The sequence below is a fragment of the Nostoc sp. UIC 10630 genome, from assembly GCF_010747425.1.
Taxonomy (GTDB): Bacteria; Cyanobacteriota; Cyanobacteriia; order Cyanobacteriales; family Nostocaceae; genus Nostoc.
The window spans coordinates 1-54,236 of sequence record NZ_JAAGOG010000031.1; the positions used below are offsets into that span (position 1 = coordinate 1).

The following is a 54,236-nucleotide window of genomic DNA, read 5'->3' on the forward strand; positions in this document are numbered from 1 at the left end:
GCCATGTTACACCCCATTTTTGGCTATTTTACCAATTAGAGGTTTTACTTAGCAAAGTTACCTTGGTAAACTACTAGTATTGACCAAATACTTGAGCATATCACTTCTTATTTGCATGACCTACAACAGTCTGCTATTGAACAGGAATTAACTTTCACTGTTACGCTAGAAAATGTTGAATTTGAAACTCTTTCTCGTGTAGCGCTGGGTTTAACCTTAGAAGAAATTAGCGACTTCCTTCGGTTAACAGTCAAAGAAAACTTAACTAATGATGGTGTCGTTGTCGGCGCTGATTTTATCCCCAGAGCTGTCGAGTACAAAACTCGGCTACTCTCTCAAATGGGTATCGAGTTGGGTAAGCCAGCTACCATTCCTTTTAGCGGTTTGGATCTACTGCGCGAGTGGCTGATGAGGCGGCGGCGGCTATTCGCACAAGAGGCGCGTGAGCTACACCTACCTCAACCAAAAGGTGTGTTGCTTGCAGGGCCGCCCGGAACAGGTAAGAGCCACTGTGCCAAAAACATCGCTAGTATACTCAATCTACCACTTCTGCAACTCGATATTGCGTCCCTTTTGGGCAGTCTGGTAGGTGAGTCTGAGGGGAATGTCAGACGTGCTTTGAAAACTGCCGAGGCGATCGCACCTTGTGTCTTGTTTGTAGATGAAGTAGAAAAAGCACTGTCAGGTCAGGGCGATACAAGCGGTGTTTCTCAACGCATCTTGGGTACTTTGCTTACGTTCATGGCTGAATGCACTGCTGGGGTGTTTATAGTTGCAACCTGCAATGACCCATCAGCACTACCAAGTGAATTTAAGAGGAAAGGAAGATTTGACGAATCTTTCTTTGTTGATCTTACTACAGAACCGGAGCGTGTACAGATTCTGGCGATTCATCTACAACGCTTTGGCATTCATCTGGAATCGGAGTATTTGGAGGCGATCGCAGCCTCGACCGCGAAATTTTCCGGTGCTGAATTGGAAACTCTAGCATCTGAAGCTGCTCTGCTGGCATTCGATGAGGATAGACCGCAGCAGGTAACACTTGCTGATCTGGAAACCTGTCGTCAAACCATTACCCCGCTTGCGATTCAGGACGCTGCGGCAGTCGAGCGGATGCAGTCCTGGGCATCAACCGCACGACGGGCTAGTAGTCCTGTGGTTGCAGCGAAAACTCAATCTTTGCGTGCTGCTAAGTTTCGCAATATGAACTGATGAGAAAGCGATTGTCTCCTGATTCTATGGGGGCGATCGCCACCGGTTCATAGCGGGTACGCTATCGCTCTTTCTTTTAGTAATTGATAGCAGCCTTTTAATAGTTAATAAGGTGAAGAAACATGACAAGACTAAACGGCTTTCAGCAATAGGCTTCTCCCAAACTGACAAAACAGGGTTAAAATCGGGGGCTTCAGACCATTATTCATCCACCAGTCGAACAGGAGTTGATTCTGACTCCTGGCGACTGACGCATGTATTCTTCTTTGTTGAAGTGCCAGTAGAAGAAGGCTTTGTAGCTATGTTGTCACCCGTTAAGGTTTTATTTTCGCTTCAATTAAACTAAAGAAACTTTTTGTTTGGCTCATCTCGGTGACCTGAAAACCTGCTGTTGACAATAAATTTCGGAATTCATCTTCTGTCCGCATCAAAGAAGCACCAGTTAAAAATAAGTTGATAGTGGAAAAGCTGAGGAAGGGTGACGCGTTATCTGTTGACATGACAGTATCAACAATCAATAGCTGATCGTTAGGTGTCATAGCTTGGTAGCAATTCGTCAGAATTTTCAGAGCTTGACTATCGTCCCAATTCAGTAAAACTCGCGAAATTAAATAAAGATTGCCACCTTTGGGAATAGAATCAAAGAAGTTGCCGCCAATGATTTGACAACGGTCAGCAACTCCTGCCGTTGACAAAACTTTTCCTGCACCTGCAACAACATCTTCCTGGTCAAATAAGATACCTTGTAATTTGGTATTTGCCTTAAGAATAACGGCAATTAAGCTGCCAGTACTACCTCCGACATCTACAATTGTTTCAACTTTGGAAAAGTCATAAGCTTCCAGAAGCGGCAAAAGCCATTCTCTTGTCGTCTCTTCCATGAACTCGTTGAAATGATTTGCCAACTCAGGATTTTGTGCTACGTAACCATACAAACTGGTTTGAAAAGTTTGTTGAACAGCACTTTCACCAGTCGTAGCAGTATGTAGCAGGTTTCCCCATAAGGGATAAAATATCTGTGTTGTTGCCAGTATTGTGCTTCTGAGAGAATCAGAAGTGCCAGTCATGAGACGTTTTCCCAGGAGGTTTAATGTAAAGTTGTTGTACTCATCCACAGAAAATAGATCAACGCTGACCAGCATCCGCATCAAATGCTCAAGAAAAAGTTGATTGACTCCTGTGGCTTGGGCTAACTCATTGCCACTCTTAGCTCCATTGTTCAAAATATCTGCAATCCCTAGTTTCGCTGCAACAAAAATTGCCTGTGATTTGGCGAATCCATCAAATATTTCAAACAAGGGGTCTAAGGTTGATAAATTTTGATTTTTTTGTTGTTGTTCATGTAATAACATTTTCATCTCCTGATATAGCTCGGCGTCAATAAATCATTCTTAGTTCGTAATTGTGCTGAACGCGTTCACCCTTAGGCGTGCCGCAGGCAAGACAGCGCAACTACAAACGAAATTCCACAAATTTATATTTTGTTACATAGTTATGATTTTTCTTGCTTATCTCCTGAGTACTGAATTAACTGTCTTGCCTCATCAAGTTTCAGGCGTAACTTTTCGGCTAAAACTTGCACGTGGGGAAGATTATGCATAGTGATATGATTTCCAGGCACTGGTATAATCTTGACCCCAGAAGTTGCTAGCTCCAACCAAGGCAACTCTGGACTTTGGGCATTGTATGCGTCCCGTTCTGTAGCTAGGAAGAAAACGACTTGACCGGAATAAGTTTGCGGTACATAGTTTCGCATCGCTTTCACATAAACATTGAAAAGCTTGAGTTCATGGCGCAATTCTGGGAGACCAAAATTAGGCACTATTCCAGCATCAGTCATCTTCATCTGCTCCAAAAAGTAGAGGAGTTGCTCGTCAGAGGTCATTTGCTGTAGGTGCTCGACTGTTATAGGAATATTTAAACCAACACTGAGTATGTAAACCAGGATTGCAGTTTCATCTTCTTCCAAAAACACTGGCATTTGACCGGGACCTGGGGTATCGATCAGAGCCAACAGTGCTACCTCAAGACCTTGGGTATGTAGTTGCTGTGCCATTTCAAAGGCGACTGTACCGCCAAAGGAAGAACCTCCCAGAAAATATGGTCCTTGCGGCTGGAGAACACGTAACTGTTGAATGTACTGAGTCGCAATGTCCTCAACTTTGGTCAATGGCTCTGTGTGTCCATCTACTGCGGGGGATTGTATGCCATAAACTGTCTGGTCTGAACCAAGACAACGTGCTAAATCGCGGTAGGTGTAGACGTGTCCACCCACAGGATGTACTAGGAATAATGGTTGCTCGTAGCATCCCTTCTGAATCTCCACTAGCAATGAAGGTACAGACTTTGTTTGTGAATGGGTGGAAATCTCAGATTTTGATGGCGTCTGTTGAATGAGTTGCGCTAACGCGGCGATAGTAGGAGCTTGCAGTAAGCTATGGGGAGACAAGGACTTTTGAAAGGTTTGACTTAACTGGGAAAGAAGCTGAACTGCTTGTAGAGAGTCGCCACCCAATTCAAAAAAGTCATCGTGAATACCGATGTCGCCAATCCCAAGGAATTGTTGCCAAATTTCAGCCAGGCTTTGCTGTACTTCATTTGTGGGAGCAACATAAGCATTGTGTAAATTGGGTCGCAAATGAATTGGTTCTCGTTTTTGGGTGAGTTCAGTATTTTGTAAAGATGAGAATTGCGTCGGTTGGGGAATTCCTGGAGCATCAATCCAGTAAGGTTGACGCTCAAATGGATAAGTTGGTAAAGGAAGACGTTGGCGTTGCTCATGAGCAAAAAATTCTGACCAATTCACCTGTACACCAGCCAGCCAGAGTTTGCCTAAGGTTGTTAATAGGAAAGCAACATCTGAGTGTTCGTCCTGGGGATGGCGTAAGGAGGAGAGGACAATTTGCTCTGGGGCTTTCTCTGGATTTTGTTTTACTAATGTCGTTAATATTCGACCCGATCCAATTTCTAACAAGATTTGCTCTGGCTGTTTTAACAATTGTTGCAAGCCATCTGCAAAGCGCACTTCATGTCGTAGATGCTGCGCCCAATAGTTGGGATTTGTGGCTTGTTCTGCTGTTATCCACGTACCAGTGACATTGGACAGGTAAGGAATTTGAGGTGGTTTGAGATTGGTATTTTTTACCGCCAGAGTGAATGGTACCAAAATCGGCTCCATCATGTAGGAATGGAAAGCATGGGAGGTGTGTAGATGGCGACACTCCACCCCTTGTGCCATCAACTTGAGTTGTAATGTTTCTACAGCCTCTGTAGTGCCTGCAACGACACAATTAGCAGGTCCGTTAATTAGAGCCAAAGACAGTTGCTCGCCCAAAAGCGGTTGCAGTTGTTTTTCTTCTAGAGGAACCGCAAGCATAGCACCTGGGGGCAATTGCTGCATAAGTTGCCCTCGTTTTGCTACCAACGATAAAGCATCTTCTAAAGAGAACACACCAGCAAGACAGGCAGCGACATATTCGCCAATACTATGACCAATCATGGCTTGAGGATGTATTCCCCAGGACATCCACAACTGCGCTAAGGCATACTCAATGATAAACAGTGCTGGTTGTGTTAGCGCAGTCTGCTTGAGTTGCTCTGTCGCTTCTTCAAAGTGATGCTTTTGGGGATACAGTATCTGACGCAAGTCCAATCCCAGATACGGCTTGAGGATTTGGGTCCCCACATCAATATGATGTCGAAATGTCGGCTCTACTTGGTAGAGTTCTAACGCCATATTGACATACTGCGCTCCTTGTCCAGAAAACATAAATACGACTCTTCGCTTTATGGATTCTTGAAAGTTGGTCAAAACCCTTTGTGACTCATTGGTTGAGAGTGCAGCGATCACATCTTCTTGAGTCCGACAAACCAATATCCGTCGATAGTCAAAAGCCTTTCGACCTCTACTTAGGGTGTAAGCAACATCAGCTAGGTTAAGCTTGGGATGCTCCTTCAAGTGCTCCACCAAATTCACCGTTGCACTCTCAAGTGCAGAATCGGTTTTTGCTGAGAGCATTAGCAATTGCCAAGGTCGTGATTGTCCAGAGGTTTGAACAACCGGAGCTTCTTCGAGAATAACATGGGCATTTGTACCACCAACGCCAAAGGAACTTACTCCTGCACGGCGCGGAGTTCCCTGAGTATTCCATTCAGAAAGTTTGGTATTGACATAGAATGGGCTGTTGGCGAAATCAATCTCTGGTGATGGTTCCTCAAAATGCAGGCTCGGTGGTATTAACTTATGTTTGAGCGCACAAACAGTTTTGATTAAACCAGCAACACCCGCTGCCGAATCGAGATGTCCGATGTTGGTTTTTACAGAACCCAAGGCACAAAAACTTTTCTTTTGAGTGTAATGTGAGAAAACCTGTGTGAGAGCCGCAATTTCTATGGGGTCACCCATAGGGGTTGCTGTTCCGTGGGCTTCTATATAAGTGATGCTTTCCGATTCAACTTCAGCAAAAGCTAGAGCTTGGGAAATGACTGCTGCTTGTCCATCCACACTCGGTGCGGTTAAGCCAACTTTCTTTGCACCGTCATTGTTAATCCCACAGCCTTTGACGACAGCATGAATGTAATCTCTATCTGCAATCGCCTCCTCTAATCTTTTGAGAACCACAATTCCGACACCGCTACCACCCACAGTTCCTTGTGCTTTAGCATCAAAGGCGCGACAGTGACCATCAGGAGAAGCAATCATGCCCTCTTGGTAGAAATACCCCGTTTTTTGGGGAACTCGCACTGAAACACCACCTGCCAAAGCCAGATCGCATTCATAATTTAACAAGCTTCGGCAAGCCATAGAAATTGCGACTAATGAAGTCGAGCAAGCTGTTTGAATCGTGACACTTGGTCCAGTCAGATTTAACTTGTAAGAAACTCGTGTCGATAAGAGATTGCTATCATTAGCAATCATCATTTGATAATCCCCAACAGATTTTCTTAACTCAGGATTGGCATAAAGGTTATTCAAAAAGTAGGTGTTGAATCCTCCAGTTCCAGCATAAACTCCTATAGAAGCAAAGTAGGTTTCCGGCTCATAACCTGCTTGCTCTAATGCCTCCCATGCACATTCTAAAAAAAGACGTTGTTGTGGGTCTGTGATTTCAGCTTCTGTTGGATTCATACCAAAGAATGCCGCATCAAACCATTCAATATTGTCGATAATACCGTTGGCTTTGACATATTGAGAGTGCCGAACCACTTCTTTCGCAATACCTACTGATTCCAGTTCCTCTTGTGAGAAGAACGTAATAGATTCTACACCATTTCGTAGGTTGTACCAAAATTCTTCTACATTTTTTGCCCCAGGAAATCGGCCTGACATCCCAATAATAGCAATGGCTTCTTGGGAATCGGACCTCTCAAATTTCTCCATTATTTTTGCTCCTGACGTTGCCTACGTTGCTTATGCCGATTTATTGCTTCTTTTTGCTGATTAACTTGTTGGTGGCTTTGCTTAAAAGCGGTGTTTTCTGATGGCGACTGAGTTAAATAGTTTGCTAAAGAATTGATGGTAGGATACTGAAACAGTTCCACCATTAATACCTTTTTGGGAAGCAGCTGTTGCAACTGGTTATGAACCTGAGCTATCAGTAATGAATGACCACCTAAATCAAAAAAGTTGTCATATATTCCCACTTTTTCTCGGTGTAATACCTGCTGCCAAACTCTAGCAATTGTTTGTTCTAGTTCAGTTTGGGGTGCCACATAAGTTGCTAACAACGCTTGTTGAAAATCTGGTGCGGGCAATGCTTTGCGGTCTACTTTGCCGTTGGGCGTCAACGGCAACGACTCCAGCATAACAAAAGCACTTGGCACCATGTAATTTGGCAGTTTTGTTTTTAGGAATTGACGCAACTCGCTAATTGTGGGTGCTGTGTGCTGTTGTGGCACGATGTAGGCGATTAAGCGCTGATCCCCAGAAGTGTCTACTCTAGCTGTGACGACAACTGAGTGAACTGATGGGTGTTGGCTCAGTACCACTTCTATCTCCCTCAATTCGATGCGGAAGCCGCGAATCTTTACCTGGTTATCAATGCGTCCCAGGTATTCGATATTACCATCTGGTAAATAACGGGCTAAGTCACCTGTTTTATATAATTTTGAATTTTGAGATTGCGTCGCTTCGCTCGCAACCCTTCGCGATTTTGAATTATAAAACGGGTTGGGGATGAATTTCTCAGTTGTCAATTCTGGACGGTTGAGGTAGCCTCTGGCTAACCCCACACCACCGATGTGTAACTCTCCTGGTACACCAATCGGCACTAGCTGCAAATTTTCGTCTAAAATATAGACTTGTGTGTTGGCGATCGCTCTACCAATAGAAATTTTCTCGTCGCCATCAGTGCATTTTGCAATTGTGGCACAGACAGTAGCTTCTGTTGGCCCGTAAGCGTTGAAAAAGTTTCTGCCAGCAGACCACTGCCTTATTAATTCAGCAGAACAAGCTTCTCCTGCCACAATCATAGTCTGCAATGCTGGGAGTTTTTCTACAGGCATAACTGCTAATGCCGAGGGTGGTAGGGTGATATGAGTAATGCAATGATTGCGTAATTGCTCAATTAACGGTATACCGGGCAGTAAAGAGTCTTTTGTTCCCAGGTAAAGTGTTGCCCCTGACCCCAAGGCCATCACGAATTCCCAGATAGAAGCATCAAAACTCAGGGAGGCAAACTGGAGAATACGACTGGAGTTTTGCAAGCCAAAAGTCTGAATTTGAGCTTGAGCTAAGTTGCACAGTCCGGTATGCTCAACCATCACGCCCTTGGGTCTGCCTGTAGATCCTGACGTGTAAATTACATTAGCTATATGAAAAGCTCTGACTTCACTGACGGGATTATCTTGATTGTTTTGGATAATTTGTGACCATATCTCATCCAAACAGACAAGGTTTGCTTGATGCTGTGACAGTTTGTCAACAAGTCGCTGTTGAGTCAGCAGTACTGAAACTTGAGCATCTTCTAACATGAAGCTCAAACGTTCTTGGGGATAGTCAGGATCAAGTGGCACATAAGCCCCACCCGCCTTGAGAATTCCCAACAGTCCTACCACCATTTCTGGTGAGCGTTTCACACAAATGCCCACCAGCACCTCAGGACCAACACCCAAAGACCGCAAGTAGTGCGCCAATTGGTTCGCGCGACAATTCAACTCATGGTAGGTCAGTTGTTCATTTTCATACACCAATGCTACCGCATGGGGAATGCGTTCTGCCTGTGATTCAAACAAATGATGGATACACTTATCAGTAGGATACTTTACAGTAGTATCATTCCACTCCACGAGTAACTGCTGTTGCTCAACTTCACTCAGCAAGGGCAATTGGGAAATTGGCTCAATAGGATTGGCAACAATTCCAGATAGCAATGTCTGGAAATGCCCTGCCATCCGCGAAATTGTGCTGCTATCAAACAAGTCAGTATTATACTCCCACACACCCACCAGTCCAGAGGCGGTGTTCTCCATTGATAAGGTTATATCAAACTTTGCCGTTGCACTTTCTGCTGGCAATAAACTGACAGTTAACCCAGCAAGCTCTACTTCGGGCATGGGTGCATTCTGGAAGACAAACATTACCTGGAACAGTGGTGTATGGCTTAAGTTCCGTTCTGGCTGCAATGCTTCCACCAGCATTTCAAACGGCAAATCTTGATGAGCATAGGCATCAATTGCCATGTTTCTGACGCGACCAAGTAATTCGCCAAAGTTGGGATTGCCTGAGACATCAGTACGCATCACTAAAGTATTGACAAAAAAGCCAATTAACCCTTCTATTTCATTGTGATTGCGATTAGCAATGGGAGACCCCACCAGAATATCTGACTGTCCTGTGTAGCGGTAAAGTAATACATCAAACGCTGCCAACAGTGTCATGAACAAAGTGACTCCTTGTTGCTGACTCAGTTGTGTCAGCGCAGCAGTTAGCTCAACTGACAGTTCAAACTTCAGATGTGCCCCACTGAAGGTTTGCTCTGTTGGTCTTGGTCGGTCGGTGGGGAGCGATAATAAACCTGGTGCATCCGCCAGTTGTTGTTGCCAGTAAGCCATTTGGGTTTGCAGTACATCACCTTGCAACCACTGTCTCTGCCACACTGCAAAGTCCGCGTACTGAACAGGCAGTGGTGCAAGGGGTAATGGCTGACCTTGAGAATAAGCATCGTACAACGCTGCCAGTTCCTGGACAAACACACCCATTGACCATCCATCAGATACAATGTGATGCATACACACTAGCAAGATGTGTTCTGTGTCGGATAGCACCACTAATGTCGCTCTGAATAATGGTTCATTTGCTAGGTCAAACGGTTGTTGCGCTTGTGCGATTGCTAATTGTTGTGCAGCGATTTCTTGCTCGCTTGTTGGTAAATACTGCCAATCGACAATTGAAAGCGTCCAAGCAGTTTCTGGGTGAATGATTTGAGTTGGTTGTCCATCAACTGTGACGAAGTTGGTGCGTAAGGCTTCGTGGCGATGAATGATTTCGCACAAGCTTTGTTCTAAGGCTGTCACTTGAAGCTGACCTTGCAGTCGTAAAGCCCCAGGAATATTGTAGAAAGCACTGTTGGGCTTTAACTGGTCTAAAAACCACAATCTACTTTGAGCAAATGACAGTGGTAAGTGTGCATTTCTTGGGGTTGGTAAAAGCGGTGGTACTGTCAGTTCTAACTGCTGTTGCTGCCACTGCTGGATCTCTCGCGCCAATTGTGCAACTGTTGCTGCTGTAAACAGGCTGCGCAATAGTAGTTCTATTTTGAAGGTGGTATGAATGCGTGAAATTACTTGGGTTGCTAGTAGCGAGTGTCCCCCGATTTCAAAGAAGTTATCATGTATGCCCACTTGCTCTACTTTGAGGACATCAGCCCAAATGTGCGCTAGCATTTCTTCGATTGGCGTGCGCGGAGCAATATATTTGTCTAACAGTTCGCGATCTAATTCTGGTGCTGGTAGGGCACGGCGGTCTACTTTACCATTAGGAGTTAGGGGCAACGACTCCAGGATCACTATTGTAGATGGAACCATGTAATTTGGCAGCTTTGTTTTTAGGAATTGACGCAACTCGCTAATTGTGGGTGCTGACTGGTTTTGTGGCACGATGTAGGCGACTAAGCGTTGCTCCCCAGGGGTATCTTTGCGAACAATAACACAAGATGCCTGCACATCACCATTCTGGCTCAGTATTGCTTCAATTTCTCCCAATTCGATGCGGAAGCCGCGAATCTTTATCTGGTTATCAATGCGTCCCAGGTATTCGATATTACCATCTGGTAAATAACGGGCTAAGTCACCTGTTTTATATAATTTTGAATTTTGAGATTGCGTCGCTTCGCTCGCAACCCTTCGCGATTTTGAATTATAAAACGGGTTGGGGATGAATTTCTCAGTTGTCAATTCTGGACGGTTGAGGTAGCCTCTGGCTAACCCCACACCACCGATGTGTAACTCTCCTGGTACACCAATCGGCACTAGCTGCAAATTTTCGTCTAAAATATAGACTTGTGTGTTGGCGATCGCTCTACCAATAGAAATTTTCTCGTCGCCATCAGTGCATTTTGCAATTGTGGCACAGACAGTAGCTTCTGTTGGCCCGTAAGCGTTGAAAAAGTTTCTGCCAGCAGACCACTGCCTTATTAATTCAGCAGAACAAGCTTCTCCTGCCACAATCATAGTCTGCAATGCTGGGAGTTTTTCTACAGGCATAACTGCTAATGCCGAGGGTGGTAGGGTGATATGAGTAATGCAATGATTGCGTAATTGCTCAATTAACGGTATACCGGGCAGTAAAGAGTCTTTTGTTCCCAGGTAAAGTGTTGCCCCTGACCCCAAGGCCATCACGAATTCCCAGATAGAAGCATCAAAACTCAGGGAGGCAAACTGGAGAATACGACTGGAGTTTTGCAAGCCAAAAGTCTGAATTTGAGCTTGAGCTAAGTTGCACAGTCCGGTATGCTCAACCATCACGCCCTTGGGTCTGCCTGTAGATCCTGACGTGTAAATTACATTAGCTATATGAAAAGCTCTGACTTCACTGACGGGATTATCTTGATTGTTTTGGATAATTTGTGACCATATCTCATCCAAACAGACAAGGTTTGCTTGATGCTGTGACAGTTTGTCAACAAGTCGCTGTTGAGTCAGCAGTACTGAAACTTGAGCATCTTCTAACATGAAGCTCAAACGTTCTTGGGGATAGTCAGGATCAAGTGGCACATAAGCCCCACCCGCCTTGAGAATTCCCAACAGTCCTACCACCATTTCTGGTGAGCGTTTCACACAAATGCCCACCAGCACCTCAGGACCAACACCCAAAGACCGCAAGTAGTGCGCCAATTGGTTCGCGCGACAATTCAACTCGTGGTAGGTCAGTTGTTCATTTTCATACACCACTGCTACCGCATGGGGAATGCGTTCTGCCTGTGATTCAAACAAATGATGGATACATTGATCGTGGGAATAGTCTACTTGAGTGTTGTTCCACTCCACCAACAATTGATGACGTTCTGTGGTAGTCAACAGTGGTAATTCTAAAATTCTCGCTTTGGGATTGGCAACAATTGCTTGTAATAGAGTTTGAAAATTTTGGACTATGCGAGTAATTGTAGCCGCATCAAATAAATCAGCACTGTAACTCCAAACACCCTCAAGACCGGATGAATCTTCCCAGTAGTTAACTTCCAGGTCAAACTTGACCATTTCATCAACTGGCAAGGACATATTTTGGATAATTAAACCTGGCAAATCCCCAAAAGACAGTGAGGTATTCTGGAGGGCAAACATCACCTGTACCAGAGGATTACGACTCAAATCTCGTTCTGGCTGTAGCTTTTCCACCAACATCTCAAAAGGCAAGTCCTGGTGGGCGTATGCTGACAACGTGGTTTGCCGCACTTGCGCTAAAAAGTCAGCAAAGCTTGGGTTGCCAGAGAGATCGCCCCTTAATGCTAGGGTATTAGCAAAAAACCCCATGAGTTGCTCGAGGCTCTTGTTGTTGCGGTTAGCAATTGGGGAGCCAACAACAATATCTGACTGACCACTGTAACGACAGAGCAAGACTAAAAAAGCTGCCAGTAGGGTCATAAACAACGTTGCGTCTGACTTCTGGCTCAGTTGCTTGAGGCGTTGCGTGAGGTCGCGATCCAGTCGAAAACGCTTAACTCCACCTCGGAAGGTCTGAACTGGGGGACGTGGTTTATCAGTAGGCAGTTCTAGTACGCCAGGGGCACCTGCTAACTGTTGTTGCCAGTAATTCAGTTGGCGTTCTAAGACTTCGCCAGTCAGCCACTGGCGTTGCCAAAAGGCAAAGTCAGCGTATTGGATGGGCAGTTGGGCTAGTGGATTGGGCAATCCTTGAATGAAAGCTGCATAAGCTATTGATAACTCACCAAAAAAGATGTTCAAAGACCAGCCATCATAGATAATGTGGTGCATCTTCAACAGCAGTACATACTCCTGAGTATTCAGTTGGAGTAGAGTAAATTGTATTAATGGCCCAACAGCTAGATCGAAAGGCTGAGATGCCTGAGAATTAGCCATTTGCCGAATCCGATCAGTTTGTTCCTTGGCTGACAACGCCTGCAAGTCATAGACTGGTAAAGTTAAGGCAGTAGGAGGGGCAATTCGCTGAACAGGTTTTCCGTCTACTGTGGGAAAAGTTGTTCTTAAGACCTCGTGGCGGCAAATGAGTTCACCCAGGCTCTGCTCTAGTGCAACTATATTGAGCGACCCATCTAGCCGCAGAATCAACAGCATATTATAAGAACGACTATCGGGTGAAAGCTGATGCAAAAACCAGAGCCGCTGCTGTGCAAAAGATAGGGGAAGTTCACCGTCCCGTGGCACTCTTTGAATCGGCAACTGATGAGAAGTTTTAACCTGCTTTGCTTGCTGTAAAAACAGCATAATTTCTGTTTTACGCCCAGTTATTTCCTGAAGTAGCGTTGGAGTTAACACCCCTTCAGGTGCATGACAGCGCAAGCGATCGCCATTGGCCTCTAGGTTAATATTTAAGTTGCTCAGGCGATCAAGGAATTCAATAATGCTGTTAGTCATGCTCATAACTCCACTATTTCGACGCTGACTTCTTTTACTGGTAAATTTTGTGTTGCCCAATCCATTACTTTTATGTAGTCTGCTATCCCAGCTACTGTAGGAAACTCAAACATTATCTGTACAGATAGGTCAAGTTCAAAAACTGAGTTGATCTCTGACAGAACTTGGGTAGCTAGTAGGGAATGTCCCCCTAGTTCAAAAAAGTTGTCCTTAACGCCAATGCGTTCAACTCCTAAAACTTCACTCCAGATTTGAGCGATTTGAGCTTCAATGGGCGTGCGCGGTAAAACAAAGCCAGTAGAAAGATTTCTAGTTGCTCTATCAGGTGTTGGTAAGGCGCGACGATCTACCTTGCCATTGGGTGTTAAAGGCAGGGCATTGAGGACGACAAAAGCTTGCGGCACCATGTAATCAGGTAGCTTTTGTTGAATATATTCACGTACCTGCGGCACCAGTTTCTGAACTAACTTGCCGTATAGAGGATTGTTAGTGTAGTCAGTCCAGGGTTTGGTTGTGACGGCTGAACTATCCCAAAAAGCATAGGCGGCATAGCCCAACCCAGGCATCGCCCGTTGTGTGTCAGATGTCTGCCTTAAGTTATGATGGTAGAACACCACATCATAGCAACCATCCTGGCTACTCTCCCACCAACTGAGGTGGACAGTGTAACCGAGTTGCTGCCCCAACTGGCAAAACTGCTCTGGATTGACTCCAACTATTGGCTGTTGTGCTAATACCTGCCGCAATTGGCTGACTGTTTCCACATCTGGTGGATTTTCCAACCATTGCCAAATCTGTAATGCTTGCTGCACCCGTTGATTCGGCACGCGCTTAATTCCCAGCATTTCTGGCTGCTCTTTTTGCAGTTGATTTTGAATTTGTGTGAACGAAAGCCCGTCTAGTTGCCAATTTAACCAAGTAACGGTATTTGCTTGAACATTAGTACCGACATGGAGGGTAACATCATAGCGGAATTGGGTTAGCTCATTTTGAGCGTAACCGCGTTTGGGCTGAATCTCTACCCAATCAATCTGAGGAAAACGCGTCTGAAGGGCAATAAAGAAACTGGAATCAATAACTAATTCCTCCTCAGCAGCCATACTAGAATGTACCATTCGCTGCCATTGTTCAATAGTTCTATCCGACTCTGCTTGGGACAACTGCACGGCTGCGTGGTATGGCTCCAGTAATGGCAAACTGCGGACATCCCCCACGAAGATCGTACCCTGTTGAGCGAGCGCCGTCATTGCTCCTTCGAGAACCTGCAATAAATACTCAATGCTGGGGAAATACTGGACGATTGAGTTCAAAATAACAGTGTCGAATTCTCCTTTAGGGATGCCTGTAAAGTTATCTGCCAGTTGGTGCAGCAACTGCACATGTTCTAGACCCTCAACCTTGTTACATATTTGCTCAACGTACTGTATGGCGGCGATGGAATAATCGGTTCCCCAATACTGTTGACAGTGCTTGGCAAGACGAGATAGAAGTAATCCTGTTCCACAACCAATTTCTAATACGCGTTGTGGAAAATTAGCTTGAATTCGGCTGACTGTATTCTCAACCCACTCCTGCATTTCCCAATCTGGGATGGGTTGCTTGGTGTAACTACTGTTCCAACCAGCAATATTAAATGTGAGGTCATCTGTGGATGCTTGAGCTTGTCCATAGGCTTGCTCATAGAGCATTTGCCAGTCACTAACGTACTCACTCTGCAATTGGGCAACCTGCTGAGGTAATGTTTGACGATGAAGAGCGGGTACTAAGTAAGCTACCAGACATTTATCACCAAGGGTGTCTTCTTTTACTACTACAACACTCTCTTGTACGAAGGAGTGTTGATCCAAAACTGCTTCGATTTCTCCCAATTCAATTCGGTAGCCACGAATTTTTACCTGATTGTCGATGCGCCCCAAATATTCAATATTACCATTGGGTAAATAGCGTGCTAAATCCCCAGTTTTGTAAAGCCGGGAATGCGGCTCATCGCTAAAGGGATTAGGAATGAATTTTTGTTGTGTTAACTCTGCCCGGTTAAGATAACCTCGCGCCAAGGAATCACCAGCAATATGCAATTCTCCTGACACACCAATCGGTACTGGCTGTAAATACTCGTCTAAGATGTAGATTTGTGTGTTAGCTATGGGACGACCTATAGGTGGTGAAATCTTATGATCTCTTCCATCACAAACTACTATCCCTGAAGTTGCGACAACAGTATTTTCAGTTGGGCCATAGTTATTCACGACCTGGAAAGGGAGTAAATTTGATGGATATCGATGAAGTTTATCTCCCCCAGTTAGTACAGTTCGCAAGGCTGTATTTTCTGTCCATTCCAGAGACAATAATTGCTCTGCTACTGGTGTTGGTAGAAAACTAATGGTGACATTTTTCGATTTCAACCAATCTTGCAAATCCACTGGGGATGCAATGATTCCCGGCTTGAGTAAATAAATACTTGCTCCGACGGTTAGGTAAGGCCACAATTCCCATACAGCAGCATCAAATGCTATTGAAGCTAACTGAGTGGCTTTGTCACTTGAGGTGATTTCAAAAGCTCTTTGATGCCAGAATACGAGATTTAGCAGTGCATCATGGGCAATTAATACTCCCTTCGGCTGCCCCGTAGAACCAGAAGTATAAATCACATAAGCCAAGTCACTAGCTTTCGTAGCAGTAAGGACATTCTCCTGGCTAGACTGAGAAATCACTTGAGCATCAGTATCTAAGAATACTTGGTTTGCTTGATTTGGGGGCAGTTTGTCAACGAGTTGCTGCTGGGTCAGCAGCACTTTAACTTGAGCATCTTCAAGCATAAAGTGCAAACGTTCAGTTGGATACTCTGGGTCAAGTGGTACATAAGCCCCACCCGCCTTGAGAATGCCCAACAGTCCCACAACCATTTCTAAAGAACGTTCGACACAAATACCCACCAGCACACCTGGTTTCACACCCAGGTTTTGCAAATAATGTGCTAATTGATTTGCCTGTGCATTCAACTCCTGATAAGTGAGTTGTTCTTTTTCAAACACCACAGCCACTGCATTAGGCGTCCGTTCGACTTGGGCTACAAACAAATGATGGATACATTGGTTACTCGGATAAGCGGTATAGGTGTTGTTCCACTCTACTAACAATTGCTGCTTTTCTTGTGCAGTCAGTAGAGGTAATTGGTTGACTGGTTGTTCTAGGTTAGTGGCGATTGCCGTTAATAAATTCTGGAAATGCTGCATCATGCGGGCGATCGTCGCCGCATCAAATAAATCACTGCTGTAATAGCAAACGCCTTCAAGACCTTGGGGAACTTCCCAAAAGTGAACTTCTAGGTCAAACCGTACTGCATCAAGCTCCAAAGGTATTTCCTCGACCCTTAAACCAGGCAGATCCCAAGGATTGGTCGGAGCATTCTGAAGGGCAAACATCACTTGCACCAATGGGTTGCGATCTAAGTTTCGCTCAAGGTGCAACTCTTCGACTAACATCTCGAAGGGCAAATCCTGATGGTCGTATGCGTTTTGAGTAACCTGTCGCACCTGCTCCAGTAAGGCTTTAAAGGTCAGTTTTTTGGATAAATCGAACCTCAGTGCTAAAGTGTTGACAAAAAATCCAATTAACCTTTCGATTTCTTTGCGGTTGCGATTGGCAATTGGAGAGCCAACTACAAGATCCGTTTGTCCACTGTAACGAGACATTAACACCACAAAACCCGCCAGCAGTGTCATAAACAGAGTGCTTCCTAACTCTTGGCTAATCTGTCTAAGCACAGAAGTTAGCTTGTTATCTAGTTGAAACCGCTCTGTTCCTCCTCGAAAAGTCTGGATAGCTGGGCGGGGGCGGTCTGTAGGCAATTCCAACAAAGGTGGCGCTCCCGCTAACTCCTGCTTCCAATAGCTTAACTGACGCTCTAGTACCTGATTTGTCAGCCATTGGCGCTGCCAAATGGTAAAGTCGGCATACTGTACAGATAACTCTGGTAATACAACAGAACTACCCATAACAATGGCTCGATAATGGGCAGACAGTTCGCGGATCAAAACGCCTATTGACCAACCATCAGCAGCAATATGGTGAATCGCTAATAGTAGTACGTACTCGTCTTGAGAAACTCGCCAAAGCATGACCCGCAACACAGGATCGTTAGCTAGGTCAAATGGTTTGTAAGCTTGGTTTATCGCCTGTTGCTCTAGTTGCTTCCAGGGGTCTGGGATATTCTGTAGATCCACCATTGGCAACGTTATGGTTAAATTGGGGGCTATTACTTGTACTGGTTTGTCGTGCTTGACCTCAAAACGAGTACGCAGAACTTCATGGCGCCGCACTATCTCCCCAAGCGCCCCTTCCAAAGCTTTGATATTGAGATTCCCTACCAGACGCACGGTGAAAGGTATTGTGTAGGCACCACTTTCGCCTTCCAACTGATGCAGAAACCACAGGCGCTCCTGTGCCCAAGATAGAGGTATATCTGTGTTTCTGGAAACGGGTACAATCGGAGGAACCGTCAAACCTGAACCAGTTTGAAGTTGCTCGCTCAAAAGTTTTGTTAAATGGACGACACTCAAACCATCCAAGAGTTTTGGTATTGGGATGTCCACTTCCAACTCTGCTTGCAAACGGTTCCTGAGTTCGATAGCCATCAGGGAATCTAGACCGTATGCAGTAAAAGGCTCCTGAATATCTATCTCATCCGGGGACACTCCCAGGGACAGGGCGAGACGAGAAACAAGCCAAGTTGTGATCGCTTCTTCTGTAAAAGCTGGTTTGAACGATTCCCCATCGGCTTGCAACTTATCTGAAGAATGCACTGAGTCACATTGGGCTTCTACTTCTTGTTGGAGTTGTAGTAAGTCTACTTGTTGAAGACTCACTGTCCAATCTCCGACTACATCCAAATTTCCATTCAAAAAACCATCCCGACAAGCTAGGCGCTGAATCTTACCACTGGATGTTTTCGGGATACTCGCTGTCTTCAGTAGCACAATAGCATAAACTTGTAGCTGGTGCTGCTCAGACACTGCCTGACGAATAGCCCTAACTACCTCATCTACATCTATCTGACGTAAGTAACTCCGTTCTACCTCTTGAGCAATGACTAACCGTTCAACACCTTCTACCTCCACGGAAAATGCTGCCCCGCAATTCGGTCGCAGTGCTGAATGACTCTTCTGAACTGTCAATTCAATATCCTGGGGATAATGATTTTGCCCCCGGATGATAATCACGTCTTTGATACGACCTGTGACGAATAACTCGCCATTAAGCAAAAATCCTAAATCTCCTGTGCGTAAAAACGGTCCAACTCCTGTATCTACCAAATATGCCTGAAAGGTTTGCTCAGTCGCTTGATCTCGCATCCAGTAACCTTGTGCGACCGTGGTACCTGACACCCAAATTTCTCCCACTTCTCCTGGAGGGCAGGTTGTCAACGATTCTGGATGCACAATCACAATTTTCGTATCAATTTCGCTATATCCGCATCCCACCAAAGTTAGCGATTCTGGCTCTTGTTCTTGAGCCTCTACCACGCGATTTTGTCTCAGTGCCTCTGATTCAACTGTATAAAAAGTGGGCAAGTCTTTGGCTCTAGTGGCAGTTACCTTGAGAGTAGCTTCGGCTAAACCATAACCAGGGCAGAAAGTCCTAAGGTTAAAACCACATGAGCTGAACAGTTCGGCAAACCGTTTGAGAACATCTGCTCTAACTGGTTCAGCACCGTTAAGAGCCATACGCCAGCTGCTTAAATCTAAAGTGGCGAGTTGTTCTCTTGTGACCTTATCTACGCATAGTTGATAGGCGAAGTTGGGAGCACCGCTATGAGTTGCTTTGTAGCGTGAAATCGCTTCAAGCCATCGCATTGGTCGCACCAGAAAGGATGTGGGAGCCATCATGTAACATGGAATTCCCTTATATAACGGTTGAATAACTCCATAGATGAGTCCCATATCGTGAAAAGTAGGAAGCCATGTGACTATGGCGCTTTCTGATGTGTGATCCCATCCTTTGTCAAGGTCTGTTGAATTGGAAAGTAGATTGCCATGACTCACCATTACACCCTTTGGTGTTCCCGTAGAACCCGATGTGTACTGTAGAAATGCTAAAGTGTCACTGTTTATTTTTAAAGGCTGCCAAGAGAGTGCAAAGTTGTTCGTAAGATTCTCGGTATCTATGTAATGTAAAGCTGTTAGTTCTGGTTCTTGCTTTAAGCTGTGTTCAATATTAGTCAGAACAGATGTCGTTGTCAGGACGAAACTAGCTTGGGCATCTTTCACAATCGCTTGTAGTCTTACCATGTGCTGATTATGACGTGGGGGATACACAGGAACAGCAGTAACACCTGCGTACAGACACCCGAAAAAAGCCACAATGAATTCCAGTCCAGGCGGGTATAAGAGCAGCGCTCTTTCTCCACTAGCTTTCATGCTTTGTAATTTTGCAGCAAGCGATCTAGCTTTTTGATCTAATACTTCATAAGTTAGGTTAACTTCTTGTGTTTCTCCATCAATTAAAAAGGTATATCCTACCTGGCTTTGTTGCTGTAGCGCTCTTTTGCGTAACAGGTCAACTAAAGTTGCTTCACCACGAGTTGGTACTGAAAATAAATTGTTGTCCATTAACGCTCCTAGCTCTTTAAGCAAGCATCAGTGAAGTGAGAATCTTTGTACAAGGTTGTTGCTAAAAGTCATATTGCTCAAAGAGACGTTTCCATCATAAATGAACATCCCTCCTCCCATTTCCGCACCGCCTCCACCTCTGCCACTATCCCCTCCTTGAGCAGTCCTGTTGGTAATAGTAAGGTCGAAGAATTTCACGTTTCCCGACAAGATGAAGAAGGGACGCAAATCTCCATTGTCAGTTTGCCCATCGTTATTGACATCGCCACTGACAGTCTTGCCGTTGCCGATGATGACGATATCACTGTTAACCAGATTCTTCATCACCCCGGTAATTCTGGTGTTCGTTTTCAATTCGATCGCGTCAGTTCCTGCATTGCGGTTGGCTTGGAGGATAGCATAGCTGAGAGTGCCTACGGTGTCTCCGTTTCTGTTATCAGTGGTTTGAGTGACTTTATACAGTGTCATAACCTTAACCTCAAATTTGTTTACCAATTTGGCAACAAAAATAGGTGTAATGAAGAGGTTGCCGAAAGCACATACCTTTTCATGACCGATAATCAGGTTTATTTAAATACTTACTTTTAATTTCTGGGCTGGCCGAGGGCAACTATTACAAGTATGACTAGATTAAGGGATATATCGCACAATATATTTAATACATTGACGATGCAAGGACAGTTAAGACAGTTAAGCCAAGTTTTAAATAAACATCATGTAACAGCTTAATTGCTTTATATTATCTTCATAATACTTGGTTATTAACATTAATCGCCTCATGTGACCACTTTTCAGTTTGTGACACGGGCGGCGCGGAACTTTCGCTTTCTTGAGCCGCTTTCACTTCAACACCAAAGACTTGGTTTTCTCCCGATAAGGAAGCTGAAATTCCCTGTTTTAGCTGCCCCTGTTTTTGATTAGCGATGGCTACGCCCGCCGCAGGCATCGCTGAATTTAAAGATTTTTCATTTTGTGCGATGAGCACGGCGAAACAAGTATCTTCTTTATGAGGGAATATCGCTTCAACGCCAGAGACTTGGTTTTCAGCGAACAACGAAGCAGATTCACCCTGTACAGCATCCACAAGCGGCAGCGATGTACAGTCCATTGCCACAGGCAATTCTTCCTCCTTCTCTGACACGCTTTCAACAGTCTGAGGCGAAGCGACCCCCAAGGGAGCGATCGCCGTCTCATCTCCATGCGAAATTTCTGTAAGCGTGTCAGAGTTACACCTCACAAACTCTTCAAAAGAGTTTGTGAGGTGTAACTCTGACCAGTTCGTGAGGTTTCCTGGAAACCTTGCTCTGACTGGTCTTTACCTAAAGTAGATGCTTCGTACAAAGTACCCATTTCTTCAGAGCCAGCATCTTTATCTGAATCCCTAGCATTTGATTCTCGTTTTTCAGCATTGGCTTTCTCCCAGAACTCCTTCATCCGGCTACCATGTAAATTCTGCACCATCCACTTCACTGTCTCCCGGCCATCCTGAATTGACTTGTCAGGTTTGAAAATGAATAGCCCACTGTCAGATAGAATTTTCTTCGCAGAGATAAAAGTACTGTACCCCAAAGCAGAAGTTAACGGCATCCACCGAGAACCGTAGGGGTCAGCCGTCCAGCATTCCTGCCACAGTTGCGTAACTGAAGGCTTTTGTTGCGAAGCCCAGAGCATATCTTCTATGGGAATAATCACATGAAGTCTTTTATATGGGGATTGTGGTTTAGTGGCAGCAGACTTTTTGAGCTTGGGACGGGTAATGGTTGCAGTCATTTTACAATCTCCTATTTATATTGACGCACGGAAATTTCCCCCACTGTGATGCGGGGCTTGGTACTTGTATTTGGTTGTCTAAAAAATCACCGATTCACTGAAAGCTTATTGAGGTTGCCAGAATCGCAACTCGTCTCGGAAATACCTATCAGTTTTCTTGGACTGGTTTTGCCAGTGATCCCAAGCAACTACCACTTCCTCGCCCAAATCCTCTACCACCTCACCCCTCTCGACATATAAAGTACGGTACGGGTCGGCGTGAGCAACAATAGAACCAACGCCAATAGTGTCGGGTTGAGAGGATGCGTTCTGTAGAGCAGTAATTAAATCAGTCTTTTGGGTTGTTAATTCCGCCCAGTAGTCCTGTTTAATCACCTCATATTCTTGGGCAATATCCCGAATGGCACTAAGAAAAGGGAAAATCGTTGAGGCAGCAGGGGTGCAGAGGAGCGGAGGAGCAGGGGAGAAAGAAGAAATTTTAGGCATACGAACAGATATTTAGAAATTCCTCTCTGCACCCCTGCCCCCTGCTCCTCTACAATCCTTACGCTGCCTACTATTCAGCTTAACTTAGTGCCATTCGGCAATATCCCAATAGTCCTGCCAGCTACACCCAGGTTTTGACAGCACCCGCCGAATGTCGCTAACTGCTTGGGGCAACATTTCTAATTGCTCGGCTCGATATGCGATCGCGGATTGTGTCGGTTCACTTCCCAGAATGATTGCCGCAGCTTCAAGCGCTTGGGTATTCTTCATAGCACTGGCAAGGTTTTTCAGTGCCATACCCATCAGCCGTAGACATTCTTTGGCATTCTCCTTGGGCGGTTCCTGGGCTAGTCTACTTAGCTTACTAACCGTCTTTACCTTTCCATGTTCCCTCCTCGCTTGCTCTTAGCAGGTCGGTTCCATACGAAAAAAAGAAAAAATACATAAATCAGTCTATTCATTCTTTTATACTACATGTATAATACAAAATATATCACCACTCAGTTGGTGACTATTTGTCGCTTGAACAAAAGGAAATTTTATGATTCCCCGAACACGCATCCGAAATATTGGTATCTCTGCCCACATCGACTCTGGTAAAACTACGTTGTCAGAGCGAATTCTCTTCTACACGGGCAGAATCCACGCTATTGAGGAAGTGCGGGGAGGCGGTAAGGGTGCAACGATGGACTTTATGCCAGAAGAAAAACTACATGGTATAACCATCACTTCTGCTGCTACCACCTGCCAGTGGCACGATACCCAAATCAACCTGATTGATACACCTGGACACGTAGATTTCACAATAGAAGTGGAACGCGCCTTGCGGGTATTGGATGGGGCAGTGATGGTGCTGTGTGCTGTGGCGGGTGTGCAGTCCCAGTCCATTACGGTGGATCGGCAAATGAAGCGCTACCGAGTGCCGCGTTTGGCGTTCATCAACAAGATGGATCGGACGGGAGCAGATCCATTTCGTGTAGTACAGGGAATACGCGATCGCTTACAACTAAATGCAATATTGCTCCAGTACCCGATCGGCAGTGAAGACCAATTCCAGGGAGTGATCGACCTGGTAGAAATGACTGCTGACTACTTTGAAGGTGAAAACGGGGAAAACTGGCTTTTTAAACCAATTCCCGAATCACTTAGGGATGAAGCACAACAGGCACGCGAAAGATTGCTAGATACTTTGTCGCTGTTTTCAGAACCGATGACCGAGATGTTACTGGCGGGTGAGGAAATTCCTAAAGAATTAATTTGGGAAACCATCCGACAGGCAACCTTGAGCCTAGAATTCACGCCTGTACTGCTGGGTTCGGCATTCAAAAATAAAGGAGTGCAAAACTTATTGGATGCAGTTACGCTTTATCTACCATCTCCGATAGATAGAGAAGTGGTCAAAACCGCAGAGTCGATTAGTGTCTACCCTAACCTCGATGCTTCCTTGGTGGCGTTGGCATTTAAACTCACTGTTGAATCCTTTGGGCAGTTGACCTATACCCGGATTTACTCTGGGACGCTCAAACCCGGCGATACAGTCTACAACTCGCGGACTGAACAGCGAGTGCAAATCGGTCGCTTGGTGCGGATGCACGCCAATAAGCGAGAAGAATTAAAAGTTGCCGTTGCTGGGGATATTGTGGCTCTGTTGGGTGTGGATTGTGCTTCTGGTGATACATTATGTTCTGGGGAACCACTGGTATCTCTAGAGAAGATGTTTGTGCCAGAACCAGTGATTACGCTAGCGATTACGCCCAAAAAGCAGGAAGACAGCGATCGCCTTTCCAAAGCACTCAATCGCTTTCAAAGGGAAGACCCTACCTTCCGCTTGAGCATCGACCCCGAATCAGGATCAACTCTGATTTCTGGGATGGGTGAACTCCACTTGGAAATCTACCTCGAACGCATCCAACGGGAATATAATGCCGAGGTCTACGTTGGTACTCCCGCCGTGGCGTACCGAGAAACCATTAGACAACAAGCAACCTTTGACTACCGATTTAAGAAACAGTCAGGCGGCCCTGGTCAGTACGCTCATATTACTGGGTGGATTGAACCCACAGATGAACCGTTTATCTTTGAGAATCGGGTAGTTGGGGGTGCAATTCCCAAAGAATATATCCCTGCGTGTGAGAAAGGTTTCCGTGAGGCGATGCAATCAGGGCAGTTGGAAGGCTATCCCGTAACTGGCGTGAAAGTCGTTTTGGATGGTGGTTCTTATCACCCAATTGACTCTTCAGAATTGGCCTTCCGGTCAGCGTCCCATCAGGCTATTGAAGGTGCAATCGCCAAAGCAAAACCCTACATCCTCGAACCCATCATGCTTGTAGAGGTGGAAACACCCAACGAGTTCATGGGAAGGGTTCAGGGTGACTTATCCTCCCGTCGAGGTTTGTTGTTGGGTTCTGAGACAATGCAGGGATACACGGTGATTCGAGCCGAAGTACCGCTAGCGCGAATGTTTGGGTATTCTACAGAATTGCGATCGCTTACTTCTGGTATGGCTACTTTTTCAATGGAGTTTGCCTGCTATCGTCAGTCCTGAACCTATTAGACATCTCCGAAAAAGAATTGTTTTGACGTAGCAGTGCTATGTCTCTACAAGGGTTCTGGGTAACACATATTTAATTTCTGGAGATGTCTATTTGTGAAAATTCGTGGTGTCCAGATCCCCGACTTCATAAAACTTGTCGGGGATCTAACTTTTCGCAAATGATTTAGGATTGCTAGAGTCGAAATTAGTGATCGCCTTTGCTTGGGTTTAAATCATCTCTACCATTTAGAGAATCAATACTATCTAGTTCATTTGGCGATATAAGTGTCCGCCACAATACTGGATCAAGAGTGTGTTGCTTAATCGCTTACTCTGTCTAGTTTTTAGACTTTTTATTACGTCGAACTCAGGTTTTATAAAGTTCTCAAACTACCGCTCACCCTACTCTCCCCACTCAATCAACACCCCATCCACAATCGCAACCCCCCACTGCGGAAACTTCGCCAGCAGTTTCTTGATCACAATCTGCAAAGCCGGATCATTCCAGCACTCTTGCAAGAAGTCAAACCCCGAATTCTGCCCCGAATTCGCCGCTCGATTCAGTTTCTCCCTTCTTACAGGTCGCAGATTTGACCTTGCTACAATCGCCTCATGCAACCATTTTTCAGAATTTTGCACAGATACGGCGGAACAAGTACCTTCATGAACTGCTTTGATTTCTACACCTGAAACTGAATTTTCAGTCATCAACTCAGCAGAGGGGCGACTCGGTTCTATTTTCTGATCTGCGATCGCTTCCTTGGAAGAAAATTCATTTTGAGCAGCGGGCGCGGCGGAATCAGTGCCTTCAATAGAGTCTTTCCGTTTCCTCTCATAGCTCTGAGGCTTGCATAGATGTATTGCAAGTTGAGTAATTTAACCACTACAAAAGAAATATTGTGTTACATTCCGTAAAAGCGCACACTGAAGATGTATGTAAAGTATTGCCTAGCGTTTCATTAGCAAAACTTTCACACAGGAAATTGAGTAGTGGTAAAAATCAAGCAGATTTGGCAGAGATTGATTCCTAACCCCCAGTACATAGAAAAAGTAGGAGATGTTGTAGAGTCTGGGGCAGAAGTTTCTAAAGCTGTTCTAGAATTTGCGTTCGCCCTCGGTGTAATAGCTAATGCCCCATCAGCATCAGTGATAGCTGCTGGGTTATCGTTTGTAGGGATTGCTCGAAATGGATTAAAACTACTGAGTGAGAAAACAAGCCAAAAGTTTGAGATAGAGGAATGGGTAGCGGTTGCTTGCCCCCTAGCTTATATAAATAGCTTTAATACTTTAGTACAGAGAGATATTTGGTTACAACAAAAGCTGGATGCAGAGATAACAAATCAAGAAGTTAAAGCTCAATTTAATCAACTAGGAGAAATAGAACTAAGTAATAATCAAGCTGAAAAAGCATTGACGGATTTTCCAAATTCGATACTAGGACAGTTTCTAAACCAGCAATTATCAACTTACTTACAACAGGCTAAAATTGAGCAGAAGATTATTTCCCTAATTACGGCGTGGGTTGCCTGGGACACATATAACTATATAAAACAACTTTTCTTATACGAGCCAGAAGATGTACGTCAAGTTTTAAATTTGATGATAACAGCAGCACAAGAGGTAAGGGCAAATGATAAATACACTAGCATAGAGTTATATTTGACAGAACAGATATCATCCTCACCCAGCAATCCAATACTACAAGAGCGATGGAAGGTAATAGGTGAAGAATTTAAAATACCTGATATTTATGTGCCATTAAAAGGTCAGTTGTTAGATAACAATGGTCAATCAAAAGCACATGAATCGACTGTTAATTTAGAGAATTGGGTAAGAGAGCAACTGAATAAAGTTGATAGAAGTCGGCAAGTCATATTTATTCAAGCAGGGCCAGGAAGAGGGAAAAGTGTGTTCTGTAAAATGTTTGCAGATTGGGTGAGGCAAAACGAGCATCCTCGTTGGACACCCATTCTGATTCGTTTGCAGGATATCAAAATATTGGAGAAGGATTTTGAAGAGACTTTGCGAAAAGCAGTAGACTGTGATTTCGCCAAAAATGGCTCTGGTTGGTTAAGCGATCGTAATATCCGTTTTCTATTTATATTGGATGGCTTCGATGAGTTGTTAATGGAAGGCAGAAGCAGTGGTGGGCTAGAAGAATTTTTGAAGCAAGTGGGGGACTTCCAAGAAAACTGTGCCAAAAACCCAGAAAAAGCTCATCGGGTGATAATTACAGGCAGAACACTCGCATTACAAAGTATTGAGCGCTTCTTGCTACCAAACAATCTGGCTCGTGTAGAAATTCTCCCAATGGATGATATTTCCCAAAAGCACTGGTTTGATAACTGGGAGCGATTAGTTAAACAAGAAAGAAAACCTACATTTCAACAGTTTCTACAAGATAAACGATGTCCAAAACGAATTCGAGGCTCAAATGATGAAATTGGGTTAGCTCAAGAGCCACTTTTACTTTACCTATTGGCAGCAATGTATCGGGATGGTGAATTAACCATTGAACTATTTGCTGATACTAGTGCGATTGGAGCAAAAATTTTAATTTATGAAAAGGCGCTGGGTTGGGTACTTACCAAACAACGTTCCAAATATTTAAACCGTTCTCTGACCGAGATGGAAATCGAGGACTTGCGACGTATTCTAGCAGAAGCGGCTGTCTGCGCTGTGCAATCAGGCAAAGAATATGCAGCAATTCCAATGATTGAAGCGCGAATGAATCAAGATAATCGAGCCAAGGATCTGCTGAAGAAAACACAGCAACGCTTACAAGACAATCCTTTAAGAAATGCTTTAGCAGTATTTTATTTACAAGCAAGCACTAAAGGGCTGGGTTCAGTTGAGTTTACCCATAAGAGCTTTGGAGAATTTTTGTGTGCTGAACGTTTCAAGGAATTCTTGGAAGATTGGTCAAAGCCTGGAGATAGACGTAGAAATCTGTATTATATTGATGACGAAACTATGGATCGCCAGATTTACAATTTGTTCTGGTATGGAAGACTAACGTCTGAGATTGTGGAATATTTGATGGAGTTGCTGAAAAATCATTCAGAGTTTGATCCAGACTGTTTATTTGACCGTTTAGAGAGATTCTACTTTCAATGGAGTAATGGAGAATTTATTGATGCGCCATCCGGCAACTTACCCTTCAATACTTACGTGGATATAAAGCAGCATAATATTCCTTCAGGAATAAGGCAAGTCGATATTTATGTCGGACTAAATGTAATGATTTTGCTACTAGAACTGCATCGTTATATCCAATCTCAAAATCAGTTAAAAGATAAAAAAACCTTTCCTCTCTGTGGAGAAACAGACACAAAAGATTTTGATAAGGATCGATTGCTTCGGATTATTGCTTATAGCAACTGTATATCTGGTTATACGTTTCAACGTGTAGTTGGAAAATTTATCTCTAACGTCGATCTTTCTGATTGCCGCATTTTTAGTGCTTACCTTCCTAAAACTAATTTCCAAAATGCCAATTTGAGCCGTGCAGATGTAAGTAGGGTTAGTTTTGCTGCGGCAAACTTAATGAGCGTTAACTTCACTGGAGCTAATCTCAGCCGCACCAATTTAAGTCAGGCTAACTTAGAAAATGCCAATTTCAGCCAGGCTAATCTCTTTGGAACAAACTTTTTTGGCGCTAACCTCAAAAGTATTACCTGGGACGAGCAAACAAAGTGGAATGATGCTCAATGTATAGAAAAAGCAATAAATGTTCCAGCAGCATTGCAGCAAGAGTTAGGGATAGTCCTGAAGCCTTCTACACGAAATCTACCACCTAAAGATTTAGATTGAGGAAATTATGATTGTAATTTTGATGGGAGTTGCGGGATCTGGCAAAACCACAATTGGTCAAGCACTTGCAGATGCAACGGGATGGGAATTTAGCGATGCAGACTCCTTTCACTCAGGAGCAGCAAAGGAAAAGATGGCCAAAGGGGAACCATTAACTGATATAGATCGCACACCCTGGTTACAGATAATGCAAAATTCTATCACTCAATGGTTACAAGAAGAGAAAAACGTCATCTTGGCTTGCTCGGCCTTGAAAGCTAGTTATCGCCAAATGCTCTATTGCGATCATCCACAGGTGCATCTATTTTATCTGAAAGGAAGCTATGAGTTGATTGAGCAAAGATTGCATAATCGCATCGGGCATTTCATGAAAGCTGGTCTCTTACAAAGCCAGTTTAAGACGCTGGAGGAACCAACCCAAGCAGAAGCAATTTATATTGATATTTCACAAAATTTAGAGGTGATTGTTCAAGAGATAAAAAATTACCTGTAGCTGGCTGTCCATTACTGCCTATAGAACCCATTTGGGATCTTTTACAATGTAGAGAAATCAAACTAAGAGATGAGGTAAATGTACTCAAGTAGCTTAACGGATCAAGAGTGGTTAATCATAGAACCGCTATTGCCAAATAAAAAGCTGACTCGTCCACCAACATGGACTAAACGAGAAATCTTAGACGGTATTTTCTATCAACTCAAAAACGGATGTAATTGGGGAGACTTACCCAAAGATATGCCTCCCTACTCAACCGTGTACTGGCATTATAAACAATGGCGAAGTCAAGGAGTCATCAAAACAATTATGGAGGAATTGCACCTCATATTGCGACAACAAGAAAAAAAAACTTGTGGACAACCCTGATCATGATTGACTCTCAAGCCGTCAAAAATACTTGCAATGCTAGTGTAGAGACGAAAGGATTTTGTTTTTATAAATGTACAAATGGTATTAAGCGTCATCTGGCGACGGATAGTCAAGGCTTTCCCCTGTTTGCCCATTGCACCAGTGCCAATGTGTCTGATGACAAAGGGCTGATTGAGTTATTAACTCTCAATATTGACTATTTTAAATCAAAACCCTTTGAACTACCCAAAACGACCATCCTTTTGGACAATGGTTATCATCCTGAGACCCTCGAAAAAGAGTTGCTCAAAGTCTATCCAGAGATCATGAGCAAAATTCAGTTTGAACTTTCTCCCAAACCCTCTAAAGCCAAAAAAGCCGAGAAAGGTTTGTCTGGATTTGTACCTGTTAAGACTCGGTGGGTCATTGAAAGAAGTAACGCTTGGATGGAGCGATGCAAGTCTTTGGTAAAAAATTTTGAGCGCACTTTGGCTTATTCCACTACCAAAATTCATCTTTGCTTTCTCCGACTCTTACTACGCAGATTAGCCTCCTCTTGAGATCCCAAATGGGTTCTATCCCTCTCCTAAGAAAACAGAATGGTTTCTTTCATCCATAGTGGGCGATCGCTCATGAACAGCTTCTGTCACTTTCCGAGTATTCTGAATAAAATGATTAAAAGAAAAAACTCTGGAAGGTAAGTAGGGCAATGGATGTAGAATTACAAGTTCTCAAACATTTGGCAAGAGATCCTCATCCAACAGTTGGTATCATAGATGAATATTGTGCAGAGTATAAAGAGCTATTTAAAGAAGTAAGGAATTATGAGTGCTTCAAATATTTACACCTGGGTATAATATCAACGATAAAAAGAAAGTCGTTACCAGAGATAGCGAAGGTAGTGAGTATAAATTCGGCACAATCATTACATCATTTCTTAGCAAATTCAGATTGGTCAGTAGATAAATTAAAACTCTTAAGATTAAATAAACTGAAAAAACAATTAGATGGTCGTGCAATTACATTAGTAATAGATGAAACAGGAGATAGAAAAAAAGGTAAGAAGACAGATTATGTGGCTAGACAATATTTAGGCAGCGTAGAGAAAATAGATAATGGAATAGTTTCAGTCAATGCCTATGGAGTTTACGCTAACATAACTTTTCCATTAACCTTCAAAGTATTTAAACCAAAAGGAACATTAAAGGAGTCAGATAAATATAAAACGAAAATAGAGTTGGCATCAGAGATAATTACAGAGTTAATGGAATCAGGCTTCAATATTGAATTGGTATTGGCTGATAGTTTATATGGTGAAAGTAGCCAATTTATTAGAAAAATAGCAGAATATAACTTAGGTTATGTGGTATCAATTAGAAGTAATCATGGAGTCTGGTTGCCTTCAGAGCAAAGTGTTAGGGCGAATAAGTGGTGTAAATTTGAGAGAACATTTAGCAATGAAAAATCAGAGACTAGATACATTAGGGAAATAATTTATGGTAAAAAAAGAGCCATAACTTACTGGGAAATAACTACTGACCCAGAAACCATGCCAGAAAACTCTACCTCTTTTGTGATGACGAATATTCAAGGGAATTTGAAGAAGATTTTAGGCAACTTATATGGATTAAGAACCTGGGTAGAATATGGGTTTCGACAGTGTAAACAGGAACTAGGCTGGACAGATTACCGTTTTACTAATTTCCAACATATTGAGAGATGGTGGGAGATTATTTTTAGTGTTTATACGATGATTAGTTTAAAATCTCCAGTTTTCTTAGGCTTGAATCAATCGCGTCAACTTGAGACTGAAGCACAAGAAAATATTGATGTTGATTTTTCTAATCATCCACAATGGAATCATGAATCTGGATGGAAGAATACTTTAAATAATCTTCGTCTCATTATCCAACCACTTTTACTATTTTGGTTAATTTATCCCTGGTTAAGTATTTTCCCTAACTCACATTTGTTACTGGGATTCAATCATTTAATTGCCGCAATGAATCAATTTAAACCCTGTTATACTTCTGCATAATTTAGCTTCTTTACTACTTGCTTATTTCGGAGAGTGACAGAAGCTGTTCATGAGCGATCGCCCACTATGGATGAAAGAAACCATTCTGTTTTCTTAGGAGAGGGCTATACAAGCGATCGCTCCTACATCACTCACCTGTCCCCTATTCACAGATACAGCTAGCAAAGCAGACCAGGGCAGGTTAGCCTTTCTTCAGTCACTAGGTTCACCACAACGCAGTTCTCAGATAGTTCCTGTAGGCAAAAAAGTCATAAGATTCAGTATTGAAAAAAGAGGTATTGATTATAAACACAAACTTAGAAGAATTTTCATATCTATGGGATAGCCCAGAATCTGATTGGGCACTGTTAAAATTCTATGCTTCATCTTCAGAAAAAGAACCAAGATATTTAATTGTAAACATGCAAACTAAGCGAGGTTTGCTAGTTCACGATGATACTCTATATCAGCTTATAAAAGAAACTATGCTTGAGAAAAAAGTTCGCATTGTCTTAAGTTTATAATAATGTTGTAGATCGGAACAGCACTGAAAAAAACTATAAACTATCTCCATAAACATTGCAGGTTAGAATCTGCCAGTAATTGAAATGGGAATCGCTAACCATTCCACTTCATCAACACCCCATCCACGATCACAATCCCCCACTGCGGAAACTTCGCCAAAAGCTTTTTGATCACAATCTGCAAAGCCGGATCGTCACTCCAACACTCTTGCAAAAAATTAAACTCCGGATTTTGCCCCGAATTCCCCACAACCTTGAGTTTCTGCATCCGCTCCGGTCGCAGATTTGACCTCGCAACAATTGCTTCACTCGACCATTTTTCGGGATTTGGCACGGACACGGCGGAACTTTCACCCTCATGATCCACTTTCACTTCAACACTAAAGACTTGGTTTTCTCCTGACAACAAAGCTGAATTTCCCTGTTCTACTTGCCCCGGTGTTTGATTAGTGATCGCCAAACTTGAAGAAAATTCATTTTGTGCGATAGGCGCGGCGGAACAAGTACCTTTATGATTGTCTCTCACCTCAACGTCACAATCCTGGTTTTCAGCCAACAACGAAGCAGGATTACTTTGTGCAGCATCCACAAGCGCCAGCGATGTACAGTCTATTGCCACAGGCAATTCTTCCTCCAACTCTTCCACGCCTTGAACAGACTGAGGCGAAGCGCCCCCCAAGGGCGCGTGAGCCGTCTCCTCACAGGGCAAAATCTCATTTAGCGTGTCAGAGATACAGCTAACGAACTCTTTTGAAGAGTTCGTTAGCTGTTCCTGAGCAGTTCGTGAGGTTTCCTCGAACCCTTGCTCTGAATCACTTTGACCTAAAATAGATGCTTCGTACAAAGCACGCATTTCTTCAGAGCCAGCATCTTTCTCTGAATTCCCAGCATTTGGTTCTCGTTTTTCAGTATCTAATTCTCGTTTTTCAGAATTAGCTTTCTCCCAGAACTCCTTCATCCGACTGCCATGCAAATTCTTCACCATCCAGCTAGCCGTTTCCCTGCCATCCTGAATCGACTTGTCGGGTTTGAAGATGAATAGCCCACTGTCGGAGAGAATTTTCTTCGCAGAGATAAAAGTACTGTAACCCATCGCAGTAGAAAGAGGCATCCAACGAGAACCATAAGGGTCAGCCGTCCAGCACTCCTGCCATAGCTGATTAACTGAAGGCTTTTGTTGCGATGCCCAGAGCAAATCTTCAATGGGAATAATGACATGAAGCCTTTTATATGGGGATTGTGGTTTACTAGCAGCCTTTTTGAGCTTGGGCTTTGTAATAGTTGCAGTCATGTTTCAATCTCCTGTTTATGTTGGCGCACGGAATTTTCCCTACAACGATTGCAGGGCTTGGTACTTCTATTTGGTTGTCTAAAAAGTCACCGATACACTGAAACCCTATTGAGGTTGCCAGAATCGCAACTCGTCTCGGAAATACCTGTCAGCTTTTTTCGATTGCTCCTTCCAACAATCCCAGGCAACCACCAACTCTTCGCCTAAATCCTCTACTACTTCGCCCCTTTCAACATATAAAGTACGGTAGGGATCGGCGTGGGCAACTATAGAACCAACTTGAATGGTGTCCGGTTGAGAGGATGCGTTTTGGAGTGCGGTAATTAAATCAGTCTCTTGAGTTGTTAATTCCGCCCAATAGTCCTGTTTAATAACCTCATACTCTTGGGCAACATTCCAAAATTCCTGCCACGTACACCCAGGCTTTGACAACACCTGCCGAATATCACTAATCGCCTGGGGTAGCATTTCCAGTTGTTCGGCTCGGTAAGCGATCGCAGTTGGTGTAGGTTCACTCCCCAGAATGATTGCCGCAGCTTCGAGAGCCTGGGTATTATTCATAGCACTGGCAAGATTTTTTAAAGCCATACCCATCAGCCGTAGACATTCTTGGGCGTTCTCTTTTGGGGGTTCGGCAGCTAGCGATCGCAGATCAATCGTTTTCTCTAGGGCTTGTTTCACCTGTTTGTTCAACGCTTTGGTTGCTTGCTGGGTCATGATATTTCCCCATTCTTGAGAAGGACGTTGTTCTACAGCACGTTCTAATTCCTGAATACGTTGCTGGAGTTGTTGATTCTCAATCTCCAGCTTTCTCAACCCTTCCATCTCATCCAGCCGTTCCTGCAACTGGATGTTTTGCTCCCTTTGTTGCTTGTACAGGTTTTGCAGAGATTGAATTTGCTCAATTACTTGTTCTTCTGCTCTGGCCGATACTTCTGCTTGTAGCCCAATTCTCAATTCCTGCTCTAGACGCTCTAACTCCTGCTGGTGTTGCTCTTTGATTTGGGCGATGGCCTCAGAATATTCTTTTGGGTAAGTCCGCTCACTCGATTCGGACACAATTGCGTCATTTAAACCAGCCAAATCAGCATTGTTGATCAACAATCTTTCACCATCGCTGAAGGTGACAATCTGCTGATAGTTATTGGGTGCGTCTGCCTTAATCACTCCCGAATCCCCGTAACGAGGATGTGAAAGGGAAGAAACAGTCACAGAATTACACAATTGCGTTTTGACTTTTTCTTGTTTTGTGCTACTGGTTCTAGTGGGTGACGTATTTTTTGGAACGACCTTCTGAACTGCTTTGGCGAAGTCTGCGGCAGTGGGGAAGGGTTTTTCTTTGGCTGCGATCGCAACAGCTTGTTCTAACTTATCGGGAGTTTTGACCAGCAGGTGAAAGCCTTTTTGGGTTTTAGCTTCACTTTGAACTCAGAAGTTTTAGTTACTGAAGTGAAAATAAAAGCTTAAAAATTTATTAAATAAAAGTTTCAAAATCTAGCTGAGATTATTGTTTTCGGAGTAACAAAACAGGGTCAATAAGCATAGCACGTTTATGAATATTGAGTAAAATCACCGTCATAAAACATAATAACAAAGTGTAATTAGCTATATAAATTACTGACAGCTTGAATATTTATGTCATAAATGCACTATAGAAAATTGTTTTTATTTCTATAGAGTAAAAAAACATCAAATATATAGCTAAAAAGGTGGTACTATGCTCTGGAATCGATATTTGTGGATTTGTAGCTTTATAAAGATTGTAAATAGTACGATTCATCAAGTCCTTCTCTTTAGTAATAAGCAAATACCAGTGTTGTAAAGGGCAAAAGAAACACTTCTATACATCTTGTGTTTTATGAGAACTGAAGATGAGTCAGGCAAAGGAATTATATTCAGTTCGTTGTGGAATTGAAGCTTAACGGCATGATGCAGTTAGGTAAGCTGGAGAGCTACCAAATAGCAGACTAATTAACGCTCCAATCAAGTATTGGTGTGAAATTTTTCGATTCATGCAAAAAAGCCTTACATAACACATAATTTGTGTCAATAAACAAGCCGATAATTTTTCTAAAATCTGCATAAATAGCTCAAAATCACCAGATAAAACAGTTAAGGAGAACCCAAACTTAAAAGCTTTAGCAAGGAAGAGGGAATGAATAACATAGTTTTAGGGCTAGCGCTCGTATCATCGAAAAATGCCACTTATGAGTATAAAAAAGCTATCCATTATCTAGCTAAAGTGGTAATATTTTCTGACTTATGTTGAGTTGTGGCTTTGTACAGATAGTCAGTGAGTCAATGTCTTACAGATATTTGTTACCATCAAAGATTCCTCAAAGTATAAATATTTAGCAATAGAGTCCATAACAGTATCCTTTTGTATAAGAGTTAAGAGGTTAATATGCCAAATGAAGAAATGTTCAGCCTATTTAGAGACATCAAAGTTATTGGTGAATACAAAGATCCCGAAATAGCTGTCAAGCTAAAGCAAATGAAAGATCCCGAAGTTTTTGGTGGTGCTGAAGCGGATATTACGCTAGAAGGTAAGCGCGGAGGGCTTATTGAAGATTGGTTTAATCCGCCGTGGAAGTATGCATCTCATAAATTTGGCTATATTGCACCACAGAAATCTGATTTTAATCAACCACAGATTATTCAATATACAGGTGCTGTTAAACCGGATCGCACTCTCAGAAATGCTCGTATTAATATTCGGTTAGATCGGTTGCACATTGAAAAGTATCCAGGTGGTGGGACACACAATGTATTGGTTACTTTTGCAGCACGTAACCAAATTGCTGAAACCCAGGAGTCAGTTAGTTTCAGCCAAACCTACCGAGTTAACGAAGGACAGTCAGCAGGTATTGTTGGCTATCCTATCTTTATAGGTTTGAATGTAGGCTCACAAGGGGTTGCCTTTGAATGCTCGACGGTAAACGTCAAAAATGAAGAGGATCAAGCAATATTAAGTGCTTTAGAATCTTCTCCATTTAAAAGTGGACTCAAACTTTTAACAACTGCACAGCCAGCAATCGCACCTTTTACGGAAATTACTCTAGGTGTTGTCAAATTAATGGCGCAACGCTACGAAAATGTAGCTGTACAAAAGTTTTACCTCGGTCTCGATTTTGACCAGGCTGCCTTGGGAGCTTCTCTGGTTGAAGGTAACTATATTGCTGTGCAGGCTGATGATGAAATTAACTGGAGTGAGTGGGTTTATAAACCAGATATGGGTGCGATCGTGAAAAAGGAAGATGATTCTGCGACCTTATCTTATAACTATGTAATATTCCGAGTTAGTAGATATGAGGAATAAGCAAATCGTTTGGCAGTAAACGCTTTTAGGATTAATGAGAAAGAGTATATCCGAGTCCTGAATAATCAATAAACAACAAGGGAAAACATCTTGAATAGCTTGAATCGGTTAAAGGAAAAAGCCATTATAGATCAAAATTTAACCGTATTTGTTTATTATTCTGGATATGGATTATTAGATAAAATGACTAAGCGCTATTATTTGCTTCAACATGATATTAAACCAACTAAACTTGCCAGTTTAGACCTAGCAGCAGGAACATTTACAGATGCTTGCGGCAAATTGGCTCTGAACGTTTTTTAGTAGTAATTGATAGTTGCAATACAGCAGGGATTGCTGCTCCTAAAATAAGCAGACATGGAACTTTTAGAAGAGTTTATATAAAGAGGAGATATATTTGATATGACTTCATCTAAAGAGATAGATTTTCGTATCTTAGTTAAGGCGATTGAGAATGCTTTTGATGTTAACGATTTGCATGACTTGATCGACTTTGATCTTAAAATGTCACCGGGACAATTTATTGCTCAGAATGCAACTCCTTCCAGTGTTGCTAGGGCATTAGTTGAAGATGCCCGAAAAAGAGGAGAGATAAAGAAACTACTTGAAGCAATTTATGAGCAGAGACCTAATAATCCAGATGTGAAAAGCTTTTATCAAAGCTATTATTCATTGATACCTGGGTCATCTACACCAAACCTACCCAATGTAGATGAGTTAAAACAAAAGTCAGATGATGTGACTAAACTTTTTGGGCAGATGGTCGATTTACTCTTAAGAGTTCCAGATACAGCCAGCTTTAATACTCGAACGGCCCTTTTATCAGGTATTCCTTCCTTAGCTCGAGATCAGACCAATGCTCGAACTGACTTTGTTTCTATTATCAATCAGCTACGTGAGCTTTATGGTAACAACTTTTCAAGGGAGCATGGCTTATTGACTCTGATTGACAATGCAATTTTGTATACAACTGAGGAAACCCCATTAGGGCAAGAGTTGTTGAGTTTAAAGGCTCGACTGAAATAATTCTGATTAAAGGATAACTAATTTATGTCATCAGATAGATTAGATAGAGATATTAAGAGAAAATTCCTAGAAGCTCTACTCAAGCTTCCTGTAACAAATACCTCTGAGGGGCGAAAGAGCTTGTTATCTGGATTACCCCCAGTCGCTTTAAACAGAAGCGAAGGAAACCCACGGTTGGATTTAGATATGATTATCGACCAATTCGTTAATCTTGGGCGTAATAAAGATTCAGGTGTGCGACCATTAATTGTCATTGCCGAAAATGCTCAGGATCAAGTTGATTCTGAATATGCTTTGTATTCTATATTTCACGAAATTATTCAAGAACTAGTAAAATACTATGGAGGGGAACCTCCAAGCAAGAAACTCCCACCAATCGATTTGGGACTAGAACCAGAACGGTTGCTCTTTGAGGGGCGTGATGAGCGTGTAAAGTTTGATTTTTTGCAAAAAGCTTTGGAAGTGAGTAAAAGCGTTGCGCGATTAACTGTTTATTCCAGGTTGAATGGAAAACCGATTGTTAATGCTCGTGGTACGGAAGATGGTTATTATGGCACAGGATGGATCATTGCTCCTGGTATTTTAATCACAAACCATCATGTGATTGAAGCACGAGACACTCATGAAGAAAAGGCAACAGAGGAAGACTTGCGGCTACAGGCAGAAAGTATAGTTATTGACTTTGATTATTTCAAGGAAGGTGGGGAGCGTAAAGAGTATAAAGGTGCAGAGCTTTTGGCAAGCGATCGCCACCTTGACTATGCCATTGTTCGTCTAAAGCAAGCGGATGAAATTCAAGATCGTAAACCATTAAAGATTATTAAGCAGCAGCCCAATTTGAAGCGTAGCGATCGCTTAAATATTGTTCAACATTCTGGCGGAGGCCCACTTATTTATGCACTTCGGAACAATTTTTATATAAAAGAAGGTGAAAGTTCTGATTTTCTGCGTTATCTAACAGATACCGAAGGTGGCTCTTCTGGTTCTCCGGTACTGACTGACTTCTGGCAAGTAATTGCTCTACATCATGCGGCACAACGTCTCGAAAAAGGAGAATCATACCCTCAACTAGATGTTGCAAAGCCCGGTCAACCTAGCGAAAAAGAAGGATATGAATCTATTTTCTGGCAAAACGAGGGGATTACAATTCATGCAATTCTCAGTCATTTGCCATCAAATCTACAAAAGGAGATCGATGTAGCACAGGGATGGATATAAGATTATAGGGAGATGCTGGGGAAGGATATTTCATAGTAAGTAGAACGGCGTGAATGATTCAAGGTTTGTAGTGGGGACTTTAGTACTCTCTTAAGTGCTTTAGCCCTTACTACAAGCCAATTCAATTAAATTTTACATTACTTAATGTACTTTGTTTTTTTTCTCGGCGGCTTACTTAAGAGTAATGACCAAAACAATTATCAATTCGCAATTGAAAATGCCAGTTGTGAATTAATTGCCTAAAAGTAGGTGCAAACCCTCACTAATTGTCTTAATTACGAATTGGTTTGACGAACAAGGAGAAGTATGTAAGTTGGATTTATCTAAAGAGATAGATTTTCGCATCTTAATTAATGCGATTGAGAATGCTTTCGATGTTAACGATTTGCAGGATTTGATCGACTTTGATCTTAAAATGTCACCGGGACAATTTATTGCTAATAATGCAACGCCTAAAGATGTTGCTAGGGCATTAGTTGAAGATGCCAGAAAAAAAGGAGAGATGAAGAAACTGGTTGAAACAATTTATGAGAAAAGACCTAATAATTCAAAAGTGAAAAGCTTTTATGTAGTTTATATAGAGAATTCAAAAGTCTTATTAAAAAAGGGTTTACTATCTTTATTTAAAGATAGCAATGAGTTAAAACGGCTTATCAAAAAAATACTTCAAGATATTAATTTTAAATCAATTAAATCTGAATTTTTTAACAATCTCAATGAGGATTTAGATAAGCTATTAGAACAATTGCAATTGGATAGTTTGCTTTGCTGTTTTATGCGTTGCTTATACACATACGCGTTACATGACTTAAATCAACAGGATAATATTAGGAAACTAGTTGAACTTGAGGAATTTTTTCCAGAAAAATGTGATATTACACAACCATTTCAGAAAGAACTTGCGAATGAAGACATGAAATATTACTTGCAGATATATGTTGAAAAAGCTGAAAAGGACATACTTAAAGTCAGTGCCAAAGTATGTCCCCAATATGAATTTATTGAATATGAATATGGCAAACATATAAATGAGGATTCAAATACACTTCTTAAAGATCGTATCAACCTCTTTATCGAAGCAGCGGTAAATCAAAGTAGCATTGAGCGAATTGAATTATTTCTCCCTTATGACTATTTAAATGAGAATTTATATTGTCTGTTACAAAAAGACTATTTTACAGATTATGTGGTAACAACCTGTTTTTCTGAGCATCTTACTTTTACTCCCAAAAAGGTAAAAAATGCTCTTGATTGGTATAAAAAAACTCCTTCCATTGAAAAGTTCTTAACATCTGCTTCAGGTAAATTGCAAAAAGGAGATGTTTTCAACTGTAAAATTTCAGATTTAAATTGCGAAGAGATTAAAAATAAGCTATATCCTATTCCTATCTCCAAAAGACCAATAGTAATAAAAATAAAACCACAGGAAAACGAAAATTATGAAAATAACTCAAAAGTTTCTTTCATTAATCAAGAAATTGCTAAGAAAATTATAATTAATCCTATCCAAATAATTATTTGGTCAACATCGGAGCCATCTGAACTTAATAATGGATATCTATTTGATGATTTTTTAGAAACTGATGAAATTTCTACTTTAGAAAATTTCTTTGACACTATCCGGCTACTTCGAGGAGAAGTTGATTCTGACAGCGAACCAGAAACAAAGCATTTATATTTAGGCTATCATTTAAATGTCTTATATACTAATATCTATGAATTGCAAAATCTTATAAGAAATAAGAAATCTTTGAATGATTCAGGTCTTGTAAACTTAGGAACTAGCAATGAATGATATTAATCTGTGGAGAATCTTTAGAAGTGATGCAGAACCACATGACGGCATTAAAAAGCTTCCACCACCACCACAATGGCGTAGCTTTGGACAAAACACAGGCGTTCAAAAACAAGAAGAAGAAGCACTTTGGGGAAAGTTTCAAGAGTACATCCGACGAATAGAGGAAAAGATAGATAAAAATATAATCAACAGTAACCGACAACGGGGTGAGAGTTTCAAAATGAATGAGAACTCTGCTGATAAAGATGATCCGATGTCTCTCGTTATTGATGCTGTCAACGCTGCCCTCTATCTACGTCGTCCCCTGCTTATCACGGGAGGAGCTGGTTCTGGAAAGACCTCTCTGGCTTATGCCATTGCTTACCAACTTCAACTAGGCCCAGTTTTGTATTGGCCCATTACCACGCGCACGTCCTTGCAAGATGGTCTTTATCGCTATGATGCGATTGCGCGGCTACAAGATACCCAATTCAGAGCGGCTCAACGGCAAGCCGACTTACAAAATCAACAGTTTAGGCAACAAAGCCTGCCTGCTGAACAACGGGAAGCAATCGGTGATCTTGATCAAGAGAGTCCCCAAAATATTGGGCGATATATTGAGCTTGGACCGCTTGGTACAGCTTTTCTACAAACTTCGTTTCCTCGAGTGCTGCTGATTGATGAAGTTGATAAGAGCGACATTAATTTACCTAATGACCTATTGTACTTGTTTGAAGAGGGACTATTTAAGATCCCTGAACTCGTTCGTATGTCTCGAAAGGATGAAGAACAAGTTGATAACATTCAAGAGAATGCCTCTCAAATAAAAGAGGAGGTTCAGGTCGGCACCTGTGAAGGAATCAGTACGATAATTAAAAAAGGTACTGTGCTGTGTGAAGCTTTTCCATTGATTCTTATGACCAGTAACGGAGAACGCGATTTTCCACCTGCCTTTTTAAGGCGTTGTGTGCGCGTAAGGATGCCAGATCCTACTGAGGAAGGTCTAAAAGCAATGGTTAAAGCCAAGTTAGGGGATGTAGAGAAACACGAATCCACAGTAAATAAGCTGGTTAAGGATTTCATAAACCTTCGAGAAAAATCAAGCGCTTTAGCAAATGATCAATTACTCAATACGGTTTATCTGATGACCCATGCTTATCAAGCAACGGATTCTACCGAATCAGCAGATTTGAGCGAAGGGAAAAAACGCTTGCAAGATTTGCTCTTAAAAACCCTAACCAGTGAGCAAGATAATCAATGATAGACTCTCTGATTATTGCCTTTAAACAGATTCAGCCAGATATAACATCTGACCAGATTGCAGAGATTCTCTGGCTGGCTTTGCAAAGACAACAAATTGTAGGAGAAGTCAGTCACCAAACACCCTCTGATGTTGAAAAGCTAGAAGAGGCTGAAAAGCTAGAAGAGGCTAAAAAGCCAGAAGAAGCTAAAAAGCTAAAAGAGCCTAAAAAGTTAGAAGAGCCTAAAAAGCTAGAAGAAGCTAAAAAGCTAGAAGAACAGGCAAAAACAGTTTCGGTTTATCCGATTGCAGCACCACGAGATAAAGATGATCAACCCATTCGGGTGGTGGATGTTCCTTCACTTCGAGAACCCCTCACCCTGGTTCGCGCTTTAAAGTCTTTAATGAAACAAGTTCCCTTTGGTCCGCCTGTGCTGTTAGACGAGGCAGCGACCGTGCGGCGTATTGCGGACGAGCAAATTTGGCTACCCGTCCTTACCCCTGCATTAGAACCCTGGCTTGAGGTTGCCTTGGTCATTGATGAAAGCCCTTCTGTGAAAATGCTCTGGCAAAAGACCGTCAAAGACCTGAAAAAGATTCTGGAGCAGTACGGTGCTTTTCGGGATGTGCAAATTTGGGGATTGGTTACAGTCAGTAGACCATCAAAGGTTAACAGCCAGCAAACTAATACAGATAATCATCGGACAGAAAATCTGAACCAACTAGAACAGGTAAAGATTCGACGGGAAATCTGGACTAATGTTGATGAACAACATTGTCGAGATCCCAAGGAATTGCTTGATCCCACTGGTCGGCGCTTGATATTGGTTCTCAGCGATTGCGTTTCATCGATTTGGCGGCAAGGTACTGTTCTGCCTGTGCTTGATCGTTGGGCTAAACATGGGCCTGTGGCAATTTTGCAGGTTTTACCAACGTGGCTATGGTCCAGGACTAGCCTGGAAGATGCCATAGACATAGAGGTTTGCAGCCCAACTCTGGGAGCGGCTAATCAGTATTTGCAGGCAAAAGCGACCTCCTTTTGGGATGAGGAGGTTGATTTTAATACCATGATTAAGGTTCCTGTACTCTCTCTAGATCCAGGGTCAGCTTCTAACTGGAGTCGGATGCTCATGGGAAGAGGAAGTATCTGGTCTCGGGCGGTTGCGTTTGAAAAACCTCAAGCAACTGGATCTTCTGAGTCAGAGGAGCCAGATTTAGCATCCTTGAGCGAGGAAGACAACCCAACGGAGTTAGACTATTTGCCTCCCGAGCAGATAGTCCGGCAGTTTCGTATGTCTTCTTCACCCACAGCTAAGAGGCTGGCAGGTTTTTTGGCAGCTGCGCCTGTGATCAATTTGCCTGTGGTGCGCTTGCTGCAACAGACGATGTTACCAGAATCACGGCAAGCTCATGTTGCTGAGGTGTTTTTGGGCGGATTGTTAAAGGCGATCGCACCTGTTCCCATTACAGAATCGACTAATCCTGAAGGAGTACTCTACGATTTTAGAGATGAAGTCAGGGAAATCGTGTTAAATACACTTCCTACCGTGTATCAGATTACAGTTTTAGAAGAAATTTCCAAGTATGTAGAAACCTGGTTAGGAAAATCCCTTAGCACTTTTGATGCAACGGTGAAGGAGACCCAAACTGATGTTAGCCGAGCTAATTTAGTTAAGCCATTTGCGAAGATTCGCAAGGAATTGCTGAAAACATCTCAGGGTAGTAGGTTATTTGAGTTATTAGACAAGGTTGTTCCAAATCTAAATTATCAAGAAGTTCTCAAAAATGGTGATGCTAGTCAAGAATTTAACCATTGGCAAATCCTCGATAATGGAGGCGATCACTGGCTAGTTGAGCATGGTCCTGGAGAGGAATGCCCGGCAACGCCAAAAAATACCAACTTTGTCACATCCTATGAATGGTGTAAAAAATCACAGTTGATCGATCTGCTACAATCTGGGTTAACGACTAAAGAGCTAGATCAAGTACCCGAAATTAATGTTTCTGACTGGATGTGTGCTAGGTCTGACTGTGAAAGTAAGTATTATTTGAAAGCAGAATTGCGAAATGCGAACCAGCAAGTACTGCAAATATACGAAACCGGTGAACTTGATGCTCCCTTAGAACCTGGTTGGAAGAACCCATTTAAAAAAATTGACCACACCTTCAAAGACTATGGCAAAAACCTCCGCTTCATTTATTTTGAACATGGAGGAAAAGATACAAAGTGGTGGAAAGGGCATTATGGCTCCAAGATGACAGGCGCTTCTGTCAAAGTCTATTCTATTCCTTCTGAAACTACTTCTAGCCATAGGACATTTCTTCCATCAGAAACCATAACCTTTGACGGACAGGATGACTATGTTAATTTAGGCAATCCAGACGTTCTGAATTTTGTCGGTCAAATCACGATCGAAGCCTGGATTAAACCTGAAAATATTAGTAAAACACAAAATATTGTGGCTCATGGTTTTCATAGAAACCCTGATGCTGAAGTTTTTCTCAGAATTGCTGAGGCTGAACACGAATATCAGATTGGCTTTTGGAATGGTGATGATCATAGGGTAGGCTATCCCATCCCAGATGAAGATATTGGAACCTGGGTTCATTTAGCGGGTAGCTATGATGGCGCAGTCTGGAAACTCTACCGCAATGGTATAAAAGTTAGTGAATCTATAGAAGCGACAGGGGTACTTCAAGTTAATGCAAACTGGGCGATCGCAGCCGCAGGAAATGGAACAGAGCGGTTCTTTCACGGTCAAATTAGTGAAGTTCGTATTTGGAACAAAGCTTGTTCTCAACAAGAAATTCAAGAGAATCAGTTTCGTCAACTCAAGGGTAATGAATTGGGCTTGGTTGGCTACTGGCCATTGGATGAGGGGAAGGGAACCACTACTCAAGACCGAACGAGCAATGGCAACTTAGGGCAAATTGCAGGCGCTCAGTGGAGCAAAACTACCGAACAAGAGATCGCCGCCTTGGTGGAACTGCTGCAATCAAAAACAGTGGATGAAGATACTCGTATGCAGGCAGTAGAAAGTTTAGGTAAAATCGGCACTGGCAATCAAACAGCAATCGAAGCCTTAGTACAACTGCTAGAATCAACTGATTTAGATAATGATATCCGTAGACTGGTAGCAGAAAGTTTAAAGCGAATCAACCCTGGTAATGGTTATTTTGAGGTTGTCACCGTTGACCGTCGTGGTGAAATCATCCAACAAGAAACCAAAACTGCCCAATACTTCACCGAGACTCTCAGCAACAACGTCACTCTAGAAATGGTGTCCATTCCCGGTGGCACATTCATGATGGGTTCACCAAAAAATGAATTAGAGCGCAGGGATTCAGAAAATCCTCAGCATTCAGTAACTATTCAGCAATTTTGCATGGGTAAATATCAAGTTACCCAAGCACAGTGGAAAGCCGTAGCAGCATTCCCCCAGGTAAATAAAGAGCTAGAAGCTAACCCATCAAACTTCAAAGGGGATCAACGACCTGTAGAGCAAGTCTCCTGGTACGATGCGGTTGAGTTTTGCGATCGCTTATCCGATCATACCAAAAGACAGTACCGCCTTCCCAGTGAAGCAGAATGGGAATATGCCTGTCGCGCTGGAACAACTACCCCATTTCACTTTGGCGAGACAATCACAACGGATGTTGCCAATTACAGGGGTACAGATGACGAAAGCCTGAAACGGTCAGGCTCTTATGGACGAGGACTAAAAGGTATCTATCGAGAAGAGACTACACCTGTGGGCAGTTTTGAGGTAGCTAATGTCTTTGGGTTGTATGATATGCACGGAAATGTCTGGGAATATTGTCTTGACGATTGGCACGAAAACTATGGAGGAGCGCCTAGAGATGGTAGTCCGTGGTTTAATAACAATAATGATAATTTTTTTCAAAAACAAGGAAGTGCCGTGCTACGGGGCGGTTCCTGGGACCTTGATCCTTACTACTGCCGCTCCGCGTATCGCGACCTTGGCAACGCGCGCGGCAACTACGATAGCACTATTGGTTTTCGTATTGTGTGCGCTGCCGGAAAGATTTTTTAGTAGCTCTTTATACTTTTATGATTTTGCCCTTTTCTCTTGTTTTCTATCTTTTTTTCTTGTTTTCTATCTTTTTTTAGTGTATCGAAGCGGAATGATCTAATTTTTTTTGAAATCAAGAGTGGGTAGAAAATAAATCAGGACTTACGCAACTGACACAATGCGATGGCTAATTGATAGTACATCAGTATTAATTAAATCCGATTCTGGAAGCTTACAGCTTGCATTAGTATTAACGAGAAGGTTTAGATAGATGAAACAATGGCTCCCTGCAATGCTTTTACCTCTTATTCTAGTGCAAGTACCAGTCCTTGCACAAACAGAGTCTGCACCTGAAGTGAATGAACAAAAGCCTGTAACAGCAGTAATACCTCAAACAACAAAGCCTGATGCAGTCCCAAAATTGCTGCCATTGAAGGGAACAGAACAAATCCGCCTTCAGCTAGTTAATTGTGGAGGGTGGCTAGACTGCGCTTTAGCTCGGCTACTGTTACCTACCAGCGCATATATCAATCAACGCGAACTTCGTTTTGATAATTCTACTTTGGTTCCTGTTAATATTCTCAACACAGCAGTAGTTGTAGAAGGTGACTTTACAGGCTATCAACTTAATAACCAAGCTATTTCTCTTTCTCAAGATATCAAAACCCTACCTGCCAACCAAATTATCAGCATCCCGCTCATCCTTGGGCGTTCTGCAATACCTCCCGATCAATATAATGGAGCAGTTTACCTGACCCTGCGAAATCGCAGCGATCGCCTTTCTCTGCCAATTAACCTAAGCGTTCGGAGTGGCCCTCTATTTCCACTGATTGCTCTGTTATTTGGTGTGGTTTTGGGCAGACTTTTCAAGTATATGCAGGAGCGCAGTGAGCCACAAGCAAAAGCACTCGAAGAAGTATACCGTTTGCAAGCAGATATTGCAGGGGCAAAATTAGGAGATCAGTATAAACAGTTATTAGCAGGTATGGTAACTGAAGTTCGCACACTTGTAGTCCGCGAGCGATTGGATGTTGTACCAGTTCAAGTGCAAACAATTCGTGATCGCCTCAAAACCCTAGTCAAACTGCAAGCACTAGAAGATCAGTTTAATGAGCAAGCACAGAATTCCTCTACTGATTTTCCTGCGGACGAAGACGAATACGTAAGAAAAATTAAACAAGCTCGACTACGTATTGCTGAGGGAAAAGATACCGATGCGAAAAAAGTATTAGAAGAAATTAGTTCAGACTTAGACAAAATTGGAGCGAGAGGAGCAGGAAATTACAGTATTGAAGTATATAAGCGATTGGTAGAAGATATTACAGTTGCAACTGATCACCTAAACCAACCGACTGGGGAAGCAAAGACTACACCCAGTCAATCAGGTAAACTCCAACAGCTTTTGGTTAATTTTTCTGGTGTATCTGATCAGGTTCGTACTGAAGCAACTTTCTGGGTGGTGCGTCCGCTACTATCTCTAACTTTGCTTGTTGGCTTATCGGCTGCGGGTATCAGCTCTCTTTATATAGAGAATGGCACGACTTTCGGTGCTAGACCTTTTGCTGATTATTTAGGATTGATTCTGTGGGGACTCAGTGCTGATGTTGCGAGTCGTAGCTTGAGTAATCTTCCAGGACTCTCAAGAAACACATTGCGTTGAGTCAGGAATGGGGGTGAGTTCTAAACCAAAAGCCAGACCTTTTTTCTTAAGATTATTAACTACCCGCTCTCGATACCGTTGCTCATAAACATCAACGCCAGGGTCAATAAATTGATCGCCAGAAGTCCAAAAATAGTCTAGCCTTGGATCTAACGGCGATGTCTTCAGTAGTAAACAACGCCTAACTAGATTTTTGCACCTGATAATTAACTACAGATATATTCCATTGCTTCTCAAACTTGCTGATTATTGCCCTCATGCTGGCATAATACTTGCTGTCTAGCAAATATTGAATTACCCACAATGGGGGGCATTCTCCAACGTTTGCTCTATCCAACCATTCAAATATCTCACTTTGATTTAATGACACGGGCGCTTGATTAGCGATCACAGAATTTAGAGAAAATTCATTTTGAGCGACGGGCGCGGCGGAATAAGTGCCTTCATGATCTACTTTATCCTCATCACCAGAAACCAAGTTTTCAGCCAACAAAGAAGCAGAAGGACGACTCGGTTCTATTTTTTGATATGCGATCGCTTCCTTGCAAGAAAATTCATTTTGTGCAACAGGCGCGGCGGAACAAGCACCTTCATGAGAGACTGCCGCCTCAACGCCACAATCCTGCTTTTCAGCTAACAACGAAACAGATTGACTTGGTGCATCATCCACAAGCGTTAGCGTCGTACAGTCCATTGCCACAGGCAATTCTTCAAGTTCTGACGCGCTTTCGATACGTTGAGGCGACGCGCCCCTCAAGGGCGCATGAGCCGTCTTCTCCTCATGCGGATTTTCAGTTGGCGCGTCAGAAGCAACTACCATACCAACAACCTTAGTTGGTTGTTGGTAGGTAGTTAACAGGTAGTTAGAAACGTTGTTAGGTTTTTGAAACCCTTGTAAATCCTCACTTTTTTGACCATTCTTTTGGAATGATTCCAAATCAGCATGGATTTGTTCCACTTTGGGGTGGTTTTCATTCCGTCTGGCGTGGTTGTTTTTTTCCCCGGCGTGGATGGCTTTCTCATCACAAGAAATGGTTTCCGCAGACGTGGACGATTCCCAGTAAAACCGATTGTAATAACCATGAAGGTTACGGACACGGTAGCTAATCAATCCTGGTCTGCCGGAAGGTAAGCGACCAAATACTTCCTCAAACTGAAATAATCCTTGGGCGCTTAACGCCGCCCCTGCTTTTTGCAAAGATTTGTAGGTGAGGTTAGTATCGAGTTTATGAGCAGAACCCCCGAATTGTTCAGCCGCCACGCTATCTAACCAAAGCTGCTGCACAGATGGAGGCTGTTGACGAACCCAGTTGATATCCTCAATCGATACTTTGCAATGTGGTCTAATCGATTTATCTGCATCTGCTTGTTTACGTAGACGCGAAGCGGCTTGTCCTTGGACATCGCTTCGCTGCTTGCTGCCACCGTTGATTGCTTTTAACGCTGTACTAGTCATATTCCCTCCTAAATTTTTCCCATGACAATGTGAGCGACATTGCACCCATGCCGCGTTTAAATTTTTTTAGCTATCTCAAGGCGAGTTTTTATTTACTGGTTTTCGCCCTTCCAGATTCGCAACTCATCTCGGAAATACCTGTCAGTCTTTTTTGATTGCTCCTTCCAGTGATCCCATGCCACCACTACTTCCTCGCCCAAATCCTCTACTACTTCACCCCTCTCGACATACAAAGTACGGTAGGGGTCGGCGTGGGCAACAATAGAACCAAGCCCGATAGTGTCTGGTTGAGAGGATACGCTCTGGAGTGCGGTAATTAAATTTGTTTCTTCACTGGTCAATTCCGCCCAATAGTCTTGTTTAATAACCTCATACTCTTGGGCAACATTCAAAAACTCCTGCCAAGTACACCCAGGTTTTGACAGTACCCGTCTGATATCACTAACAGCTTGGGGCAACATTTCTAATTGCTCGGCTCGATATGCAATCGCCTGTGGTGTTGGTTCACTTCCCAGAATTATTGCTGCGGCTTCGAGTGCTTGGGTGTTGTTCATCGCTTCGCTTAGGTTTTTCAACGCCATACCCATCAGCCGCAGACATTCTTGGGCGTTCTCCTTGGGTGGTTCAGCAGCTAGCGATCGCAAATCAATAGTTTTCTCCAAGGCTTGCTTTACCTGCTTATTCAACGCTTTAGTCGCTTGCTGGGTCATGGTATTTCCCCACTGTTGAACCGGATGCTGTTGTACGGCGTGTTCTAGCTCCTGAATGCGCTGCTGGAGTTGTTGATTCTCAGCCTCTAACTGCCGTAGTGATTCCATCTCCAAGAGCCGTTGCTGTAAATGGATATTTTCTTCTTTTTGTTGTTTAAAGAGTTGTTGCAGAGATTGGATTTGCTCTTGTACCTGGGCTTCAGCTTTAGCCCCTGCTTCTGCTTGTAGCCCAATTCTCAATTCCTGCTCTAGGCGCTCTAACTCTTGCTTGTGTTGCTCTTTGATTTGGGCGATCGCTTCCGTGTATTCTTTTGGGTATGTGCGCTCTGCTGAGAATGACACAATTGCGTCATTTAAACTAGTCAAATCAGCATTGTTTACCAGCAGCTTCTCACCATCACTGAAGGTAACAATCTGCTGATAGTTATTCGGTGCGTCTGCCTCAATCACCCCCGAATCCCCATATCTTGGATGTGAAAGGGAAGAAACAGTGACAGAATTACACAATTGCGTTTTGATTTTTTCTTGTTCTGTGCTACTGGTTCTAGTGGGTGACGTATTTTTTGGAACGACCTTCTGTACTGCTTTAGCAAAATCGGCGGCAGTGGGGAAGGGCTTTTCTTTGGCTGCGATCGCTACGACTTCCTGTAACTTATCAGGAGTTTTAATCAGCCGGAGTAAGGGGCGAGTTTGAGAGGGTTTAGTAATCTTTTCCCTGAGTTCCTCTGGCAGAGTATCAACTACTTTCTTCGCAGACAGCAAATCTCTGACCCGGCGATATCCTCCGTGTTTGGTCAACTCGCTTTCGCAGTAAGCTTCAAAGCTCTTGTGTCCACCATCTTCGTAATAGCCTTTGTCTCGCATCAGCCGCAGTTCTTCTATTGCTTGCCACTCGAACCTGTCTATAGCAGTGAAGGTTTCCTGGATGCTGGTGTTGAGAATGCCGTAATTGAACGCTAATGTTGTTTCGGAAGGGTTTAGTGTCAGCATATTCCTCTCCTATTCAAATAAATAGAAGAGGTGCTATAAACTACCTTTAGTAAATGAAAAATTATTTGTACCCTTGGTTTTACACCGCCAGAGCTAGTATTATTCTTTTTATTACAAGCACAGAGCAACAGAGATAGACGGCTATTAATAATACAACTGAACTCTGTACATAGTGCAGGGAAATTTGATACTGTTAAGTAAATCATAGCCTTAAACGTTGGTTATGTTCTGCCCCCACTGGTAGCCTGCAAAACTTCCCTGTGGGGTTTTTAATTTATGATTGCTGCGGACGCTTGAGAGTCTGAGCTTCCAATCCTTTATCTGTGCTGACTACTATGGGTGTCTGCATACTTTCCAATGAATCCACACATTTTGCAATGCCTCTATATCCCCTGAATGCAATTGCATATAAACCGATAGTTTCTGGTGTGTCATATTGTCAAAATGAGGTTAAATCATATATTCATAGTATAGGCAGTGCATAGAATAGTCAATGCACTGCCTAATTTTGTATATACACCCTATTTATGCAAAATCCCCCGACTCATCGTCAGGGGATATAGAATTAGTTTTTAAAGATTTACGAACGCGCTCACGCCAAAGCCTGAAAAACTGAAGCTCGTTTTTCAGGCTGCTAATTCCCCCAATACTTGCTCAACCCTTACTAATCTTTTTTCTAGCTCCTCTATTTTCTGAGATTCATTCTTTTGGGGAGAAGCTAAATACTGCTTCATATATTCAATTAGTAATTCTGTAGCTGAAGTATTATCTTCTTTAGCTTTCCTTATGAAAGCTTCTTTTAACTCATCATCTATTCGGATGTTTAGCTGACCCATACGCTTCCTGCATTTATCTGTCTATACATAAGACTAGCCCCATTTACTTGTCTATGCAATGCCTATGCTAGTTTTTTCATGACTTATAAGGCTTTTTTCAATTTTGCATATACAAAATCTAGAAAATATATTGACATTTGCATAGCACTTGTATATACTAAAGCTATGCAAACAAAAGGCGATCGCGAGGTCTGGACAACTTGAGCGATCGCCCTTTGTGAAAACCTAACCCCGTGTAGAGGCAGGAGATCCTCATTATGACGCAATCTGTTTACACACAACAAGCACCTTCAAGCTTCAAATTCAATCAAACAATAATCGCAAATACTCCCTTCAAAGACGAGCAAGCGATAGCCCAAGTTGAACTCGACAACTACATCGAAACCCAAGCCGAAGCTGTAGCCCCAACCCAAGACCCCCTGACTGCTCGTGATCGTCGGATTATTGGTGAGATTATCGAAGTTGAACCCGAATCCGTCCGTACCATCTGGATTGAAGGCGGAATCACAGTATGGGTTCAATTAATCGGTGGCGGACGGCTACCCTTCGACCGCAACTGGTTCGCTACACGAGTGGCGCAAGTAAAAGCGACTCTACCAGAGACACCCCTGGAACGGAACGAACGATTGAGCGATGAGCTAGAGAAAGCCTGCACTGCTTTTGGTCTGTACCACGGTGAGATAGATTGGTTAGGATTTAGCACCAAACTCTACCAAGACGGGCGTTTTGTCGGCTTCATCGGGTGCAATCAACAAGGTTGGTACACTCGACCAAGACAGTACGGGGTAAATCGGGTTGCTGGCAGTGCCAAAGATGTGATTGCGTTGTTGGGAGTCCGAGCGGCAGTAGCGGCGTAAGTTGCTGAAGGAAAAAGGGCGATTGCTGCCCCAAGACAAAAGCAATCGCCTTCAAAATGTAATCGCTTAAGAAATACCGATCATGGCATAAAGTGCAGCAAATAACCTCTTACTTCAAGTAGATGACTGCTACGAGAATATTCTTCTACCTGCTACAGATGCAAATGCAGAGGTGTAAGAAATCCCTGGTACTGCAAGTGAGAAAGGCGATTGCATACCAAACACCTGCAATCGCCACCCAAACGAAATTAGACAATCCAAATCATCACACACAGAATATGATTACCACACTTTCTCTTCAAGAGACGGAGTTGGAAGAGTTTCTTGACAAAATACTCCTACCTCCAACCGACCCCAACGCAGAGGTGCAAGAGATTCATGGCTACAAGCTGGTTTACGCTGACGGAGCCTGCCCCAGAAACTATCGAGTGTACAAGGGCGGCGATTCGATGATTGGGGTGATATTTCAGTACATTACGCACTGGTCTAACGGAGTGGATTCTCTTCGATACGCCCAGGCTGTAGATGCAGCAGTTGGACTAGACGACTTCATGAAAGTGGCAAGGGTATCAAAAGCGACTAAAGAACAACCACTCACGGAAGAGGAATTACTCGATAAAGAATTTGATGCGCTGACGAGTGACGAATGGGAGCGACTAAAGAGGTACGTTCCGCAAGCAAAACATTTGGTTGCAGCGTAAGAAACGGGGTGGGCGTTGCTGCCCACTTCCTCAATAAGACTGTTTTACTTACTTTACAAATATAGCAATGGAACCCATAGAAATACTGAAGCAATTCAACTCGTGCTACGTAAATATTCAGGCTATTGCACAAAATGAAACTTGGCTTTTGTTGATTGCAGAGAAAAAGATTGATCCAGAGGCAGCAACTCATTTGGGCGATGTGCTGCATTATTTGACTGAGGCAATGGGGTGCGTCGAAGAAATCGTTGAAGTCAAAACAGTTCAAAATTCACGCATTATCAATTCAAAATTGCTGAACTGCTGACTTATTAGTTAAAAGCAATTCCTGCACTGTCATAAATAGCTAAGTCGAACAGTATCCAGTATCAACGCAATTTTTAGCAACAACAACGCAATTATGGAAACAATCATTATCAACAATAGCGTCTTTCTCATTCCACCCAGCCAACCAAAACTACAAGCAAATTGCGCTAAAGAATATGGACAATTCCTTCTCGATTGTCCCCCAAAACTGACGATTCTAGAAGCACAAGCAGGAGGATATCTCAAAGGTAACAAGGCTGATTTTGCAATTGCAATCTCTCGCCCTGACCGTGCATTGACCATCAACGAGAACTTCACCAACGAGCCATTTACTGAGTTATGGGTGATTCCAGTTGCTGGCGGACTCAAAGACCAGTTTAAGGGGCCAGCCTCCATGCTGCTTAGTTTTCTAATCCACCGCCGCAGTAAAGACAATTTCGCTGGATTGTACAATCATTTCGCCCATCGCGCATTTCAATCGTGGTGCGAGGAAGGGATGCCCGGAGATCCAAAGGAGTTCTGTTATCAGGCGATCGCTTCGGTACTGAAAAACTACATTTTCTGCGCGGAGTTCCAAAAAGTGGAAGGGACGTTAGGAACGTACTGGTTCATCCAATGGTCGTACCGTAACCCACAGTCTGACTTTGAGAAGGATGCGCTCGAAGCGGCAGAGATGATTCGTAGTGGTGCGGAATCTGGGGCAACAGTTCACTGGGTAACAAATGAAACGTATGAACGCTGGGCTAGTAATGCTGTCACTGCACCAGCATTACCCCCGGTTTCGGAGACTGAGGTACGGGCATCTCTGCAAGGACAGAATCAAACTGTTATGCCGCAAGGTAACAAGCGGTAATTAGATACTACAACGGCGATTCACCTTTGAGTCGCCACTACATAATTTAGCGGTTCAAATAAGTAAATGAAAATCGGTACTGTCTCAGTTAGTTATTCGAGAAA

General features: G+C 43.0%; 34 protein-coding genes and 2 pseudogenes. 21 read left to right on the forward strand and 15 right to left on the reverse strand.

Annotated features, from left to right (window positions below; all coding sequences use genetic code 11):
* Positions 1–75: 75 nt before the first annotated feature.
* Positions 76–1,212: pseudogene (locus G1O98_RS10595) on the forward strand (AAA family ATPase); the annotation flags it as partial.
* Between the two features lie 314 nt (positions 1,213–1,526).
* Here the strand turns inward: G1O98_RS10595 and G1O98_RS10600 are convergent.
* The 9 genes and pseudogenes from G1O98_RS10600 to G1O98_RS10635 all read right to left on the reverse strand — a co-directional run.
* A complete protein-coding gene (locus tag G1O98_RS10600) occupies positions 1,527–2,564 on the reverse strand; it encodes a methyltransferase (protein ID WP_163928758.1) in 1,038 nt (345 codons plus the stop codon).
* A 140-nt stretch (positions 2,565–2,704) separates the two neighbouring features.
* Complete coding sequence (locus tag G1O98_RS10605; RefSeq protein ID WP_163928759.1) at positions 2,705–6,592, reverse strand: type I polyketide synthase; 3,888 nt, start codon at positions 6,590–6,592, stop codon at positions 2,705–2,707.
* Entirely contained in the window at positions 6,592–13,263 is a 6,672-nt protein-coding gene (locus G1O98_RS10610) for a non-ribosomal peptide synthetase (protein ID WP_163928760.1), read from the reverse strand. Before G1O98_RS10610 ends, G1O98_RS10605 begins: the two co-directional genes overlap by 1 nt.
* Positions 13,264–13,265: 2 nt before the next feature.
* Complete coding sequence (locus G1O98_RS10615; protein WP_163928761.1) at positions 13,266–19,871, reverse strand: non-ribosomal peptide synthetase; 6,606 nt, start codon at positions 19,869–19,871, stop codon at positions 13,266–13,268.
* Between the two features lie 27 nt (positions 19,872–19,898).
* A complete protein-coding gene (locus G1O98_RS10620) occupies positions 19,899–20,339 on the reverse strand; it encodes a hypothetical protein (protein WP_163928762.1) in 441 nt (146 codons plus the stop codon).
* Positions 20,340–20,616: 277 nt separating this feature from the next.
* Complete coding sequence (locus G1O98_RS39835) at positions 20,617–21,108, reverse strand: hypothetical protein (protein WP_345940541.1); 492 nt, start codon at positions 21,106–21,108, stop codon at positions 20,617–20,619.
* On the reverse strand, positions 21,105–21,641 hold the full coding sequence (locus G1O98_RS39840; RefSeq protein WP_243458395.1) for a hypothetical protein: 537 nt from the start codon (positions 21,639–21,641) through the stop codon (positions 21,105–21,107). The genes G1O98_RS39835 and G1O98_RS39840 overlap by 4 nt, the downstream gene beginning before the upstream one ends.
* A 105-nt stretch (positions 21,642–21,746) precedes the next feature.
* Positions 21,747–22,127, reverse strand: a complete 381-nt coding sequence (locus G1O98_RS10630; protein ID WP_345940542.1) for a hypothetical protein — start codon at positions 22,125–22,127, stop codon at positions 21,747–21,749.
* A 96-nt stretch (positions 22,128–22,223) separates the two neighbouring features.
* A pseudogene (locus G1O98_RS10635) lies at positions 22,224–22,478 on the reverse strand (hypothetical protein); the annotation flags it as partial.
* 190 nt (positions 22,479–22,668) lie between these two features.
* Here G1O98_RS10635 and fusA point away from each other — a divergent pair.
* Complete coding sequence (gene fusA, locus G1O98_RS10640; RefSeq protein WP_163928763.1) at positions 22,669–24,672, forward strand: elongation factor G; 2,004 nt, start codon at positions 22,669–22,671, stop codon at positions 24,670–24,672.
* 390 nt (positions 24,673–25,062) lie between these two features.
* Here fusA and G1O98_RS39845 read toward each other — a convergent pair whose 3' ends face one another.
* Positions 25,063–25,368 carry a hypothetical protein gene (locus G1O98_RS39845; protein ID WP_243458396.1) on the reverse strand — a complete coding sequence of 102 codons (306 nt, stop codon included), beginning with the start codon at positions 25,366–25,368 and terminating at the stop codon, positions 25,063–25,065.
* 282 nt (positions 25,369–25,650) lie between these two features.
* On the opposite strand from G1O98_RS39845, the gene G1O98_RS10655 reads away from it, so the two are divergent.
* From G1O98_RS10655 to G1O98_RS10680, 7 genes are all read left to right on the forward strand, one after another.
* Positions 25,651–28,473, forward strand: a complete 2,823-nt coding sequence (locus G1O98_RS10655; RefSeq protein WP_167306187.1) for a pentapeptide repeat-containing protein — start codon at positions 25,651–25,653, stop codon at positions 28,471–28,473.
* 7 nt (positions 28,474–28,480) lie between these two features.
* Positions 28,481–28,966, forward strand: coding sequence for a gluconokinase (locus G1O98_RS10660; protein ID WP_163928764.1), 486 nt, complete (start codon positions 28,481–28,483; stop codon positions 28,964–28,966).
* Between the two features lie 78 nt (positions 28,967–29,044).
* Entirely contained in the window at positions 29,045–29,335 is a 291-nt protein-coding gene (locus G1O98_RS10665) for a transposase (protein ID WP_243458397.1), read from the forward strand.
* Between the two features lie 2 nt (positions 29,336–29,337).
* On the forward strand, positions 29,338–29,877 hold the full coding sequence (locus tag G1O98_RS10670) for a transposase (RefSeq protein ID WP_163928765.1): 540 nt from the start codon (positions 29,338–29,340) through the stop codon (positions 29,875–29,877).
* A gap of 149 nt (positions 29,878–30,026) precedes the next feature.
* The gene (locus G1O98_RS10675; RefSeq protein WP_163928766.1) at positions 30,027–31,355 is read left to right on the forward strand and encodes an IS701 family transposase; all 1,329 of its coding nucleotides are present in this window, start codon (positions 30,027–30,029) and stop codon (positions 31,353–31,355) included.
* 33 nt (positions 31,356–31,388) lie between these two features.
* Positions 31,389–31,517 (forward strand): hypothetical protein, encoded by a 129-nt coding sequence (locus G1O98_RS40680; protein ID WP_275941771.1) that lies wholly within the window; start codon positions 31,389–31,391, stop codon positions 31,515–31,517.
* Positions 31,518–31,618: 101 nt separating this feature from the next.
* Positions 31,619–31,858, forward strand: a complete 240-nt coding sequence (locus tag G1O98_RS10680; protein ID WP_163928767.1) for a hypothetical protein — start codon at positions 31,619–31,621, stop codon at positions 31,856–31,858.
* Positions 31,859–31,952: 94 nt separating this feature from the next.
* Here the strand turns inward: G1O98_RS10680 and G1O98_RS38960 are convergent, their stop codons facing one another.
* Entirely contained in the window at positions 31,953–33,149 is a 1,197-nt protein-coding gene (locus tag G1O98_RS38960) for a hypothetical protein (protein WP_175586620.1), read from the reverse strand.
* A gap of 105 nt (positions 33,150–33,254) precedes the next feature.
* Entirely contained in the window at positions 33,255–34,361 is a 1,107-nt protein-coding gene (locus G1O98_RS10690; RefSeq protein WP_345940543.1) for a hypothetical protein, read from the reverse strand.
* 1,192 nt (positions 34,362–35,553) lie between these two features.
* On the opposite strand from G1O98_RS10690, the gene G1O98_RS10695 reads away from it, so the two are divergent.
* The 8 genes from G1O98_RS10695 to G1O98_RS10730 all read left to right on the forward strand — a co-directional run bounded on the left by G1O98_RS10695 (position 35,554) and on the right by G1O98_RS10730 (position 47,423).
* Positions 35,554–36,468: a hypothetical protein gene (locus G1O98_RS10695; protein ID WP_243458398.1), complete on the forward strand. Its 915-nt coding sequence runs from the start codon at positions 35,554–35,556 to the stop codon at positions 36,466–36,468.
* A gap of 90 nt (positions 36,469–36,558) precedes the next feature.
* The gene (locus tag G1O98_RS10700; RefSeq protein WP_163928768.1) at positions 36,559–36,771 is read left to right on the forward strand and encodes a hypothetical protein; all 213 of its coding nucleotides are present in this window, start codon (positions 36,559–36,561) and stop codon (positions 36,769–36,771) included.
* Positions 36,772–36,870: 99 nt separating this feature from the next.
* Positions 36,871–37,494, forward strand: coding sequence for an effector-associated domain EAD1-containing protein (locus G1O98_RS10705; protein WP_163928769.1), 624 nt, complete (start codon positions 36,871–36,873; stop codon positions 37,492–37,494).
* A gap of 24 nt (positions 37,495–37,518) precedes the next feature.
* Positions 37,519–38,712, forward strand: coding sequence for a serine protease (locus G1O98_RS10710; protein ID WP_163928770.1), 1,194 nt, complete (start codon positions 37,519–37,521; stop codon positions 38,710–38,712).
* Between the two features lie 313 nt (positions 38,713–39,025).
* A complete protein-coding gene (locus G1O98_RS10715; protein WP_163928771.1) occupies positions 39,026–40,507 on the forward strand; it encodes an effector-associated domain EAD1-containing protein in 1,482 nt (493 codons plus the stop codon).
* Positions 40,500–41,750 (forward strand): AAA family ATPase, encoded by a 1,251-nt coding sequence (locus tag G1O98_RS10720; protein WP_175586621.1) that lies wholly within the window; start codon positions 40,500–40,502, stop codon positions 41,748–41,750. Before G1O98_RS10715 ends, G1O98_RS10720 begins: the two co-directional genes overlap by 8 nt.
* On the forward strand, positions 41,747–45,784 hold the full coding sequence (locus G1O98_RS10725) for an SAV_2336 N-terminal domain-related protein (protein WP_163928772.1): 4,038 nt from the start codon (positions 41,747–41,749) through the stop codon (positions 45,782–45,784). The genes G1O98_RS10720 and G1O98_RS10725 overlap by 4 nt, the downstream gene beginning before the upstream one ends.
* Positions 45,785–46,034: 250 nt before the next feature.
* Positions 46,035–47,423: a hypothetical protein gene (locus G1O98_RS10730; RefSeq protein ID WP_163928773.1), complete on the forward strand. Its 1,389-nt coding sequence runs from the start codon at positions 46,035–46,037 to the stop codon at positions 47,421–47,423.
* Positions 47,424–47,604: 181 nt separating this feature from the next.
* Here the strand turns inward: G1O98_RS10730 and G1O98_RS10735 are convergent, their stop codons facing one another.
* From G1O98_RS10735 to G1O98_RS10745, 3 genes are all read right to left on the reverse strand, one after another.
* Positions 47,605–48,879: a hypothetical protein gene (locus G1O98_RS10735; RefSeq protein WP_243458399.1), complete on the reverse strand. Its 1,275-nt coding sequence runs from the start codon at positions 48,877–48,879 to the stop codon at positions 47,605–47,607.
* 92 nt (positions 48,880–48,971) lie between these two features.
* Positions 48,972–50,579, reverse strand: a complete 1,608-nt coding sequence (locus G1O98_RS10740; RefSeq protein ID WP_163928774.1) for a hypothetical protein — start codon at positions 50,577–50,579, stop codon at positions 48,972–48,974.
* A 626-nt stretch (positions 50,580–51,205) separates the two neighbouring features.
* The gene (locus tag G1O98_RS10745) at positions 51,206–51,415 is read right to left on the reverse strand and encodes a hypothetical protein (RefSeq protein WP_094346102.1); all 210 of its coding nucleotides are present in this window, start codon (positions 51,413–51,415) and stop codon (positions 51,206–51,208) included.
* Between the two features lie 257 nt (positions 51,416–51,672).
* On the opposite strand from G1O98_RS10745, the gene G1O98_RS10750 reads away from it, so the two are divergent.
* The 4 genes from G1O98_RS10750 to G1O98_RS10765 all read left to right on the forward strand — a co-directional run bounded on the left by G1O98_RS10750 (position 51,673) and on the right by G1O98_RS10765 (position 54,132).
* The gene (locus G1O98_RS10750) at positions 51,673–52,272 is read left to right on the forward strand and encodes a hypothetical protein (protein WP_163928775.1); all 600 of its coding nucleotides are present in this window, start codon (positions 51,673–51,675) and stop codon (positions 52,270–52,272) included.
* A gap of 164 nt (positions 52,273–52,436) precedes the next feature.
* Entirely contained in the window at positions 52,437–52,973 is a 537-nt protein-coding gene (locus tag G1O98_RS10755; protein ID WP_243458400.1) for a hypothetical protein, read from the forward strand.
* A 67-nt stretch (positions 52,974–53,040) separates the two neighbouring features.
* Positions 53,041–53,280 (forward strand): hypothetical protein, encoded by a 240-nt coding sequence (locus tag G1O98_RS10760; protein ID WP_163928777.1) that lies wholly within the window; start codon positions 53,041–53,043, stop codon positions 53,278–53,280.
* Between the two features lie 93 nt (positions 53,281–53,373).
* Positions 53,374–54,132 carry a hypothetical protein gene (locus tag G1O98_RS10765; protein WP_243458401.1) on the forward strand — a complete coding sequence of 253 codons (759 nt, stop codon included), beginning with the start codon at positions 53,374–53,376 and terminating at the stop codon, positions 54,130–54,132.
* Positions 54,133–54,236 lie beyond the last annotated feature (104 nt).

What these genes read in the sequence shown, in the direction of transcription:
- G1O98_RS38960 (WP_175586620.1), bottom strand. Translation starts at nt 33,149, where the DNA reads ATGACTGCAACTATTACAAAGCCCAAGCTCAAAAAGGCTGCTAGTAAA.
- G1O98_RS10660 (WP_163928764.1), top strand. Translation starts at nt 28,481, where the DNA reads ATGATTGTAATTTTGATGGGAGTTGCGGGATCTGGCAAAACCACAATT.
- G1O98_RS10740 (WP_163928774.1), bottom strand. Translation starts at nt 50,579, where the DNA reads ATGCTGACACTAAACCCTTCCGAAACAACATTAGCGTTCAATTACGGC.
- G1O98_RS10630 (WP_345940542.1), bottom strand. Translation starts at nt 22,127, where the DNA reads ATGCCTAAAATTTCTTCTTTCTCCCCTGCTCCTCCGCTCCTCTGCACC.
- G1O98_RS10620 (WP_163928762.1), bottom strand. Translation starts at nt 20,339, where the DNA reads ATGACACTGTATAAAGTCACTCAAACCACTGATAACAGAAACGGAGAC.
- fusA (WP_163928763.1), top strand. Translation starts at nt 22,669, where the DNA reads ATGATTCCCCGAACACGCATCCGAAATATTGGTATCTCTGCCCACATC.
- G1O98_RS10610 (WP_163928760.1), bottom strand. Translation starts at nt 13,263, where the DNA reads ATGACTAACAGCATTATTGAATTCCTTGATCGCCTGAGCAACTTAAAT.
- G1O98_RS10600 (WP_163928758.1), bottom strand. Translation starts at nt 2,564, where the DNA reads ATGTTATTACATGAACAACAACAAAAAAATCAAAATTTATCAACCTTA.
- G1O98_RS10755 (WP_243458400.1), top strand. Translation starts at nt 52,437, where the DNA reads ATGCAGAGGTGTAAGAAATCCCTGGTACTGCAAGTGAGAAAGGCGATT.
- G1O98_RS10720 (WP_175586621.1), top strand. Translation starts at nt 40,500, where the DNA reads ATGAATGATATTAATCTGTGGAGAATCTTTAGAAGTGATGCAGAACCA.
- G1O98_RS10695 (WP_243458398.1), top strand. Translation starts at nt 35,554, where the DNA reads ATGCCAAATGAAGAAATGTTCAGCCTATTTAGAGACATCAAAGTTATT.
- G1O98_RS10670 (WP_163928765.1), top strand. Translation starts at nt 29,338, where the DNA reads ATGATTGACTCTCAAGCCGTCAAAAATACTTGCAATGCTAGTGTAGAG.
- G1O98_RS10735 (WP_243458399.1), bottom strand. Translation starts at nt 48,879, where the DNA reads ATGACTAGTACAGCGTTAAAAGCAATCAACGGTGGCAGCAAGCAGCGA.
- G1O98_RS10760 (WP_163928777.1), top strand. Translation starts at nt 53,041, where the DNA reads ATGGAACCCATAGAAATACTGAAGCAATTCAACTCGTGCTACGTAAAT.
- G1O98_RS10665 (WP_243458397.1), top strand. Translation starts at nt 29,045, where the DNA reads ATGTACTCAAGTAGCTTAACGGATCAAGAGTGGTTAATCATAGAACCG.
- G1O98_RS10730 (WP_163928773.1), top strand. Translation starts at nt 46,035, where the DNA reads ATGAAACAATGGCTCCCTGCAATGCTTTTACCTCTTATTCTAGTGCAA.
- G1O98_RS10605 (WP_163928759.1), bottom strand. Translation starts at nt 6,592, where the DNA reads ATGGAGAAATTTGAGAGGTCCGATTCCCAAGAAGCCATTGCTATTATT.
- G1O98_RS10675 (WP_163928766.1), top strand. Translation starts at nt 30,027, where the DNA reads ATGGATGTAGAATTACAAGTTCTCAAACATTTGGCAAGAGATCCTCAT.
- G1O98_RS39845 (WP_243458396.1), bottom strand. Translation starts at nt 25,368, where the DNA reads ATGACTGAAAATTCAGTTTCAGGTGTAGAAATCAAAGCAGTTCATGAA.
- G1O98_RS10765 (WP_243458401.1), top strand. Translation starts at nt 53,374, where the DNA reads ATGGAAACAATCATTATCAACAATAGCGTCTTTCTCATTCCACCCAGC.
- G1O98_RS10705 (WP_163928769.1), top strand. Translation starts at nt 36,871, where the DNA reads ATGACTTCATCTAAAGAGATAGATTTTCGTATCTTAGTTAAGGCGATT.
- G1O98_RS39840 (WP_243458395.1), bottom strand. Translation starts at nt 21,641, where the DNA reads ATGACTGCAACCATTACCCGTCCCAAGCTCAAAAAGTCTGCTGCCACT.
- G1O98_RS10745 (WP_094346102.1), bottom strand. Translation starts at nt 51,415, where the DNA reads ATGGGTCAGCTAAACATCCGAATAGATGATGAGTTAAAAGAAGCTTTC.
- G1O98_RS10750 (WP_163928775.1), top strand. Translation starts at nt 51,673, where the DNA reads ATGACGCAATCTGTTTACACACAACAAGCACCTTCAAGCTTCAAATTC.
- G1O98_RS10615 (WP_163928761.1), bottom strand. Translation starts at nt 19,871, where the DNA reads ATGGACAACAATTTATTTTCAGTACCAACTCGTGGTGAAGCAACTTTA.
- G1O98_RS10725 (WP_163928772.1), top strand. Translation starts at nt 41,747, where the DNA reads ATGATAGACTCTCTGATTATTGCCTTTAAACAGATTCAGCCAGATATA.
- G1O98_RS10710 (WP_163928770.1), top strand. Translation starts at nt 37,519, where the DNA reads ATGTCATCAGATAGATTAGATAGAGATATTAAGAGAAAATTCCTAGAA.